56 protein-coding genes, 1 tRNA gene and 1 pseudogene (1 of these 58 running past the window's edge) are annotated in these 57,671 nt (G+C 33.7%); 30 read left to right on the top strand and 28 right to left on the bottom strand.

The window, feature by feature from the left end:
* Positions 1–1,220: the final stretch of a DNA-directed RNA polymerase subunit beta' gene (rpoC, locus tag VKY47_RS13520; protein ID WP_324313359.1), read on the top strand. 3,082 nt of this gene lie to the left of the window's left edge; only the last 1,220 of its 4,302 coding nucleotides appear in the window; its start codon lies off the left edge, out of view; its stop codon occupies positions 1,218–1,220.
* 80 nt (positions 1,221–1,300) lie between these two features.
* Complete coding sequence (locus VKY47_RS13515) at positions 1,301–1,618, top strand: DUF3467 domain-containing protein (protein ID WP_324313358.1); 318 nt, start codon at positions 1,301–1,303, stop codon at positions 1,616–1,618.
* 77 nt (positions 1,619–1,695) lie between these two features.
* On the opposite strand, the gene VKY47_RS13510 is transcribed toward VKY47_RS13515, so the two are convergent.
* Both VKY47_RS13510 and VKY47_RS13505 read right to left on the bottom strand, forming a co-directional pair.
* Complete coding sequence (locus VKY47_RS13510) at positions 1,696–1,929, bottom strand: (4Fe-4S)-binding protein (RefSeq protein ID WP_324313357.1); 234 nt, start codon at positions 1,927–1,929, stop codon at positions 1,696–1,698.
* 142 nt (positions 1,930–2,071) lie between these two features.
* Entirely contained in the window at positions 2,072–3,661 is a 1,590-nt protein-coding gene (locus tag VKY47_RS13505) for a peptide chain release factor 3 (RefSeq protein WP_324313356.1), read from the bottom strand.
* Positions 3,662–3,787: 126 nt separating this feature from the next.
* Between VKY47_RS13505 and idi the strand changes: the two genes are divergently transcribed.
* The 5 genes from idi (at position 3,788) to VKY47_RS13480 (ending at position 6,248) form a co-directional block, all read left to right on the top strand.
* On the top strand, positions 3,788–4,315 hold the full coding sequence (idi, locus tag VKY47_RS13500) for an isopentenyl-diphosphate Delta-isomerase (RefSeq protein WP_324313355.1): 528 nt from the start codon (positions 3,788–3,790) through the stop codon (positions 4,313–4,315).
* Positions 4,312–4,722: a 6-pyruvoyl trahydropterin synthase family protein gene (locus VKY47_RS13495; protein ID WP_324313354.1), complete on the top strand. Its 411-nt coding sequence runs from the start codon at positions 4,312–4,314 to the stop codon at positions 4,720–4,722. Before idi ends, VKY47_RS13495 begins: the two co-directional genes overlap by 4 nt.
* A 59-nt stretch (positions 4,723–4,781) precedes the next feature.
* The gene (locus tag VKY47_RS13490; RefSeq protein WP_414731232.1) at positions 4,782–5,753 is read left to right on the top strand and encodes a type I phosphomannose isomerase catalytic subunit; all 972 of its coding nucleotides are present in this window, start codon (positions 4,782–4,784) and stop codon (positions 5,751–5,753) included.
* A gap of 94 nt (positions 5,754–5,847) precedes the next feature.
* The gene (locus VKY47_RS13485; RefSeq protein WP_324313352.1) at positions 5,848–6,117 is read left to right on the top strand and encodes a hypothetical protein; all 270 of its coding nucleotides are present in this window, start codon (positions 5,848–5,850) and stop codon (positions 6,115–6,117) included.
* A 57-nt stretch (positions 6,118–6,174) separates the two neighbouring features.
* Positions 6,175–6,248 (top strand) — tRNA-Thr (locus tag VKY47_RS13480).
* Positions 6,249–6,397: 149 nt separating this feature from the next.
* Here VKY47_RS13480 and VKY47_RS13475 read toward each other — a convergent pair.
* From VKY47_RS13475 to VKY47_RS13435, 9 genes are all read right to left on the bottom strand, one after another.
* Positions 6,398–8,716, bottom strand: a complete 2,319-nt coding sequence (locus tag VKY47_RS13475; protein ID WP_324313351.1) for a transglycosylase domain-containing protein — start codon at positions 8,714–8,716, stop codon at positions 6,398–6,400.
* Between the two features lie 99 nt (positions 8,717–8,815).
* Positions 8,816–9,511, bottom strand: a complete 696-nt coding sequence (locus tag VKY47_RS13470) for a DUF4369 domain-containing protein (RefSeq protein WP_324313350.1) — start codon at positions 9,509–9,511, stop codon at positions 8,816–8,818.
* 51 nt (positions 9,512–9,562) lie between these two features.
* Positions 9,563–10,828: a DUF819 family protein gene (locus VKY47_RS13465; RefSeq protein WP_324313349.1), complete on the bottom strand. Its 1,266-nt coding sequence runs from the start codon at positions 10,826–10,828 to the stop codon at positions 9,563–9,565.
* 69 nt (positions 10,829–10,897) lie between these two features.
* Positions 10,898–11,065 carry a type II toxin-antitoxin system antitoxin gene (locus VKY47_RS13460; protein WP_324313348.1) on the bottom strand — a complete coding sequence of 56 codons (168 nt, stop codon included), beginning with the start codon at positions 11,063–11,065 and terminating at the stop codon, positions 10,898–10,900.
* A 1-nt stretch (position 11,066) separates the two neighbouring features.
* Positions 11,067–12,005: an alpha/beta hydrolase gene (locus VKY47_RS13455; protein WP_324313347.1), complete on the bottom strand. Its 939-nt coding sequence runs from the start codon at positions 12,003–12,005 to the stop codon at positions 11,067–11,069.
* Positions 12,006–12,023: 18 nt separating this feature from the next.
* Positions 12,024–12,182, bottom strand: a complete 159-nt coding sequence (locus VKY47_RS13450) for a DUF4177 domain-containing protein (protein ID WP_324313346.1) — start codon at positions 12,180–12,182, stop codon at positions 12,024–12,026.
* Between the two features lie 4 nt (positions 12,183–12,186).
* Positions 12,187–13,047, bottom strand: a complete 861-nt coding sequence (locus VKY47_RS13445) for an SPFH domain-containing protein (RefSeq protein ID WP_324313345.1) — start codon at positions 13,045–13,047, stop codon at positions 12,187–12,189.
* Between the two features lie 256 nt (positions 13,048–13,303).
* Positions 13,304–14,230, bottom strand: a complete 927-nt coding sequence (locus VKY47_RS13440; RefSeq protein ID WP_324313344.1) for an alpha/beta hydrolase — start codon at positions 14,228–14,230, stop codon at positions 13,304–13,306.
* A 370-nt stretch (positions 14,231–14,600) separates the two neighbouring features.
* On the bottom strand, positions 14,601–15,203 hold the full coding sequence (locus VKY47_RS13435; protein WP_324313343.1) for an alpha-ketoglutarate-dependent dioxygenase AlkB family protein: 603 nt from the start codon (positions 15,201–15,203) through the stop codon (positions 14,601–14,603).
* A 29-nt stretch (positions 15,204–15,232) separates the two neighbouring features.
* On the opposite strand from VKY47_RS13435, the gene VKY47_RS13430 reads away from it, so the two are divergent.
* A complete protein-coding gene (locus VKY47_RS13430; protein WP_324313342.1) occupies positions 15,233–15,913 on the top strand; it encodes a M15 family metallopeptidase in 681 nt (226 codons plus the stop codon).
* Here VKY47_RS13430 and VKY47_RS13425 read toward each other — a convergent pair.
* From VKY47_RS13425 to VKY47_RS13405, 5 genes are all read right to left on the bottom strand, one after another.
* Positions 15,889–16,584: an N-formylglutamate amidohydrolase gene (locus VKY47_RS13425; protein WP_324313341.1), complete on the bottom strand. Its 696-nt coding sequence runs from the start codon at positions 16,582–16,584 to the stop codon at positions 15,889–15,891. The genes VKY47_RS13430 and VKY47_RS13425 overlap by 25 nt on opposite strands.
* Positions 16,581–17,807 carry a glutamate-cysteine ligase family protein gene (locus VKY47_RS13420; protein ID WP_324313340.1) on the bottom strand — a complete coding sequence of 409 codons (1,227 nt, stop codon included), beginning with the start codon at positions 17,805–17,807 and terminating at the stop codon, positions 16,581–16,583. The genes VKY47_RS13425 and VKY47_RS13420 overlap by 4 nt, the downstream gene beginning before the upstream one ends.
* A complete protein-coding gene (locus tag VKY47_RS13415; protein WP_324313339.1) occupies positions 17,800–19,254 on the bottom strand; it encodes a RimK family protein in 1,455 nt (484 codons plus the stop codon). The genes VKY47_RS13420 and VKY47_RS13415 overlap by 8 nt, the downstream gene beginning before the upstream one ends.
* A 72-nt stretch (positions 19,255–19,326) precedes the next feature.
* Complete coding sequence (locus tag VKY47_RS13410) at positions 19,327–20,856, bottom strand: carbon-nitrogen hydrolase family protein (RefSeq protein WP_324313338.1); 1,530 nt, start codon at positions 20,854–20,856, stop codon at positions 19,327–19,329.
* 63 nt (positions 20,857–20,919) lie between these two features.
* Positions 20,920–22,653, bottom strand: a complete 1,734-nt coding sequence (locus tag VKY47_RS13405) for a M14 family metallopeptidase (protein ID WP_324313337.1) — start codon at positions 22,651–22,653, stop codon at positions 20,920–20,922.
* A gap of 98 nt (positions 22,654–22,751) precedes the next feature.
* On the opposite strand from VKY47_RS13405, the gene VKY47_RS13400 reads away from it, so the two are divergent.
* Entirely contained in the window at positions 22,752–24,413 is a 1,662-nt protein-coding gene (locus tag VKY47_RS13400) for a SulP family inorganic anion transporter (protein WP_324313336.1), read from the top strand.
* A gap of 55 nt (positions 24,414–24,468) precedes the next feature.
* On the opposite strand, the gene coaD is transcribed toward VKY47_RS13400, so the two are convergent.
* Together coaD and VKY47_RS13390 are read right to left on the bottom strand one after the other, a co-directional pair.
* On the bottom strand, positions 24,469–24,924 hold the full coding sequence (coaD, locus tag VKY47_RS13395) for a pantetheine-phosphate adenylyltransferase (protein WP_324313334.1): 456 nt from the start codon (positions 24,922–24,924) through the stop codon (positions 24,469–24,471).
* 160 nt (positions 24,925–25,084) lie between these two features.
* Positions 25,085–26,059 (bottom strand): D-alanine--D-alanine ligase, encoded by a 975-nt coding sequence (locus VKY47_RS13390; RefSeq protein WP_324313332.1) that lies wholly within the window; start codon positions 26,057–26,059, stop codon positions 25,085–25,087.
* 149 nt (positions 26,060–26,208) lie between these two features.
* Between VKY47_RS13390 and VKY47_RS13385 the strand changes: the two genes are divergently transcribed.
* From VKY47_RS13385 to VKY47_RS13370, 4 genes are all read left to right on the top strand, one after another.
* Positions 26,209–26,772, top strand: a complete 564-nt coding sequence (locus tag VKY47_RS13385; protein ID WP_324313331.1) for a PASTA domain-containing protein — start codon at positions 26,209–26,211, stop codon at positions 26,770–26,772.
* A gap of 1 nt (position 26,773) precedes the next feature.
* Positions 26,774–27,811, top strand: coding sequence for an RluA family pseudouridine synthase (locus VKY47_RS13380; protein ID WP_324313330.1), 1,038 nt, complete (start codon positions 26,774–26,776; stop codon positions 27,809–27,811).
* A 793-nt stretch (positions 27,812–28,604) separates the two neighbouring features.
* The gene (gene yaaA, locus VKY47_RS13375) at positions 28,605–29,363 is read left to right on the top strand and encodes a peroxide stress protein YaaA (protein ID WP_324313329.1); all 759 of its coding nucleotides are present in this window, start codon (positions 28,605–28,607) and stop codon (positions 29,361–29,363) included.
* A complete protein-coding gene (locus VKY47_RS13370; RefSeq protein ID WP_324313328.1) occupies positions 29,320–29,658 on the top strand; it encodes a hypothetical protein in 339 nt (112 codons plus the stop codon). Before yaaA ends, VKY47_RS13370 begins: the two co-directional genes overlap by 44 nt.
* Here the strand turns inward: VKY47_RS13370 and VKY47_RS13365 are convergent.
* The gene (locus VKY47_RS13365; protein ID WP_324313327.1) at positions 29,648–29,785 is read right to left on the bottom strand and encodes a 30S ribosomal protein THX; all 138 of its coding nucleotides are present in this window, start codon (positions 29,783–29,785) and stop codon (positions 29,648–29,650) included. The two genes, VKY47_RS13370 and VKY47_RS13365, sit on opposite strands and share 11 nt — an antisense overlap.
* Positions 29,786–29,849: 64 nt before the next feature.
* Here VKY47_RS13365 and VKY47_RS13360 point away from each other — a divergent pair, with 64 nt between their 5' ends.
* The gene (locus VKY47_RS13360; RefSeq protein ID WP_324313326.1) at positions 29,850–30,518 is read left to right on the top strand and encodes a uracil-DNA glycosylase family protein; all 669 of its coding nucleotides are present in this window, start codon (positions 29,850–29,852) and stop codon (positions 30,516–30,518) included.
* Here the strand turns inward: VKY47_RS13360 and VKY47_RS13355 are convergent.
* The 4 genes from VKY47_RS13355 to VKY47_RS13340 form a co-directional block, all read right to left on the bottom strand.
* Positions 30,515–32,296 carry a Xaa-Pro dipeptidyl-peptidase gene (locus VKY47_RS13355; RefSeq protein WP_414731231.1) on the bottom strand — a complete coding sequence of 594 codons (1,782 nt, stop codon included), beginning with the start codon at positions 32,294–32,296 and terminating at the stop codon, positions 30,515–30,517. The two genes, VKY47_RS13360 and VKY47_RS13355, sit on opposite strands and share 4 nt — an antisense overlap.
* Positions 32,297–32,422: 126 nt before the next feature.
* Complete coding sequence (locus VKY47_RS13350) at positions 32,423–32,776, bottom strand: DoxX family protein (RefSeq protein WP_324313323.1); 354 nt, start codon at positions 32,774–32,776, stop codon at positions 32,423–32,425.
* On the bottom strand, positions 32,769–33,749 hold the full coding sequence (locus tag VKY47_RS13345) for a peptidase associated/transthyretin-like domain-containing protein (RefSeq protein ID WP_324313322.1): 981 nt from the start codon (positions 33,747–33,749) through the stop codon (positions 32,769–32,771). Before VKY47_RS13345 ends, VKY47_RS13350 begins: the two co-directional genes overlap by 8 nt.
* 145 nt (positions 33,750–33,894) lie before the next feature.
* A complete protein-coding gene (locus VKY47_RS13340; protein ID WP_324313321.1) occupies positions 33,895–34,242 on the bottom strand; it encodes a DUF6249 domain-containing protein in 348 nt (115 codons plus the stop codon).
* 139 nt (positions 34,243–34,381) lie between these two features.
* Between VKY47_RS13340 and VKY47_RS13335 the strand changes: the two genes are divergently transcribed.
* Both VKY47_RS13335 and VKY47_RS13330 read left to right on the top strand, forming a co-directional pair.
* On the top strand, positions 34,382–34,963 hold the full coding sequence (locus VKY47_RS13335) for an RNA polymerase sigma factor (RefSeq protein ID WP_324313361.1): 582 nt from the start codon (positions 34,382–34,384) through the stop codon (positions 34,961–34,963).
* Complete coding sequence (locus VKY47_RS13330) at positions 34,953–35,366, top strand: hypothetical protein (protein ID WP_324313320.1); 414 nt, start codon at positions 34,953–34,955, stop codon at positions 35,364–35,366. Before VKY47_RS13335 ends, VKY47_RS13330 begins: the two co-directional genes overlap by 11 nt.
* A 37-nt stretch (positions 35,367–35,403) precedes the next feature.
* On the opposite strand, the gene VKY47_RS13325 is transcribed toward VKY47_RS13330, so the two are convergent.
* Entirely contained in the window at positions 35,404–36,645 is a 1,242-nt protein-coding gene (locus VKY47_RS13325) for a DEAD/DEAH box helicase (protein WP_324313319.1), read from the bottom strand.
* A gap of 407 nt (positions 36,646–37,052) precedes the next feature.
* Between VKY47_RS13325 and VKY47_RS13320 the strand changes: the two genes are divergently transcribed.
* The 3 genes from VKY47_RS13320 (at position 37,053) to VKY47_RS13310 (ending at position 39,584) form a co-directional block, all read left to right on the top strand.
* Positions 37,053–37,820 carry a hypothetical protein gene (locus VKY47_RS13320; RefSeq protein ID WP_324313318.1) on the top strand — a complete coding sequence of 256 codons (768 nt, stop codon included), beginning with the start codon at positions 37,053–37,055 and terminating at the stop codon, positions 37,818–37,820.
* A 158-nt stretch (positions 37,821–37,978) separates the two neighbouring features.
* Positions 37,979–38,380, top strand: coding sequence for a hypothetical protein (locus VKY47_RS13315; protein WP_324313316.1), 402 nt, complete (start codon positions 37,979–37,981; stop codon positions 38,378–38,380).
* A 10-nt stretch (positions 38,381–38,390) separates the two neighbouring features.
* Positions 38,391–39,584, top strand: a complete 1,194-nt coding sequence (locus VKY47_RS13310; protein WP_324313314.1) for an NADH:flavin oxidoreductase — start codon at positions 38,391–38,393, stop codon at positions 39,582–39,584.
* Positions 39,585–39,690: 106 nt separating this feature from the next.
* On the opposite strand, the pseudogene VKY47_RS13305 reads toward VKY47_RS13310, so the two are convergent.
* From VKY47_RS13305 to htpG, 3 genes and pseudogenes are all read right to left on the bottom strand, one after another.
* Positions 39,691–43,143 (bottom strand): annotated as a pseudogene (locus VKY47_RS13305) (pyruvate carboxylase).
* 111 nt (positions 43,144–43,254) lie between these two features.
* The gene (locus tag VKY47_RS13300) at positions 43,255–43,491 is read right to left on the bottom strand and encodes a hypothetical protein (protein WP_324313312.1); all 237 of its coding nucleotides are present in this window, start codon (positions 43,489–43,491) and stop codon (positions 43,255–43,257) included.
* A gap of 276 nt (positions 43,492–43,767) precedes the next feature.
* Positions 43,768–45,654 (bottom strand): molecular chaperone HtpG, encoded by a 1,887-nt coding sequence (htpG, locus tag VKY47_RS13295; RefSeq protein ID WP_324313310.1) that lies wholly within the window; start codon positions 45,652–45,654, stop codon positions 43,768–43,770.
* A 240-nt stretch (positions 45,655–45,894) separates the two neighbouring features.
* On the opposite strand from htpG, the gene VKY47_RS13290 reads away from it, so the two are divergent.
* The 3 genes from VKY47_RS13290 to VKY47_RS13280 all read left to right on the top strand — a co-directional run bounded on the left by VKY47_RS13290 (position 45,895) and on the right by VKY47_RS13280 (position 49,391).
* On the top strand, positions 45,895–47,466 hold the full coding sequence (locus tag VKY47_RS13290; RefSeq protein ID WP_324313309.1) for a GMC oxidoreductase: 1,572 nt from the start codon (positions 45,895–45,897) through the stop codon (positions 47,464–47,466).
* Between the two features lie 127 nt (positions 47,467–47,593).
* On the top strand, positions 47,594–48,604 hold the full coding sequence (locus tag VKY47_RS13285) for a 3-oxoacyl-ACP synthase III family protein (RefSeq protein WP_324313308.1): 1,011 nt from the start codon (positions 47,594–47,596) through the stop codon (positions 48,602–48,604).
* A gap of 424 nt (positions 48,605–49,028) precedes the next feature.
* Positions 49,029–49,391, top strand: coding sequence for a CoA-binding protein (locus VKY47_RS13280; protein ID WP_324313307.1), 363 nt, complete (start codon positions 49,029–49,031; stop codon positions 49,389–49,391).
* Positions 49,392–49,544: 153 nt separating this feature from the next.
* Here the strand turns inward: VKY47_RS13280 and VKY47_RS13275 are convergent, their stop codons facing one another.
* Positions 49,545–50,984, bottom strand: coding sequence for a sodium:solute symporter (locus tag VKY47_RS13275; protein ID WP_324313305.1), 1,440 nt, complete (start codon positions 50,982–50,984; stop codon positions 49,545–49,547).
* A 135-nt stretch (positions 50,985–51,119) separates the two neighbouring features.
* Here VKY47_RS13275 and recR point away from each other — a divergent pair, with 135 nt between their 5' ends.
* The 8 genes from recR to rpmB form a co-directional block, all read left to right on the top strand.
* Positions 51,120–51,737: a recombination mediator RecR gene (recR, locus tag VKY47_RS13270; protein WP_324313304.1), complete on the top strand. Its 618-nt coding sequence runs from the start codon at positions 51,120–51,122 to the stop codon at positions 51,735–51,737.
* Between the two features lie 9 nt (positions 51,738–51,746).
* Positions 51,747–52,853: a glycosyltransferase family 2 protein gene (locus tag VKY47_RS13265; RefSeq protein WP_324313303.1), complete on the top strand. Its 1,107-nt coding sequence runs from the start codon at positions 51,747–51,749 to the stop codon at positions 52,851–52,853.
* An 80-nt stretch (positions 52,854–52,933) separates the two neighbouring features.
* Positions 52,934–54,229 carry a dihydrolipoamide acetyltransferase family protein gene (locus tag VKY47_RS13260; RefSeq protein ID WP_324313302.1) on the top strand — a complete coding sequence of 432 codons (1,296 nt, stop codon included), beginning with the start codon at positions 52,934–52,936 and terminating at the stop codon, positions 54,227–54,229.
* A 187-nt stretch (positions 54,230–54,416) separates the two neighbouring features.
* On the top strand, positions 54,417–55,193 hold the full coding sequence (locus VKY47_RS13255) for a 3'-5' exonuclease (protein WP_324313301.1): 777 nt from the start codon (positions 54,417–54,419) through the stop codon (positions 55,191–55,193).
* Between the two features lie 52 nt (positions 55,194–55,245).
* Entirely contained in the window at positions 55,246–55,857 is a 612-nt protein-coding gene (locus VKY47_RS13250; protein ID WP_324313299.1) for a fumarylacetoacetate hydrolase family protein, read from the top strand.
* The gene (locus VKY47_RS13245) at positions 55,858–56,199 is read left to right on the top strand and encodes an Hpt domain-containing protein (protein WP_324313298.1); all 342 of its coding nucleotides are present in this window, start codon (positions 55,858–55,860) and stop codon (positions 56,197–56,199) included.
* The gene (locus VKY47_RS13240) at positions 56,199–57,446 is read left to right on the top strand and encodes a competence/damage-inducible protein A (RefSeq protein ID WP_324313297.1); all 1,248 of its coding nucleotides are present in this window, start codon (positions 56,199–56,201) and stop codon (positions 57,444–57,446) included. Before VKY47_RS13245 ends, VKY47_RS13240 begins: the two co-directional genes overlap by 1 nt.
* Before the next feature lie 114 nt (positions 57,447–57,560).
* On the top strand, positions 57,561–57,671 hold a 111-nt coding region (gene rpmB, locus VKY47_RS13235; protein WP_324313360.1), incomplete at its 3' end, for a 50S ribosomal protein L28.

The following is a 57,671-nucleotide window of genomic DNA, read 5'->3' as shown; positions in this document are numbered from 1 at the left end:
AAAAAGGAGATGTTATTTGTTCTTGGGATCCATATAACGGTGTAATTATTTCTGAATTTGCAGGAAAGGTTCGCTACGAAAATATTGAACAAGGTGTTACATACCAAGTAGAAATTGACGAGCAAACAGGTTTCCAAGAAAAAGTAATTTCAGAATCTAGAAATAAAAAGTTAATTCCTACGCTTCATATTGAAGATTCTAAAGGAGAAACAATCCGTTCTTACAATTTACCTGTTGGAGCTCATATTATGACGGACGACGGCGATAAAATTAAAGTAGGTAAAGTGTTGGTTAAAATTCCTCGTAGATCTGCTAAATCAGGAGATATTACAGGAGGATTACCACGTGTAACCGAATTGTTTGAGGCGCGTAATCCATCTAACCCAGCAGTAGTAAGTGCTATTGATGGTGTGGTTTCTTTCGGAAAAATCAAGAGAGGTAATCGTGAGATTATCGTAGAATCTAGATTAGGAGATATTAAAAAATACCTAGTTAAGTTGTCCAGTCAAATTCTTGTACAGGAAAACGATTTCGTGAAAGCAGGAATGCCACTTTCTGATGGTTCAATTACGCCAAACGATATCTTGAATATTAAAGGACCGTCTGCTGTGCAACAGTACTTGGTTAACGAGGTTCAAGAGGTTTACCGTTTACAAGGTGTGAAAATTAACGATAAGCATTTTGAAGTTGTTGTAAGACAAATGATGCGTAAAGTTAGAATTATTGACTCTGGAGATACAACTTTCTTAGAAGACCAATTAGTTCATAAATCGGATTTCATAGAGGAAAACGACGAAGTATTTGGAATGAAAGTGGTTGAAGATGCAGGAGACTCTGTAACTTTAAAACCTGGCCAAATAGTAACACCTCGTGATTTAAGAGATGAAAATTCCATCTTAAGAAGAGAAGACAAGAAACTAGTTGAAGCAAGAGATGCCCAACCAGCTACGGCAACTCCAATTTTACAAGGTATTACTAGAGCTTCACTACAAACTAAATCGTTTATTTCTGCAGCTTCCTTCCAGGAAACTACAAAAGTACTAAACGAAGCGGCTGTTGCAGGTAAGATTGATACTTTAGAAGGACTTAAAGAAAATGTAATTGTAGGTCACAGAATTCCGGCAGGAACGGGTATGAGAACGTACGAGAACATAATTGTAGGTTCTAAACAAGAGTTCGACGAAATGATGCAAGCAAAACAAGAGGTTAACTACAATTAATTTTTTGTGTATTCATTCAATAATAAATAATTAAAAGAATCCTGCTGTTGCAGGATTCTTTGTTTAAAACTAAAAATAGTATGTCAGACGAGAAAAATCCAAAGAAACCAGGGCAAATAAACATCGAATTAGATGAGAAAGTGGCTGAAGGTACGTATTCCAACCTAGCTATTATTAACCATTCTGTATCAGAGTTTGTTGTAGATTTTGTAAGTATCATGCCAGGTACACCTAAAAGTAAGGTGAAATCTAGAATTATTTTAACTCCACAACATGCCAAGCGCTTGTTAAAGGCATTAGGAGATAATGTGAGTAAATTTGAAAATGCCCATGGCGAAATTAAAGATTACGAGCAGCCTCCAATTCCTTTAAATTTTGGACCAACCGGCGAAGCTTAAAAATTTTAAACACAAAAAATCCCATTGAAGTTATTCAATGGGATTTTTTGTGTTTAAAAATTAAAATAAATAAAATTTCAACAAGCTTCTTTTTTGTTAAGACAATACGACAACGCACCAGATGGACATTTTTTTATTTGACGTATAATTCTCTGGGTCGAAGCACCATCAAGGTCTATCCAAGGAATTACCGATTCTCTAAACACATTTGAAAGTTCTCTTGCACAATGCTCTGCATGTATGCAAACTTTGGGATTGTAGGTTACAGTAATCTCATTATTACTGAAAACATTTGGTTTATCTGTTTCCATAAGTAGATCATTTTTTTGGGGTTATGATTCTATTTTGAATTTAAAAAAATAAACTGAAAACACGTTCTCTCGATTAAATGTATTAAAAATTCGATTAAAAACAATTTAAATTTTCATTTATTCGATAAGATGTAAATTGATTTTAGTTAAATTCTGATGTAAAATGAAATTTTATATTGGGATATTTTTGCTGTGTCATCTGTAATGAAAAAGGAGAATCGGCTAAAAACACCAATTGATTTTGCTTGTCTTTTGCTAAATAACGATGTTTCACCCTTAAAAACTCTATGTATTCTTCACTTTTAGGATCTTTAGCTTCAACCCAACACGCTTTATGGACGTTTAAATTTTCGTAAGTACATTTGGCGCCGTATTCATGTTCCAGTCGGTATTGGATTACTTCATATTGTAAAGCCCCAACAGTTCCAATTACTTTTCTGCCATTAAGTTCCAAAGTAAATAATTGTGCAACGCCTTCGTCCATTAGCTGATCGATTCCTTTAAAGAGTTGTTTGGATTTTAACGGATCGGCATTATTAATATATCTAAAATGCTCTGGGCTAAAGCTTGGTACTCCTTTATAATTTATATTTTCGCCTTCAGTTAAAGTATCTCCAATTTTAAAATTTCCTGTGTCATGGATTCCAACAATATCACCAGGATAGGATACATCTACAATTTCTTTCTTTTCAGCAAAGAAAGCATTGGGACTAGAAAATTTCATTTTTTTGTTATTTCGAACATGTAAGTAAGGTTTGTTGCGCTCAAACGTTCCGGAAACTATTTTTATAAAAGCCAATCTGTCTCTATGGTTGGGATCCATATTGGCATGGATTTTAAAAACAAAACCAGTAAACTTTTCTTCTTCTGGTTTAACCAGTCTTTCTTCACTCTGTTTAGGTCTTGGTTTTGGAGCAATTTCAACAAAACAATCCAATAATTCCCTAACACCAAAATTGTTTAAAGCCGATCCAAAAAACACGGGTTGTTGCGCTCCGTTTAAGTAGTCTTCTCTATTAAATTTTGGGTAAATACCTTGTACAAGTTCAATTTCTTCGCGTAGTGTTTTTGCCGATTTATCACCAATTAACTTATCTATTTCTTTCGATTCTAAATCGGAAATCTCAATAGTTTCCTCTATGTTTTTTCTGCTACTACCACTAAATAAGTTGATGTTTTTTTCCCAAAGGTTATATATACCTTTAAAATCGTAACCCATCCCGATAGGAAAACTCATAGGAACCACATTTAAACCTAGCTTTTGTTCTATTTCATCCAACAAATCAAATGCGTCTTTTCCTTCACGATCCAGTTTATTTATAAACACAATCATCGGAATATTTCTCATTCTACAAACTTCAACTAATTTTTCTGTTTGTTCCTCAACCCCTTTTGCAACATCAACAACAACAATCACACTATCTACTGCCGTTAAAGTTCTAAAGGTATCTTCGGCAAAATCCTTGTGTCCTGGAGTATCTAAAATATTAATTTTTATACCTTCATATTCAAAAGCCAATACAGAAGTGGCCACCGAAATTCCACGCTGACGCTCAATTTCCATAAAGTCACTGGTAGCTCCTTTTTTAATTTTATTGCTTTTTACAGCACCTGCCTCTTGAATAGCACCTCCAAACAATAATAATTTCTCGGTAAGTGTGGTTTTACCAGCATCGGGATGCGCAATAATTCCAAAGGTTCTTCGTCTGTTAATTTCTTTTATAAAACTCATATTTTTCTTGCAAATGGGTTGCAAAGATACTATTATTAAACGCAAAATAAATGATAGTTTATATGGCTTTTTTATTTTGTGAAAAGTTTGGCGTATTTTTGATGACTTGATTGGTATTTTTACATTATGATGGAAGAAAAAGTAATTTTAGTAAATGAAAAGGATGAGCCAATTGGGCTTATGCCAAAATTAGAAGCTCATGAAAAAGCCTTGCTTCATCGCGCTTTTTCAGTTTTTGTTTTTAACGACAAAAATGAATTGATGTTACAACAAAGAGCTTCACATAAATATCATTCGCCAGATTTATGGGCCAACACTTGTTGTAGTCATCAAAGAGATGGCGAATCTAATATTGAAGCTGGAAAACGCAGACTTCAGGAGGAAATGGGATTTGTAACTTCTTTAGAGGAGTCTATTTCGTTTATTTATAAAGCTCCTTTTGATAATGGCTTGACAGAACATGAATTCGACCATGTCATGATTGGCCATTATAACGATGCTCCAAAAATAAATCCGGATGAAGTTTCTAACTGGAAATGGATGCCTTTGGAAGACGTAAGAACTGATATTAAAAACCAGCCTGAAATTTATACGGAATGGTTTAAGATTATTTTTGATAAATTCTACGACCATATTAATATTACTAAAAAATGAAAGTAACAGTCAGTAGGAAAGGACATTTTAATGCGGCCCATAGATTATATAGAAAGGATTGGAGCGACGAGAAAAACAATGCTGTTTTCGGAAAATGCAACAACCCTAATTTCCATGGTCATAACTACGAAATCATTGTAAGTGTTACTGGACAAATTGATAAGGAAACAGGCTTTGTAATTGATATGAAAATTTTAAAAGAACTTATTAAGGAAGAAGTTGAAGATGCCTTCGATCATAAAAACTTGAATATTGAGATTGAAGCCTTTAAAAATCTCAATCCAACAGCCGAAAATATAGTAGTGGTTATTTATAATAAATTAAAACCACGCTTGAAATCTAATTTAGAATTGGAAGTAACACTTTACGAAACCCCTCGTAACTTTGTAAGCTATTCTGGATACTAAAAAACACACACATGGAACGTGCAAGTCTCTTTAAGCTTGTAGGTTTGCTTGATAATTATATGAAAGTCAATTTGTACCCTATAAAATTCCAACCCATTTTGAAAAACAAAATTTGGGGTGGAAAAAAACTTAAGACCATACTTAATAAAAACAGTAATATGTCAAATATTGGCGAAAGCTGGGAAATAAGTGATGTAGAAGGTGATACGTCTATTGTGGCAAATGGAGATTTAGAAAACCAATCATTAAAACATTTGTTAAGTAGTTATAAGGAAGCTTTAGTCGGTAAGAAAAATTATAAACAGTTTGGTAATGCCTTTCCTTTGCTTATAAAATTTATAGATGCCAAAGAAGATTTATCCATTCAGTTGCATCCTAATGATGAGATAGCTGCTAAACGGCATAATTCTTTTGGAAAAACCGAGATGTGGTACGTGATGCAAGCTGATCCAAATTCCAACTTGATGGTTGGATTCAATCAAGAAATGACTTCTGAAAAGTATTTAAAACATCTTCACAATAATACCTTGACCGAGATTTTAAATTTTGATAAGGTGAAAACTGGAGATGCTTATTTTATAGAAGTTGGGCGAGTACATTCCATTGGGGCTGGTGTTTTGTTGGCGGAAATTCAGCAAACAAGCGATATTACTTATCGTGTTTACGATTGGGATCGAGTAGATGAAAATGGAAACAAGCGTGAGCTGCATAATGATTTGGCTATGGATGCTTTCAATTTTAATATGCCAAATAACTTTAGAATTAACTATAATAAAACGGCAAACACTTCCAATAAAATGGTGACTTGCCCATATTTTACTACAAATTACTTAGAGCTTACCCAAACAATCAAGAAAAAAAACAACTACGATTCCTTTATTATATATGTATGTTTGGAAGGCGAAGTTAGTTTTAAAACACAAACTACAACAGAAAATCTTGTCCAGGGAGAAACGTTATTGATGCCGGCAACTATCGAACTATTTGAGATTTCTTCCAAAGGGGCAAAACTACTTGAGGTTTATGTGTAAATAGTATTAGAGTTTCTTTCTAATGAAGATGCTAATCCATTGTGGGGAATACAATTAAATTAACTACTTTTGTCAAAATTTTAAAAACGATATCATGGCTAGTAAAAAAGATTTAAAAAAAGACATCAATTATGTTTTAGGAGACATTATTGAGGCAGTATATGTTTGGGAATATGCAAACAAAGGTAAAGACGATAAAAAAGGTGAAGCAATTATAGACGAAGCTATTGGTGTTTTTGATGACTTAATAGCAAAGGTTAACGATAGAAAAGTGGAAGATAAAAAAGCACATTTTAATGCTATCAATAAAGAACTTGAAGATAAAGGAAGAGCTTTAATTGAAAAAATCAATAAATTAGGATAAAAATATTGAAAAACATTTGCAAATTGTATAATCCCGATTATATTTGCATCCTGTTTCGCCGATGTAGCTCAGCTGGCTAGAGCAGCTGATTTGTAATCAGCAGGTCGTGGGTTCGAGTCCCTCTATCGGCTCAAATTTTAAACTCCAATACTAAAAAGTGTTGGAGTTTTTTTATGGAATAAATAGTAGCAAGAAGGATGTTTTGTGCTCACACAGACAAATCTCTGTAAAGGTAAAGGCTCAGGAATAAAATTCATTATACGTTTAAACGTTTGTAAATTTAAACAGAATCCTTGTTTTTTTTAAGCCACGAAAAAACTCCTTTCTTTTTCTTTTCTTTATTTTTGAATTTTTTCTCCGTTTTGTCCTTTCCAAATAGTTGTTTAAAGAAACCATCTTTTTTAGTCTGCTCGCAATCTATCGCTTTTAATACTTGGTCCGATGGTTTTTCAAAAGAGGCCTGAGTTATATTTTTATAGGCGGAATCCTCATTCAATTTTTGTAAAAACCTTGCAAACAAGGGTAATGCCGAATTTGCACCTTGCCCAATACTGGTATTGCTAAAACCAATTTGCTGATTATCGTTTCCAACCCAAGTTACAGTTACTAGTTTAGGTGTAATCCCAACAAACCAACCGTCTTTATTATCTTGCGTTGTTCCTGTTTTTCCTGCAATGTCATTATTTAAATTATAGGTGGACCGCAATCTGCTGGCTGTTCCATTATTAACCGTTTCTTTTAAAAACTCTAGCATAATTTGTCTGGTATCATCGCTGAAAGCTTTTTCTTTTTTAGGATTGATGGGATTTAAGTCTTCATAAGAAGCAATTATATTTCCATTTTTATCTTCAATTCTAGTAATAAAAATTGGTTTGGACGAGATGCTTTCGTTTACATAAGAGGTATATGCGGAAGCTAGCTCGATTAAACTCAAATTAGAAGTTCCCAAAGCAATAGACGGCACTTTTTCAATATGACTTTTTATACCCATAGCTTTAGCTTGGTCGATAACCTTATTAACTCCTGTTTCTTGTAAAACCTTTACAGTAATTGTGTTTACCGAACGACTCAAAGCATATTCTAAGGAATAATTTAACTCTTCATTTTCAACTTCAGAAGAATTTTTTGGTGTCCAGTTATTCACATCCGTATAAGTTACTTCCTTGATAGAAAAGTACGAGCAGGGCTCTATACCGTTTTCCAAGGCAGCTGTATAAACAATTGGCTTAAAGGTAGAACCCACTTGGCGTTTACTTTGTGAGACATGATCGTATTGGAAAAACCTGTAATCAATTCCTCCAACATAAGCTTTTATTGCACCATTGGATGGGTCTAATGCCAAAAATCCAGCATTAAGAAACTTGGAATAATACTCCAAACTATCGAGTGTTGAAATCTGTTCGACTGTAGGTTCATTCCAAGAAAACAATTTAGTTTCCTGGGTTTTGCTCAAGGAATCTTCAATAGCCTGATCTGTTAATCCTTGTTTTTTAAGTTCTCTATATTTCCATAATCGTTTTTTAGCAGCAATGAATGCCGGTTTGCTTTTTAACCAAGGTGCGTTTTGTCCATAGGCTTTCTCATAATGCTCTTGTAATTTGACCATATGTTCTTGCATGGCTTCCTCAGCATAGCGTTGTATGGTATTATCTAAAGTGGTATAGATTTTTAGACCATCTTGATGGATATTATAGCTTTCGCCATTAGGATTTTTATACTTTTTTTGTTGAAGAATCGAATCTAATTGTTTTTTTATTTGAGCTCTAAAATATGGTGCTAGACCTTGGTTTGGTGCGTAATATTGATAATCTAATTCAATGTTTTGTTTGATGGCATTTTCAGCCTCTTGTAGAGAAACAGCCCCTTGGTTTTTCATCAAATTAATAATCAGGTCACGTCGTTGTTGCGATCTTTCGGGATAAAGTCTTGGATTATAACTCGTATTCGCTTTTAAAGAACCTACAAGGGTAGCGGTCTGCGACAGATTTAAAAATCTTGTTTTTGTGTTGAAAAATTTTCTGGAGGCACTTTCTACTCCATAAGTGTTATCTGGAAAAGGTACGGTGTTCAGATATAAAGTTAGAATTTCTTTTTTCGAGTAAATATTTTCAATGCGTCTGGCAACAATGCTCTCTCTTATTTTGTTGACCACAACACTTAAAAATCCATAATCTGCTCTTCCATAAAGGTTTTTAGCCAATTGTAGGGTAATGGTGCTTCCGCCACCAGAAGAGGCGTCCGACAATAAAATAGTTTTAAAAAACACTCTCAGTAAACTCGTGTTGTCTATGCCGTTATGTTCGTAAAACCTCGTGTCTTCGGTAGCAACCAAAGCATCTATTAAATGTTGGGGAAAATCGGTATAGGTGATGGATTGTCTGTCGTAAATGTAAAATTTTCCTATAAGATCATTATTGCTATCTAATACCTGTGTGGCTTGACTTTGCTTTAAGTTTGCTAATTTTTTGGATGAAGGAATTTCTCCCCAAAGCCCAAAATAGATACTAGCATAAAAGCCCAACAATAGAATTGCTAAAATTAGAAAACTATAAGCAAGGCGTTTGGCCCATTTTTTAAGAATTTGGTTTTTTAAAATCATTTATAGGAAATCTCTCTTTACAAAGTAACGCATTAGTAAAGTGAAGCGTATAAAAAAACGGAATTAAATAAAAGTTAATTCCGTTTTAATCGTAAGATTTTAATATGATTTTCTCTGAACGAGATAGTCATCCAAGGCTTTTCCGTACATAGAGGCTTTCACTTTAGGCGTTAACGAATTGTTTATGGTATCCAACCATTTCGTTTGCGCATCGGGAATCTCAGACAATGCTAAATATGGTGAAAGTTCACTATCCTTATTTGTTACTGCAAAATTAACCGTGTATAAGTATCTGCTTTTTACCAAATTAACCAAAGCTTTTTCTGATAAAAGGATCTTCGCAGAATCTTTTTCCATCCTAGCCTCAAAATTTTCTTTAATCAGGTCCAATTTTTTGTCATTGTATCTGTTGATGACTTTTTGGTAATTCTCAAAAAGCTTTTGTTGTTCCGAACCTGTAATAACAGCATCTGAAACAAAGTGTTTTAAGGTGGTGTTTATTTCTGTAACGCCTTTATCTGCAAAAAATATAATTCGTGATTCGATTTCGTTGCTATTGTTTTTATCTAAACGCAAATAAAAAGCTTGAGGAGATTCTAAGTCCCTTTTGAATTCAAAATCTGAAGCTCCATTCAAAACGAGTGAATCGACAATCACTAAAGCAGAATCATTTTCTTTTTCAAGATAAACAGTTCCTTTTTTTAAACCTTTAACCTGACCTTTTACTATTAAATCTGGATCTTTTCCACAAGAAACAATAAAAAGAAGTGCTAGCAATACAAATAGTTTTTTCATAGGGGTTTTAGAATTTTGGAGCGCAAATATCATATAATTATTAATTAAATACTAACCTCCTGCGGCTATTTTCATTAGCTCGGCACAAAGTATGGCTCCATAGGTTCCAACTACGTAACCAAAGACAGCTAAAAGTGCTCCAACGGTTGCTAACGAGGGATGAAATGCCGCAGCTACCACAGGGGCAGAAGCAGCGCCTCCTACATTGGCCTGACTACCAACAGCAAGGAAAAAGTAAGGTGCTTTTATAAGTTTTGCAACAAGAATTAATAACCCTGCGTGGATAGCTATCCATACCAAACCAATTAGAATAAGTCCTGGATTATCGAGGATTTTGCCTAGATCCATCTTCATTCCAATAGTTGCAACTAAAATATAAATAAACACACTTCCAATTTTACTTGCACCTGCACCTTCGTAATTCTTTGCTTTGGTAAAAGATAATAAAATACCAATAAATGTGGCAATGGAAATTAACCAAAAGAAACTACTTCCAAAGGATGATAAAGCACTTTTAGGATTGCTAACAGCCTCAAAATTGTCGGTTAAATACACTGAAATTATATCTGCACCAAAATGGGCTATACCAACGGCGACGAATGCAAACATTATAATAACCATATAATCTGATAGTGTTGGAATTCGTACGGTTTTATCACTAAAACTCTGAACCTTCTCTTGTAGCTCGTCTATAGCTGTATTGTCTGCTTTTAACCAAGCATCAATTTTTTTACGCTTCCCAATTCCTAACAATATAACGGCCATCCAAATATTGGCAACCACAATATCCACTAAAACCATACCCCCATATAGCTCTTGATTGAATTCGTAGATTTCTAACATTGCAGCTTGATTGGCACCACCGCCAATCCAACTTCCTGCAAGTGTTGCAAGACCTCTCCATGTAGCATCAAATCCGGCGCCTCCAACAGTTTCTGGTGAAAAACTTGAAATTATAAGAATGGCAATTGGTCCGCCAATTACAATTCCAATGGTTCCAGTAAAAAACATGACTAAAGCTTTCCATCCTAAATTGAAAACAGCTTTTAAATCGATACTTATAGTTAATAACACCAAAGATGCAGGCAATAAATAACGACTTGCTATAAAATAGGTTTGGGAAACATCGGCAGATATAAGATTGAGAGAATTAAAAATGGCTGGAATCATATAGCACATTAATAAGCCTGGAATGTATTTATAGAATACAGGCCAAAATCCGGTTTTTTTGGATTCTGTGTAAAACACAAATCCTAAGGCTAGCATGAGTAAGCCAAAAACTATGGCGTCGTTAGTAAATACTGGTTGGTTTTCCATTAAGGTGTGGTTATTTTAGGGCTGCAAAGTACCAAAATTAATGGGTAAAAAAAAAGTGACTTTTAAAAATCACTTTTTGTCTGCTTTTTTAGGCTCTCTGTTGTGTTCCTTGAGTTGTTGCGTAAGAAGCCACTCAATTTGTCCATTGGTGCTCCTAAACTCGTCTGAAGCCCATTTTTCAATGGCTTTGAGCATATCTTCATTAATTCTTAATGCAAAGGCTTTCTTTTTTGACATGTTATTTTTTTATAAAAGCTTCAATCGTGTTTACTAGTTTACTAGATAAAGGATAATCAGGAGAGAAATAAGATTTCATATTGTTTTCATCCTTTTCTATGTCTTTTAAAACATGATTCATATTTTCAATAAGTACCAATTCTGAATCCGGTTTAGCTACATGAAGTTTCTCTGCCTCTTTTACTTTTACTTGAAGGTCTTTGGTACCATTAAGTATAAGAACGGGCATATTTAATTTTATAATTTCTTCTGAAGGGTTGTAAGCCATCCAAGTGATAAAGAATCGTTGATTAGGTTTGCTAAATAAATGTGCTAAAGCTGGATCAACATTTTCTATAGTTCCAGTTTCTTTAAGTTCATTTACTTGTTCTTTAGTCATATCGGACATTTCTTGACTTACTTGCTTATAACTATTTATGATAAAGCTGCCCATATCTTCACTAATCCCTGCCAAAGAAACATATTTATCTACATTTTTTTGAGCAGCCAACATAGCAACCAATGAGCCTTGACTATGTCCAATAAGTGTGATGCTCGAGAATCGCTTATCATCCTTAAAGTTATTAACAGCAAGATTGGCATCATCTACAAAACGATCAAAATTTAAATCTTTCATCATAAATCTCAAATTTTCTTCAGTAGCAGAGCGTTTGTCGTATCTATAAAAAGCAATTCCTCGAGCGTTTAAACTATCGGCTAGCTCTTTTATATAATTGGCTTTGATGTTAACTCCAGCTTGGTTGCCATTTCTGTCAACATTTCCTGAACCATGAATAAATATTGCCAATGACTGACTCTTTAAATCCTTATTGTAAGTTAAAGTACCAGGAAGCTTGACGCTATCATTCATTATTAAAATTTCTTCTGAAATGATGTTTTCTTGTGAAAACACCATAAAACTGAAAAGTAGGCAGAAGAGGTATAATGAAACTTGTTTCATAAATCATCCATTTGATTATTATCTGTTTTTCTGGCGTTCAAATACAATTCTCATCGTATTCTCTGAAATATGAATGACGTTCCAACCAGACATAGCATGCTGATTGAGCGTTTCTTCCAACCTTTCATTATTTTTACTTAATCTCATTTCCCAAGAGATGACCTTATATTCTTTCATTTTTTTAATGATTTAAGGTTCCGGCATTCACAATTGGAGACGCATCTTTATCACCGCATAAAATAACCATTAGATTACTTACCATGGCCGCTTTTCGTTCATCGTCTAAATCAATAATTTGTTTTCTGCTGAGTTCGTTTAGAGCCATTTCAACCATGCTCACAGCTCCTTCCACAATTTTATGTCTAGCTGCAACAATGGCAGTGGCTTGCTGACGTTTCAACATGGCATTAGCAATCTCTTGTGCATATGCCAAATAACCAATTCTGGCTTCAAGAACTTCAATTCCGGCAATCGATAAGCGCTCATCAATTTCTTTTTCCAAAGCTTCGCTTACTTCATTTACACTAGAGCGAAGTGTAATGTCTTCAGCAAGACCTTCGTCAGCAAAATTATCGTAAGGATACATGCTTGCTAGTTTTCTAACAGCGGCATCTGTTTGTACACGTACAAAATTCTCATAATTATCTACGTCGAAAGCTGCTTTATATGTATTTTGAACTCGCCAAACTAGAATGGTGCTAATCATAATCGGATTTCCAAGCTTGTCGTTTACTTTTAAGCGTTCGCTATCGAAATTACTGGCGCGAAGTGAAATTTTCTTTTTTGCATATAAGGGATTTGCCCAATACAAGCCGTTCTTTTTTATACTGCCAACATATTTACCGAATAACAGTAGAACCCTCGAGTTATTGGGCTGTACCATAATAAAGCCTAAGGCCATAATAAAGGCTGTAGCTATTGCTAATAAAAACCAAGGGCTTTTTGTTGCCGCCATAGCAGCAATTCCTCCAATAAATAATATTAAACATACAAATAGCATGACATAGCCATTGGCGGGTACGATAACTTTTTCTTCTTTCATGTGATTAAATTTAGTTGGTTTATATTGAAATGATATTGAAATGATATCATAAAGATATATATAAACATTTTAATCACAAAATCGAGTTTGGCACGAAGATTGAACTATGTCTTGTAAATTGATACTACACAAAAAACTTTTTAAAGAGTGTGGTTACTTTTAAAAAAGGTAGTATTTCATATTTTTGGTTGGTTAGTTAAGAAAAGCATCCTTTTTTAGGATGCTTTTCTTTTTTACGTTAATTATGAGAATAAATTTATTTTATGAATTCCAGGATGGCAGGAACAAGCTCTGGACTTAAATGTCTAAACGATTCGTTATAAGATTTGGAGTTTTCTAGATCGTCGCCTTCAATAGGAAACATAACATGGTTCATGTCCTCTAGAAGTAATAAGGATCCTTTTTTTGAAGCATCTTTTAAGAGTTGAGCTTCTTCTACAGGAACTTGTAAATCTTTAGTCCCATTTATAATGAGTGTAGGAATGGTAAGTTCTGCAATTTGTTCTTGCGGATGGTATTGCATCCAACTGCTCATAAACGCCTGGTTTTCCATGCTAAAAATAGATTCGAGAGCAGAAGGGTAGTTTATGGTTGTTTTGTTTTTTCTTAAGATATTAAAAGCAAGTTCCGATTCGTCCAATAATCCAGGTACCGTTTGTTCAATTTGATCCAAAATGACTTTATCGATGGATTTTCCAGAACCGCCAATGGAAATAAATTTAGTCACATCTTCTTTTGAAGCTAAAATGCCAACCAAACTTCCTTGTCCATGACCAATAATATAAATGTTTTTAAATGTTTTTTTATTTGTGAAATATGCGATAATAGATTCAGCATCTTCAACAAAATTATCAAATCGAATATTTTTATCTACACGTCCTTTTCTTATTTGTTTTACTATGCGTTTATCATATCTGTATGTGGCAATGCCATTTTTAGATAAGTCTTCAGCCAGTTTTTTTAAAATGTTATTTTTTTGGAAATTCTGATTTCCGTTTCTATCCGTCGGACCAGAATCTCCTATAATAATGGCTAACGAGGAGTTTTTAGTTTCCGTAGGCGTTAATAAGATGCCATCTACAAACTGATTGATGGAAATATCTTCCGAAGTGAAATTGGTTTCTTGGGAAATAAGAAAATTTGAACTAAAAAGAATTAAAAGAGAAAGATACTTTAGTTTCATGGGTACTTAGGTATTAAAATCAACGAGTTAATTAATTAGACTTCTATAACGTAAAATTAGTTTAAAATTATCTGACAAATTCATAATCTTTTATTGAAAAGTATAAAAAACAGCATGTACTTGGTCGGATTTATAATGTATTTTGTCTGTAAATGTTAAAATTAAATGTATTTCATCGAAAATAATAGCTTTTAAACGGTAATATTTAAATATTAATTTACATTTGATATGTACTAAAATATTACTTTTTAGTTCAATGGATTAATTAATTAATGTTTGCATTATGTTGTTGATACTAGAGACCCTAAATCTAACTACATAATAAAGATGCAAATCAAATTAAACCGAGGTTGAGGGACCTCGGTTTTTTTTATGCAATAAACCGAAAAGTTAGGTTAATTCGTTGTCCAATGGCTTTCTTGGTTTTAGGAATTTGATGTAGCCAGTAATGTTGCATTTCGCCTTTCATAATTAGTAAACTTCCGTGTTCCAATGCTATTTTATGGGTTTCCTGTTTTAAAATTCTGTGTTTAAATTTAAATACGCGCTTAGCTCCAAAACTTAAAGAAGCAATTACAGGATTTAGGCCTAATTCTTTTTCGTTGTCTGCATGCCAACCATTGCTGTCGTTGCCATCTCTATATAAATTTAGAAGTACCGAATTAAATTTATGTTTTGAAATTAATTCAACTTTATTTTTTATTTCTAGAAGTAAATTATTGAAAGGATGTGGTTTCATAGTAATTCCGGAATAGGAGTAAGGCGAGTTGTTTTCAGCATATAAAGCTGTTAATCTGGGTTGTTTATGGGTTTTTCCGAAAATGGTAATGTCGTCCTCTTGCCATAAAACTTGTTCTAATAAATCTTTAAAAAGTGTATCTGCTTCACTTTGCTTATACAACTGCGAAATATATATAAGTTCTGCTTGTGGTAGATTAAATTCAGCTTTTTCTGAAGAAAACAAATCCATCATTTATTTTTTCTCTAAATTAGCCAAAGTCTATGAAAATAAAAACAGCCATATTCGTTTCTCTTTTTCTAATTTTTGTTTCCTTCAAACAAGATAAAAAGAGCATGCCAGAAGGTTTTGTCTATGCAAAAACCTTTATTCCAGATTTAGAAGTGGAATTGCGTTATTATTCTACAAATAATTTTGTTGGAGATACTATTGCTGGGTATCATGCCAATACCTTAATAGTTACAAGGCCAACGGCTCAGGCCCTAAAATTGGTTCAGGAGGAATTGTTACTTCATAATTTGTGTTTAAAAATTTACGACGCTTACAGACCACAAGAAGCTGTGAATCATTTTATAAAATGGGCAAGAAAATTGGACGATACATTAATGAAACAAGAATTTTATCCCAATGTTGAAAAAAGACACTTGTTTAAGGAAGGCTATATTGCTTCAAAATCCGGACACAGTCGAGGTAGTACTTTAGACTTAACCATTATAGATGCGGATACCCACGAAGCTTTGGACATGGGAAGTCCGTACGATTTTTTTGGAGAACCTTCTTGGGTTAATTACCAAAATTTAAGCAAGGAGCAAAAGACCAACAGACAACTTTTACAAGATGTGATGGTAAAACATGGTTTTAGAAATTACCCGAAAGAATGGTGGCACTTTACTTTAAGAAACGAACCTTTCCCAAAAACTTATTTCAATTTTCCTGTAGAATAACTTTTCAAAACAGCATAGATATTCTGTTTTAATTGGAGATCCATAGTGTTGGTTTTAGAATATTTCTGATTGACCTCAAGCTCAATTCCTAAATAATTTTCAGGAAACTGTTTTCTAAGATACGTTGTAAAACCATCCGCTTTTCCTAGATATGGGTAATTAAACCTGATGCGATATTCTGAGTGATTCTTTATTATTTCGACCTTAAAGCTTTTACTGAATTGCTTTTCTGAAATACTTCTGGAATCAAAAAGCAACCCGATATCGCAATTTCTTATAATGTTATTTAAAATAGGAGTAAACGAATGTACAGACAAGTGCAAAACCTTTTCTCCATTAGAAATAAATTCCTTGATTTGATTCTCAACTTTGTTTCTATAGGTCAAATAATAGGAATGAATAAGTTGCTCTTTTTTTTCTTTTGAAAGTTCTTTTGAAAACTCTGAAAACAGGTTTTTATGATGTAAAGATCTGTTAAGCTCCATTAACAAACGGCTGGTTGTGCTCGAATACGAAACATTTGAAAGAGGTTTTAAATATTCGAATAAGTCTAAAGCCCCTAAATCAAAACCTCTGTGGCTTTTTAAAACATCTTGATAACCTTCAAAAAGGGAAGCGTAATCCTTGGGAATTATATTTCCGCCATGTTCGCAGGTTAGTACCAGTTTCATGGAAGGAATAATTTATTTTCTTGCAAGCATTCGGTTAAATTGATATACACTTTTTTAATGTTTTCTTCGGAATAATCTTCAGCAACAGCCTTTAAAATTCTAGTGGCCAAAGTGCCTTCGTTTAAAATAGATTCCAAGGTTTCGTAATGCGATTCATGTATGTTTTCTTTTGCTAGATCATATAGATGTTTCCAAAGTGCTTTTACAGAAATGGCTTCATTTACCTGAAACAAGTTCAAATAGTCTAGGTTTGGAATTACATAGTTTTCTGCATCTTTGATAACTGGATTTAAAATGTCTAAAAGTTCTTCTTTAGGCCATTTTTTTTGTTGCTGAAGTGCTGCGAGTTTTTTACCAACTAAAAGTTTCAAGACTTCAATAATCAGGACACAAATAGCCATATCTGCTTTCGGACATTCTTGAACATCTACCAATCTTATTTCTATGGCATTTCTATCGAAGCGCGCGATGGCTCCCCGGGAATTTAAAAAATGATGGTCTAATATATTTTCAGTATCGTATGGTTTAATCGCTTTTTTTATAGGCTCGAAAATCGTAGCATAATAATCTACTTTACTAAATACACGTTCTGGGATGACCAAACCGGTAAGTTCTGGAATTTCCTTTTGGTTGGTTTTGTAATACTCCAAACGAGCATCTTTAAAACCTGTGTTTTTCCCTTCAAGAATAGGAGAACTAGCACATAGTCCAGGAATCAAGGGTAAAATAATTCTTATAGCAGCATGGAGTTTTTCAAATTCCTTATCATCGAAAAAAGGCAAATTAATATGTGTGCTCTGTACATTGCTCCAACCATGTCCTTTGCAATTAAAAATGCGGTTATATAACTCGTAAACTTCGCTATAGCTGTGTTTCCAGAGTTCGGTATCTTTTAACGGATTTAGTAAAGGATGGGCTGCCGTTGGTAATAAATACGATTCTAAAGGCTTTAAAAGAGTGTTTATTTCTAAGATGTTTTTATGAAATAATTCAGATAAATCATTTAGGTTACTGGTTGGACCATTGGTTTTTAATTCCACTACATGTGCCACCAATTCATTGCTCCAAGCAATTTCTCCATTTTCAATGTCCGATGTTATCTTTCCTGCTTTTTTTAACAATAATTTATCGACTATTGGAGCTGCTTTAAAGTTTTTGCCAAAAACCAACATATATTCCAGCTCAATGCCATAAACCTCAAACAAATGATATTTTTTACTCATGATTGGTCAATCTGTTTTTTAAGGCTGAAAGAATTTCGGTATAAACAAGATCTCCATAATGTCTGTCTTCCACACCAAAATCAATATTTGGGTTGTCGTTAATTTCAATTACCATGGGTTTATCGTTCACTACTTTTATGTCTATTCCATAAAGGCCTTTTCCCATTAACCTGGCGGATTTTAATGCCATATCCAATATTACTTTTGGTACCTCTTCAATAGCTAAACAATCAGCATTACCGTCTTGATCATCTTTTTTCTTAGCATCCCAATTATATATTTGCCAATGATCTTTTGCCATATAATATTTACAGGCGAAGAACGGTTTGTCATCAATTATTCCTATCCGCCAGTCGTAATCTGAAGGGCAAAATTCTTGCGCAATAATCAAATCGGATTCTTTTAGCATTCCAGAAACCAAGTCATGATACTCTTCCTCAGTTTTCGCTTTTTTCACACCAAAAGAAAATGTGGAATCTGGAGCTTTTAAAACGCAGGGCAAACCCACTTCTTTTAAAACCTCGTTTTTATTATTTTTATGAACGATGACTGTTTTTGGTGTAGCAATATTGGCGTTGTTAAGTGCCTCAGCCATATACACTTTATTGCAGCATTTTAAAATAGCATCCGGATAATCGATAATAGCAATACCATCTTGCTGTGCTTTTCGGGCAAACGCATAGGCTTCGTTATTGACTTCGGTACTCTGACGAATAAATAACGCGTCAAAAGAGGATAAACGAGACAGGTCTTTTGGCTCGATAACTTCTGCGTAGATATTCATCTTTTCAGCCACTTCTATAAACTTTTTAATGGCTTTTGCGTTGCTCGGTGGCGCAGGATCGTTAGGGTTGACCAAAATGGCTAAATCGAAATCGGATTTAGTTAATTTAGGTGTATCATAACGTTTTTTTGAAAAATACTGATTGGCAAAAATGCGCACACTTTCCATGTGCTCCGTGGGAATTTCGGATTCTGAAATGGCACGAATGTTTTGCACGTTCCATTTTGTATTAAAGTTGAATTTCACCCTTAAAAGAGGCACCTGAAAATGCTTGTAAAATAACGCACTTAATTCTTTGTATTTTTGAGCCACATTCTGGCCAAAATAAATACTTAAGGTGAATTCTTGCGATTTGATATTTTTCAAACTTTGTTGGATCACATCATCAAACTCGTCTGATACAATTCGAACCAATTTTAAAGCCTTCAAATCCACAATATTCTTAACTGTTGGAATGGCCAAATGCCCTCTGGCTTCAGCCAATAGCGAGACATAATAACCTTTGGATTGATAGGAATAATCTTTGCAAAGATTAAAAATTCTGGCGTTTTTTAATAGGGAAAACTCCGGGTTAGTAAGATATTCTTGCGAAGAAATTACTTTAATATTCTCAATCGAAAAATGCCATTTTTCTGGATGATTGACAACAATATATTTATTCATTTATAGCGAAATCGCATTATTTATTTTAAACAAAATTAGAGTTTTTTTCAATAACTTTTTCAAGTCTTTAAATTATCTTTTTCGAAGTTCGAATAGGTCTTTTCGTCTGTCTCTTAGGTTTCTAACACTTCCATGTTGATTGAGCTCGCGAAGTAAATCGATGTCTACATCTGCTATTAAAATCATTTCGGTATTGGTAGTTGCCTCAGCTTTAATTCCGTTTGCCGGGAATGAAAAATCGCAAGGTGTAAAAACCATGGACTGCGCGAACTGAATATCCATATTATGCACTTTTGGTAAATTACCCACACTTCCCGCAATAGCTACATAACATTCGTTTTCTATCGCTCTAGCTTGGGCACAATGTCTTACTCTCGAGTAACCGTTTTGTGTATCGGTTAAAAACGGAACGAATAAAATGTCCATACCTTCATCTGCTAACAGTCGGCTTAATTCTGGAAATTCAGAATCGTAACAAATTAAAACACCAATTTTTCCACAATCTGTATCGAAAGTTTTTAATTCGTTACCACCTTGCATACCCCATACTTTGGCTTCGTCTGGTGTAATATGAAGTTTCTCATAACGTTCTACAGTACCATCCCGTTTGCATAAATACCCAGCATTATAGAGTAAATCGTTTTTAATTTCTGGCATACTACCAGTAATAATGTTGATATTGTACGAAATTGCAAATTCAGAAAACTTTTGTACAATAGTAGGTGTGAATTTCGCCAATTCCCTAATTGCTTCAGATTCGGATAAATGATTGTTTTCAGCCATTAATGGTGCGTTGAAAAACTCTGGAAATAAAGCGAAATCAGAGCGATAAGCAGAAACGGAATCAATAAAGTACTCGGCTTGCTGCATCAGTTCCTCCAAATCTTTATATAAACGCATTTGCCATTGAATAAGTCCTAAACGAACAATTTTTTTCTTTGTAGCTGCTTTTTTAGAAGGTTTTTCGTAATAAATATTATCCCATTCCAACAAAACCGCATATTCTCCAGACGCATCATCGCCTTCTAAGTAACCTTTTAAAATACGAACAGGATGGAAATCGTTCGAAATTTGAAAGTTTAAAACTGGATCATGAATTTCCTTTCTTCTAACTTTATCAATATATTCTTTAGGAGTCATCTCTTTAGAATACTTGTGAAAATTTGGTATTCTACCTCCAAAGGCAATGCCTCGTAAGTTTAATTTTTCACAAACTTCTTTCCTATAATCATATAATCGTCTTCCTAAGCGTAGGCCACGGAATTCTGGTTTTATAAAAACATCAATACCGTAAAGAGCATCGCCTTTATTGGCATCGTGCGTGTTGAAGGTATAGTTGCCTGTTATGTCTTCGTAAGTGTGTATGTCGTCAATACTGTCATAATCCACTATAATAGAAAGTGCACAACCAGCAATCTGGTTATTTACTTTTATAACTACCTGTCCTTCAGGGAATTTATCTATAAGGGTTTTGATTTGATTTTCTCTCCAATATAAATTTGGCATGGTTTTATAAGCCTCCAACATGGCGCCTTTTAACTCTTGATAATCGTTTAAGGTGAGATATTGTAATTCTATATTTTCAATGTCTTGTGGTTTCATATACTATGAATAATTTTATGTAAATGTAAACGAATTTATAGTCGTAAATTACTAATTATTTAATTAATCCATGCGATAAATTGGATATTGCATAAAGGCTTTTTCAGCATGATAAGAGCGCTCGTACAACCAATTAAGTTGTGCATACCAATTGGTAGCAAAGTCTTTTTCATTTTCTTTTTTCTTTAGAAATTCCGCTTTTAATTCGGCATTATTATCTAACATTTCTTTGGCCGTATCTTCAAAAATATAAGGTGAAAAACCTTCCTTTTGTTGTAAAACCGTGTCGAAAAAATTCCAATTAAAAAATGAATCGGGAGCTTGTGGCTCTAAAGTTTCTAATATATAACGTAAGGCCATTTGATTTGTTTCAAGATAATAATCTCCTTTTCTGAAATTTATTTTTTCTTTTGAAGTATTTATATGGGTATTGTAATGTTGATAATGTCCTTCGTAGGCATTTTTTCTGGTTTCAAATTCACCCAATTTATAAGATGTTACCAAAAGGGTTGTATCTTTTTTAAAGCGCGACATTTGTACTTGATTTCGTTTTAATAAATCAATGACATTGTGCCAACCTTGAGGAATAATATAGGCTTTTGGAACGGTGATTTCCGTTTTAGGTTTAAAGTTGTTTTGATAAATAACTTCTTTGGTAAAGGGTTTGGTTCTGTCGTATTTTAAGCGTGTTAAGACAGTAACTTCACTGGTAATCATTTCGCCTTCAAAACCTTCAAAATTTAATATTGTAGTTTTAGTTGTATCAATCTCCCAATCTAAGGGGTATATTTTTTTCAACTGAAATTCTTTAAAAGCATTTCGCCTTAATTCTGATATTTTCTCACCTTGTTCTTCGGTAATTTCAATCATACTTAACATAAGCTCATAAGTGCCTTCCACACGTTGTTTGTAAGGTTTTAGCATATGTGTTTCAACCATCATACCAAGCACATTCCATAAAGCGGTATAACCCGTAGAGTACCTTGGAGAATCCATAAATTGACTAAAACCAACTTCAGGTACCTGATTAAATACATTCACATATGGTGTGATATCCCAATCTTTTTTTGCTAATTTTTCTTCTAAAGCAGGCATCATTTCCGTGTTTAAATAAGTGCCTAAAGAACCGCCTAGTTTATTGTGTTGTGTGAATAAATGCGTAAGCGCATATTGATAGTCTGCACCATTGCTTACATGATTATCTATAAATACATCTGGTTGCACCAAATGAAAAATTTCTGTAAAACTTTTAGCGTTTTCAGTATCACATTTTATGAAATCTCGATTCAAATCGTAATTTCTGGCGTTGCCTCTAAAACCATATTCTTTTGGACCATTTTGGTTGGCACGAGAACCTGTATTTCTGTTTAAACTACCTCCAACATTATAAATAGGAATCGTTACCAAAACCGTGTTTTTAGGAGCTTTTATTTTACCTTGGGCTAAATCTCGATACAGCATCATGGTGGCATCAATTCCATCTGTTTCTCCAGGATGGATGCCGTTGTTAATCAATAAAATTCGTTTGTTTTTTCTTATTTCCGAAAAATCGAAGTTTGAAACTTTGTTGAAAATAACAATATGCAAAGGTTCTCCAGAATCGGTTTTACCCATTTCCAGCATTGAAATTTCGGGATAAATAATACTTAAACTTTTAAAATAATTAATGACTTCTTGATAAGTTTCGGTTTCAGTTCCACCACTTTTTTCAAAATTCGTTAAAAGCTGTGGAGACGTCTGGGATAATAAAAAATTGAAAGACAAACAGATAAGAGAAAAAGCGATATTTTTTTTCATAAATCAAGAATTAAAGTATAAAACTAAACAATTTATAAGAATATAGCCTTGTGTTTAACCATATTAAGTCTATTTTTGCACCCTCCAAAAAAAGAACGATGACTCAATTTTTTCGAAAATTCACAAGTAACCCTAAAAATGATATTTTAAGCGGGATTACCGTGTCTTTAGCAATGATTCCAGAAGTGGTTGCGTTTGCTTTTGTTGCACAAATAGATCCGCTGATGGCTCTTTCAGGAGCATTTATTATTGGGTTGATTGCCGCAATTTTTGGAGGAAGACCGGGATTAATCTCGGGTGCTGCTGGTGCTGTTGCGGTTATTTTTGTTACCATGATTGCAGATGGCCATACCAAAGGAATGCTTTTTGATCAACCGATTAAGAACATGGGATTCTTCTATTTAATGGCCTGTGTTATATTAATGGGTGTCATTCAAATTATGGCGGGTGTATTTAAATTAGGGCGTTTTGTACGCTTAATCCCACATCCAGTGATGCTAGGATTTGTTAATGGTCTTGCCATTGTTATTTTTTGGGCACAGGTAAAAATGTTTTCACATAAATCTTTAGAAGTTTCAGCTGATGGTGTTAAAAAATACGTTAGCACCTATATGCAAGGTACCGAACTTTATATCATGCTTGGTTTGGTGCTTTTAACCATGGGAATTATTTGGGGTTTACCAAAAATCACTAAGAAAGTACCCGCAGCATTAACCGCTATTTTAGTAACAAGCTTAATTGCTATTGGTTTTAATTTAGATGTATCGACGGTAGGATCTTATATTATTGAAGGTGGAGGAACGGGTTTAAAAGGTGAATTTCCAACACCTAATCTAGAGCTGTGGCAAAACCTTCCTATTAATTTAGATACTTTAAAATTTATTTTACCTTATGCCTTTTTAGCGGCTTCCGTAGGATTAATAGAGTCCTTGATGACTATGAATTTAGTGGATGAGCTAACTGAAACTAGAGGTAATGGCGACCAAGAATGTATTGCTCAAGGAACCGGAAATATTATGTCGGGGCTTTTTGGTGGAACAGGTGGATGTGGTATGATTGGCCAAACGGTTATTAATATTAACGCTGGTGGGCGAGGACGTTTATCTGGTATTATGATGGCTCTAACGTTACTAACGTTTATACTTTTTACCGATCAATTAATAGAACAAGTACCTATTGCCGCATTAGTTGGAGTAATGTTTATGATGGTTATTGAAACCTTTGCATGGTCCAGTTTCCGAATTATTAAAAAGATTCCTTTATCTGATGCTGTTGTTTTAATAATAGTTTCTTCTGTTACCGTTATTTACGATTTAGCCATTGCGGTATTCGTTGGTGTTATTATCTCAGCCTTGTCATTTGCTTGGCAAAATGCCATACGTATTCGTGCTAGAAAACGTATTAAGGAAGATGGTACAAAAGTATATGAAATTTGGGGGCCTTTGTTCTTTGGTTCAATACAGGCTTTCAACGAAAAGTTTGATCCAAAAACCGATCCTGACCAAGTAATTATTGACTTTGTAGAATCTCGTGTTAGCGATCATTCAGCTTTGGAGGCTATTTTTAATATTGTCGAAAAATATGAAGCTGAAGGTAAGACAATTAAGCTAAAGCACTTGAGTCAAGATTGTAAAGAATTAATGTACAAGGCAAGTCCGAAATTTAAAGAAGTGATTATTGAAGATGTCGACGATCCAAGATACCATTTAGTTGCTAACCCTGAAGACTTCCCGAATCCTTTGTCTGACTATAAGCTTTAACAAAGTATACAGTCTTAGGTTTCAGTAAACAGTAATAAAAGAGATTCTTTTAGAATTATTTCACCCGAACACTATCAGGAACCAAAACTTTATAATCGCCTTTATTTCTAATCACATCACGAACAATGCTAGAACTAATATAAGAAGTTCGTGCTGCCGTTAATAGGAATACAGTTTCAATTTTGGAGAGTTTTCTATTGGTATGGGCAATGGCTTTTTCAAATTCAAAATCGGCTGGATTCCGTAATCCGCGAAGAATAAACCCAGCATCTATTTTCTTGCAAAAATCTATAGTCATCCCTTCATAAGTAACAACTTTTATTTTTGGTTCATTTTTAAATGTTTCTTTAATAAACTTTTTGCGTTCCTCGAGCGTGAACATGTATTTTTTATCGGCGTTGATACCAATGGCAACTACAACTTCATCAAAAAGATGTACACCACGACTTATAATATCGAAATGACCTAAAGTTAATGGATCGAAAGATCCTGGAAATAATGCTCTTCTCATAATGTTTCCTGCGAAGGCAGGAATCTTTTTAAATTTGACTTAAGATTAAATGGATTTTGTATCGTACATTACCAATATGTACTGAGAATCTCATTTAATTTTTAAAAGTTTACCAAATATAATATTTATTTATCGAAAACTACCATGTCAAATATGGTAGCTATTTAAGAGCTTCTTCTATGGCATTACCAAACAATTCTTCTAGGGTAATTCCAGCTGCTGCTGCCTGTTGCGGAAGGATACTAGCTTTGGTGAGCCCAGGAACCGTGTTTACTTCCAATAAATGTGGTTCGCCATCTTTAAAGATGTATTCACTTCTACTAAAGCCGGTCATTTTTAAAATATCGTAAACCTGTTTGGCTACTTTATTTACTTTTTCGGTCATTTCTTCGCTGATTCTCGCTGGGGTAATTTCTTTGGATTCGCCAAGGTATTTTGCTTTATAATCGAAGAAATCGTTATCGCTTACAATTTCGGTTATTGGTAAAACTTTAGTTTCACCTTTATATTTAATAACCCCAACAGAAACTTCTGTACCATCCAAAAAGGATTCAATAATAATTTCGTCATCTTCCTTAAAAGCCACATCAATGGCGTGCTGCATGTCTTCTAACTTATAAACTTTAGTAATTCCAAAACTACTTCCAGCTTTATTGGCCTTTACAAAACAAGGTAAGCCCACTTTTTTAACAATGGCATTCGCATCAATCTTGTCGCCTAAATTCACGTAGAAACTTTCGGCCGTTTTTATTCCGTAAGGTTTCAAAACACTTAAACAATCACGTTTATTAAAGGTCAGAGCTGCTTGATACATGTCGCAACTGGTTTGCGGGATGTTCAATAGCTTGAAGTAGGCTTGCATAAAACCATCTTCTCCCGGAGTTCCATGAATGGCATTAAAAACACAATGGAAATTAATTTTATTCTTATTGACAATAATTGAGAAATCATTTTTATCTACAGGGAATTCATTGTCTTCATTGTCTACATATACCCATTTGTTTTTAAAAACATGAATTCTATAAGCATCGTATATTTCTTTGTTAAGTGTTTGATAAACAACGTTTCCGCTTTTTAATGAGATCTCGTATTCGCTGGAGAAACCTCCCATAATGATGGCGATATTTTTTTTCATATATATTTCCCAAGAACCTGGGAATCCCGTTAATTATTAGCTAATATTACAATAAAACCAGAGGATTTTTAGTTAAGCTAAAATATCACATTAAAAGCAAAAGAAAAAACAGTTCTGTTTTTATATCTTTGTTGTTCAAATAAATTTAAATGAGTCTTATAAAATTTCTTAGTAGTAGAACGTTTTTAAAACAAATTGTTTTGGCTTTTGTTGCCATTTTCATTTTGTCATTTATCATGCTAAAATGGTTAAAGGTAACTACCAATCATGGTGAATTTGAAACGGTTCCCGAGTTAAAAGGAAAGTCTATTGAAGTGGCTAAAATTGAACTAAATGAAAACAATTTAGCTATGGAAATTTTAGATTCTTCTAATTACAATCCAGATTATCCAAAATTCTCGGTGATAGAACAGGATCCAATTGCTGGCGAAAAAGTAAAGGAAAACCGAAAAATATATTTAACCCTTAATCCTTCTGGTTACAGAAACATTTTGGTTCCAGATTTAACGGAACGCACATTTAGACAAGCAAAACCAACGCTAGAGGCTTTAGGGTTTGAGGTAGGGAAACTGATTTATATAGACAATATTGCTAAAGATAGAGTTTTGGAAATGAGCTTTAAAGGTAAAAAACTTCAACCGGGAGATATGCTTCCAAAAACCTCTAAAATCGATTTGGTTTTAGGTAATGGTACTAGACCAATTTCAGAATAATATGATAGATTATACCCCAGAGCAGGAAAATGATGATGAGTTATTTGAACATTTCACCTTTACTGCCGAAAAAGGTCAGAAACCTCTTAGAATAGATAAATATTTAATGAATTTTATTGAAAACGCAACGCGAAATAAAATTCAAGAAGCTGCAAAAAATGGCAGTATTTATGTCAACGATATCCAAGTGAAATCCAATTATAAGGTAAAACCTTATGATGTGATTCGTGTGCTTTTCGAGCATCCACCTTACGAAAACTTACTAACTCCAGAGAACATTCCTTTAAACATTGTTTACGAAGATGATGATTTGTTGGTTGTGAATAAAGAACCAGGAATGGTTGTACATCCAGGACACGGAAACTATTCTGGAACCTTAATTAATGCCTTGATTTATCATTTTGATAATTTGCCCAACAATTCTAGTAATCGTCCAGGATTGGTGCACAGAATAGATAAAGATACGAGTGGACTTTTAGTTATTGCCAAGAATGAAGAAGCGATGACGCATCTAGCCAAGCAGTTTTTCGATAAAACGAGTCAGCGAGAATATGTAGCTATTGTTTGGGGAAATATGGAGGAAGATGAAGGAACCATAGAGGGGCATATTGGTCGTCATCCAAAAAACAGATTACAAAATACGGTCTTTTTTGGAGATGATGAAGACAAAGGCAAACCAGCAGTCACACATTATAAAGTTATTGAACGTTTAGGCTATGTTACTTTAGTGTCTTGTAAATTAGAAACAGGACGTACGCACCAAATTCGCGTGCACATGAAACATATAGGACATACCTTGTTTAACGACGAACGTTATGGAGGAGAACGAATCTTAAAAGGAACCACGTTCTCTAAATACAAACAGTTTGTAGATAATTGTTTTAAAATCTTACCACGGCAGGCGCTACATGCAAAAACGCTGGGCTTTACACATCCAAAAACAGGAGAATTCATGAGTTTCGACTCTGAGATTCCTCAAGATATGCAGCTGTGCATTGAAAAATGGCAGAACTATGTGAAGCATCAAGATGGGGAGTAAGAGGTAATTTTATAAAACAGTAAATCATTTAAAAATAAATGAAACATATTATTTGGGTTCTTATATTTATTAGTTGTGGTAGTGAGAAAATAATGATAAGTAATGCAGCTCCAGGTAATGGTTATATTATTTGAACATTTACCTTAATTGATGAGAAACCTAGATAAAATGGATGTGGGTTAGAATACAAACCAGAAGTAAAAAAAAATGATTTTTTAGACGGTTATTATAGTATACATATATCAAGAAGTTTACCTCATCAAAAAGGCGATAATACGAGGGTTTATTTTTTTATTAAAGAACAGAAAGCAGGTAATTATGAATTTTTCAATTATAATTTAGCCATTGTTGGTCTTGGATATTCCAATAGCAGTTTAAAATAAAAAAATGAATTTTCAATTCTGTTTAAAGTTCAAGAAGATTCTATAAATTATATTGGAAATTTTACATTTTATCCTAAAGGTAATGAGAATGGAAATTTATTTGTAATTCAAGATAATTTTGAAGAGGATTTACCAAAATTAAAAGAAAAATATCCTAGAAAAAAATGGAAAATTGTTCAGAATAAAACTTTAAAGCAAGTTGTTCTTAACGAATCTCTTGTTGAATTTAAAACTGATTAACAAATTTGAATTTTTTTCCCACAATGTGGATTATAAATAAACCTATTTTATTAACGACCATATAACAGTTTCCATTCGTTAGTTTATTGAATTATATGTAACTTTGAATCTGTATTTTAAAGCTATATATTAACTATAAAGAGATTCCTGCTTTCGCAGGAAGTGTGTCTATGAAGCTCGTTTTATCACCTGCAAAATCCCTCGATTTTGAAACTAAATTACCCACTAGTAAAACCTCGGAATCTTTGTTTTTATCAGATTCGGAGCGTATTAATAAGTTACTAAAAAAGAAATCTGCCAAGAGTTTGTCGGAGCTAATGAAAATTTCGGATAATTTGGCACATTTAAATTACGAACGCAATCAGGAGTGGCAATTACCTTTTACAAAAAACAATGCCAGACCAGCTGTGTATGCTTTTAATGGCGATGTGTACAGAGGCTTGGATATATATTCTTTAGATGTAAAAAAACTAGATAAGCTTCAGGATACCGTAAGAATTCTTTCAGGGCTATATGGCGTTTTAAAACCATTGGATTTAATACAACCTTACAGATTGGAAATGGGAACAAAATTTCCAATTGGGAAAAATAAAAACCTATATGAATTTTGGAAAAAGAAAGTTACTCAAACTTTAAACAACGAATTGGAAGACAACGAGCTCTTTTTAAATCTGGCAAGTAACGAGTATTTTAAAGCAATTGATACCAAAAGCCTAAAAGTACCCGTTATAGATATCGATTTTAAAGAACTTAAAAATGGCGATTATAAAACCATTGGTATTTATGCCAAATTAGCTAGAGGCTTAATAACACGTTATATTATTGATAACAATGCCAAGACTTTAGACGATATAAAAGGATTTAATTTAGAAAATTACAGATTTCATGGACAACTCTCTAAAGAAAACAGTTTGGTCTTTACAAGATAACGTTCGTACCGAAGACCAACGAAATGCTTTTAAGCCAACTGGTAAAAAACCAAGAAACAAAACGCTTCAATATATATTGATTTCTATTCTAGTGCTTTTTATTGTAAGCTTTCTGTTGCTTCAATTTTACCAGGAAACCATAGAAACCTGCATTACAGATAATTTCTGCATCAACTCGAAAGAAGATGTGTTGTTGTACACCTTTTATGTTTTTGCAAATATTTGCATTGTTATCTTATCTATTGTTGGCGCTTATGCCATAGGTAAGAAACTATCTCAATATATTAAGATTTAGGTTTTACTTTTTTGTTAGGATCTAGTTTGTTTTCAAGGCGTGGACGTTTTTTTATTCGTGGACGTCTAACACCATAAGAACCTCTTTGTATTTTTCCTCGTCTGGTTTTTTTATCTCCTTTTCCCATGCTTTTATGTGTTTTATTTCAGATACTTAAAATACAATAATTAAGCTTATAATTCAAGACATTTATGTTTAAACATTATCATCCATATAAACCATTTATACCAGAGCATGCTACAAAATTAATAGTAGGCACTTTACCACCTCCCAGGTTTACTGTTGGTGATTTAAAACCAGCAGATGTCGATTTTTGTTATGGTAGTAGCGATGGTCAATTATGGAAAATTTTAGATGAAATATTTCAACTAAATCTTAAATATGAAACCACAGAGGAAGCTGTTAGTCAACGGAAAAATTTTTTAATTGAGAGAGGAATTGGAATTTGTGATATCGTTGAAAGTGCCGAACGTGAAAAAATAGATGCTTCCGATTTAGGGATGCAAAATATTATTTTAAGGGATTTAATAGGATATTTAAAACAATTTCCAAACGTGGATACGTTATTGTTTACAGGGGGAAACAGTAAAAATGGACCTGAATATTTTTTCAGAAAACATTTAAAAGACAATCATCTGAAACTGGAATTAATTTCCAATCAAGTTCCAAGAATCCATCAATTTGATATCTTATCGAGTAAAAACAACCCACGTATTATAACAACTGTATCCTTAACAGCACCATCTGGAGCCGCTAACAGAGCAGTTGGAAGCATGCCTTTGTATAAGCAGCTGAAACAAAAAAATCCAGAGTTTAATACCCTGGATTTTAGAATGATGCAATATCGTGAGTTTTTCTAATTTGTTTTTAAAGATTTCTCTAGAGCTTTTTCGCCACCAACAATAGGTAAACTAAGTGTGGTTTTGTCTAAATCAATGGTTAATTCTGTGCCAGGTTTTGGCAAGATGGTGTATTGACTATCACTCGAAAAAATTACCAATCCAATTTGTTGCCCTTTAGGAATTATTTGATCGTCTGGTTGTAAATTGAAAGTGATGCTATAAAATTTCCCTGGTTCTAAAGGTTCACTTTCAGTTAGCGATTTATGGTTTTGAGGATCTGCCCAACCACGTGTAATAATATTGTCTGTAATTTTTGCATCTTTATCTGTATTCCAAGGTAAGGATACCAACCAAACAGATAAATTAGCTGCAGGTTTGCTACTGGCTAAGTTGACGGTTATTTTAGGTAATCCTGAAATGTGTACATCATCAATAAGTGTAGGTGTTACATACAATAAACGGTTTTTAGAACTGTCAGCTTGCGCTAAATCGTCTCCAGAAATATTATAATCGTCTATCAAGGTTTCATGCCCTTGTTTTTTAGATTTTTTAGTGCTTAGGTTTCCTATTTCCAAACCTCCTTTAAGTAAATGCAAAGTAACTTCTGAAGCATCTGGATTTGGATATTCTTTATATGCAGTTGGGTTTTCAGGAGAATCATTCTCTCTTACAATCCATGCTTTGGCATCATTTTCTACACCATTATCTATCCCGTGTAAATAATGCGTAAACCATCTGTTCATCATAGTCATTGGAGGTGGTCCACCATGACCGTTTTGATGATAATATATTTGAGAAGGAATGCCTTGTTCTTTTGCAGCTTCATAAATGCGATAACTGTGTTCTGGCATCACGTTCCAATCGTTAAATCCGTGCGCCATCAGTAAAGCAGCTTTCATGGGTTTCATATGATTTAAATAGTCACGTCCAGCCCAGAAATCATTATAATCTCCAGTAATTCTGTCCAGCCCATTTTTCATTTCGGTGTCTCTTACAACTTTGTTGCTATATGCTCGTTTCGATTCCTCTCCACTGTGAATGAAATCGTATAACACATCAATATCTTCTCCTAAATAACCTCCAGGAGATCTTACCAAACCATTCGATCTGTAATAGTGGTAATAGGAAGTATTTGGCGCAATAGGAATAATGGCTTCAAGACCTTCAACACCTGTAGTTGCAGCCGCTAATGGTAACGTTCCGTTATATGATGTTCCTGTCATGCCTACTTTTCCAGTAGACCAATAGGCTTTTACTTCTTCGTTGCCATCTCTTTCTGTATATCCTTTTGCTCGTCCGCATAACCAATCGATAACAGCTTTTGGAGCAAGAGATTCGTTCTCGCCTCCAACTGTTGGAGAACCATCCGAAAGTCCTGTTCCTGGCGAAGAGGAGTGAACCACGATATAACCTCGAGGAACCCATTTTAATATATGTGAATTTGAAATTATTGGTCGTTCTCCAGTTCTTTTTACTTCTGGATGAACACGTTCTTTAGCAGCTTCACCTAACTCGTGTTTTACATCCCAAAATAAGCCATCGACATCTCTAGCAACTCCAGCAAAATAAGGACTCGAAACATAGATAACAGGTAGTTTTAAATCTTCGGAATCTGTTTGCAGAGGTCTAGTTACAGACACGTGCATGCGATCTAATTTACCATCTCCATCGGTGTCAAATTCGGTTTCAACCCATAAATCATGTCTAATCCATCCTTCAGCATTACTGAATGCTGGAACGATTTGAGCTTCTCCATTTTCGAAAACCGGAACAGCTTTTTCTTGTGAAAAAGACATGGTAACGCTTAAAATAAATAGGAAACTGAATAAAAATCTGAAAGAAGTTTTCATAGTAAAAATGTTCTAAAAGTGAATTGATATTTGCTGCTTACGAAGTTCGTTTTTTTTAGACTCAAAAACAAACTACAGATAGTAATAAGCCCAAGCCATAAGTATAAATTGAAGTGGTAGGCGTAATATTAAAACCCATTTTGGAATACCAGCGCCCGCTTTTTCGCTAGAAAGCATGTAAAAATGAACCAGTAGAAACACAAGTAACATACTTATAATACCATAAATAGCAAACGTTCTTGTTGCGTCAAAACATAAAGCTAGACCTAATAATATTTCGGCAAACCCACTTAATAAAACCATCAATTTATGATTTGGTAGATATTTTGGCATGATGCGCATATACATCTTTGGTTTTATAAAATGCATGATACCGGCAAACACATAAATGGCTGCCATGAGATATAAATGCCAAGGGTTATTCATCTTTATAAACTTTAAAAGTTAGTCCCATTCCATAATTGGTTAAGCCAGCATTCAATAAACTGGAATCGGTAAAATGTCCTTTTTTAAATTGAATCCATTGGTTTCCGTGTAAAAACACACGTTTAATAAAGGTGTTGTTTTCTGGAATTTCGTTGGTAAAAGGAAGAAGAGGCCTGAAATTTGTTGGAATTTTAACTAAAGCTCCGCCAGATTTTATTTCCTTGTATTTTTTATTTGGTAATAATTTCCCAGCATTATCTGCATAACCCAAGACCTGAAGTGAAACAAATAAACCGGAATCTGGAATGTAAATATCGAATGCGGATACATCTAAAGTAAACTGGTCGCCATCTTTTTCGGTAGCTCTAAAAACGATGTTTTGGTAGCTTAAGGGTTTTCCTGGACGGCCATTATCGTTATGGTAGATATTCACTTTAAATAAGGTTGAAAAAGGTTTTTTCTCAGCATTCGATTTATGTCTTTTTTTCCAATCTACCGATTCTAAAGCAATTGGGAAATGAATTTCAGAAAGCTTCTTTAGTTTATCATCTTCATTTTTAAAATACACAGCTATTTCAGATTCTATCGTTGGAAGCCAACATTTGTGATAGTCGTCATCCAAATAAGCTTTTATGGTTTCTTCTTTATATTTTCTGTCCAATTTGGCACGAACAACAATTTCATCCAATTGATCGATATGGGGTTGTAATTCAAGAATCTTTGGTAAATTTTCAGTAGAAATATTTAAATCTTTAAACCCCAAAGCAGAAACAAAAAGCGAGTCCACATCTGGATATATTTTTTCTGTAAAAAGAAACTGCCCTTCATCGTCAGCGAAAACTCCTTGACCATTTCCAAATGAAATAGTAGCATAAGATACCGGATGTTTTGTTTGGGAATCGATGATTTTAGTTTGCGAAAAACCAAAAACCGAAAAAAGTAATATTACAAGAAGAAAGGCTTGTCTGCACATAAATTTAAAGCGACTAGTATAAATGAACTTTAAAGATACAGTTTCTTATGAAACAAAAATGAAACTTCTTGGTTAAAATGACCTTAAAAAAAATCCTACTAATTATATAACTAGTAGGATTTAAAACTTATTTGATGATGATAAGTTATTCCTTGTCTAGATTTTTAGTCATTTTAAAACCAAAAAATAAGCCTAAACCTGCTGTAAAGAAAATAGTTGCAGGATAAACGGCTTCGCTATCTAAAGAGGTATAAGTATCTAAAATGGAAGCTAATAATGTTCCCAGTCCAATTCCCATTAATAATAGCGCAAGGTTTAAAATAAATACTTTCCATATTGGAGCTGTACTTTGTCTGCCTTTCATGAATATGCTCGCATCTGCACCTTTTTCTATAAGTGCTAAACGTTCTTTGTTTCTTGTTGAAAAGAATAAATAAAAAACTCCGAAAATTGCTCCAAATATAATTGGAATGATAATTAATTCTGATCCCATGACTGTTTGTTTTTAATTGATTAAATTTAATGTGTTCATAGCATATGACGACAAGCTTTTTATTATGGTTACAACTTTTTCTAAATATTTTTATTTTTCATCTGTAACCAAAGACCAAAACATGTCGTCTAAAACACAAATGACGACTAACAAAGATCAAAACCAAATCAATCAAGTGCTTGAAGGAAACACCAATGCCTTTGGGGTATTGGTTGACCAATATAAAGACTTAGTGTTTACATTAGCCTTGCGAATGCTTAAGAATAGAGAAGAAGCTGAAGAAGTTAGTCAAGATACGTTTATAAAAATCTTTAAATCCTTAAAGAAGTTTAAAGGAGATTCTAAGTTTTCTACATGGATTTATAAAGTAACTTATAATACCTGTTTAGATAGACTTAAAAAAAATAAAAGGCAGCAGCAAGTTGATTCTATTGATGAGTTTACTGAAAAACATGTATATACCATAGATAATGCTCTTGAAAACATGGTTGAAGCAGAACGTTTGCAGGCCATTCAAGAATGTATAAGTTTATTGCCAAGTGAAGATGGTTTTTTAGTAACTCTTTATTATTTTGAAGAACAATCTTTAACTGAAATATCTCAAATTATTGGTATTACTGCTAATCATGTTAAGGTGAAATTATTTAGAAGCAGACAAAAGCTAGCACGTATTTTAAAAGATAGATTAGAACCAGAAATAATTGCACATTATGAAAAATAAAGAAAATAAACATCTAGATAAATTGGTTGAAGATGTCATGAAGCAAGCTGTTTTAGAATCACCTTCTTTTAATTTCACCACAAATGTGATGCAACAAATAACTGCCGATTCTAAAAGTACATCTACAGTTTATAAGCCATTAATTTCTAAAACGGGATGGAAAATTTTAGTTTTAAGTGTTTTAACGCTAATAGGTTATGTTTTTGTTTCTGGAAATTCGCAAAATAGTGAATGGTTTGAAGCTATAGATTTTAGTGCATGGACTAAATATAATCTCCCCAATTTGTTTTCAGGAATAAAAGTGTCCCATTCCACATGGTATGCCTTAGTACTTTTTGGAGTTATGATTTGTGTACAAATCCCCTTATTGAAAAGTTATTTTAATAAAAGACTAAACCTCTAACAACCCAATTCCAAACAATTTAAAAACATACACCAAATTAATACCAACGCTTCTTATTCTTTCTTGAAGCTGCACTTTTTCGGCCTTTTTTATTTTTGCTATCTGTTTGATTCGATTTATGACTAATTGATTTAGTATTTGGATCTAAAGGATATGGGTGGTTTTCTTCAACAGGAATCTGGGTCTGTATTAATTGTTGAATGGTTTGTACATACGTTATTTCGTCTGCTCCACAAAAGGAATACGACATCCCAGAATTTCCAGCACGCCCAGTTCTTCCTATTCTATGAACATAGGTTTCTGGAATATTTGGTAAATCGAAATTAATTACGGCATCCAACTCATTAATATCAATCCCTCTTGCCGCAACATCTGTAGCAATAAGAATATTTACTTGTCCACTTTTAAACTTTTTCAAAGCAGTTTGTCTATCGGTTTGAGATTTGTCACCATGAAGCGTTTCAACCTGAAATTCGTTTTTTATTAGGGTTTGCTCTAATTTATCAACTCCAAATTTGGTGCGTCTAAAAATTAAAATACTGCCTTTTATTTCGTTTCGTAACAAATGCAAACACAATTCTATTTTATTGCGTTTTGGTACATAATACAACACTTGTCCAATTGGATTAGCTGCAAATAAGCTTTGCGTAATTTCAATTCGCTCTGGATTATTTAATATGGTATTGGCTAATTGTTCCACCTTATAGGGGATGGTAGCAGAAAATAATAAAATCTGTTTTTGTTTCGGACATAAGCTTTCAATATGCTTAACGTCGTCTATAAAACCCATGTCTAACATTAAATCGGCTTCGTCTAAAACCAGAATTTCAACCTGATCTAAATTAACAACTTCCTGTTTCTGTAAATCGATTAAACGTCCTGGCGTTGCCACTAAAACATCAACACCCTTAGTTAAAACATCTATTTGAGGCTCTATAGGAGTTCCACCAAAAATTACCGTTGTACGTAAATTGGTATGTCTGGCATAAGCATTAAAATTGTTGCCAATTTGTAAGGCTAATTCTCTGGTAGGACTTACTATCAATGCTTTTATTGTTTTTCCTCTTTTTGTGGGATCTTGCTTATTGGAAAGCAACTGCAAAATTGGCAAAGCAAAAGCGGCTGTTTTTCCAGTTCCTGTTTGTGCTGAGGTTATAACATCTTTTCCAGCTAAAACAAAAGGGATGGTTTTTTTTTGAACTAAAGTAGGTGTTTTATAACCTTGTTCTTCAATAGCTTTTAAAAGAGGATCGATAAGTTGTAAGTCTTTAAATGACATGCTGATATATTTACGACAAAGATAGATGAATTTTGAAGGAATTAATTTGTGAAAGAGATTTTTTCGTTTTATAAAAAACTTTCGTTTAAAAGTGCTTCACAATACATATTTAATTAAGACAGAGATTAAATAAATCTGATTAAATATTTTATTAATAAACTGGAACAATCACTTTTTATTAGATAAGTAAATCCCTTCTTTCGGACAAAAAACAAACTGTTTCGTACATAGTCGCTTGATTTAATGCTTGTTAATAGCATATCTTTAAATGACTCCAAAGCTGAACCTTCATTTTAATTGGCTTTAATATTTCGCCATTTATTATAAAACAGACAGTCATTTAAAATTTGTAATTACCATTTGCAATCGCTGCAAATACAGCTATTAATCATTTAAATTAAATTATTATGTTAAAAAAATGTATCGCATCAATCACGATGTTAGTCATGGTCTTGGGAGTTTCATTCCAAACCAATGCTCAAGACAAGAAAAATTATACCATGTGGGAAACCGTTATGTTAACTCCAGATCTAGCCAAGCTTAAAGTATTTGGTGAGAATATGAGGAACCACAACGAAAAGTATCATAAAAATGGGCCTTATAAAGCCACTGTTTACACCATTTCAACTGGACCAAATTCAGGAAGTATTATTTGGCAAATGGGTCCAATGATGTTTAAGCACAACGACTCCAGACCAAAAGGAGCTCATGATGTCGATTGGAGAGACAATGTGTTGCCTTATGTGAAAAAAATCGAAACGGTGGAATATTGGACTCAAGATGATGACTTATCCAACACAAGCATGTTTACTGGAAAAACTATGGAATACCCTATTTTATTTGTGCGAATCATGGAAATTGAAGACAACAACCAGTATTTAATGAAGGACTTTTTTAAGAAAGTAAGTGCAACCATAAAATCCTTGCCAGGAGATAATCCTTGGGGTTTGTATTATAATGAATTTATACAAGGAAATCTAGGCCGCCATGTTGCTTCGGTTAATTTTAGTAAAAACTGGGCAGAGTTCGATATTGAAGGACCAAGTTTTATAGAGGCATATGAAAAAATAAACGGAAAAAACAGTTTTCAAGGTTTAATAGATACTAGAGATAATCTGTTTAAAGATACTTTTGATGAAATTTGGGAGTATAACAAAGAGTTAAGTGGCGATTAAGCAAGTAACCAACCAATTTTTATTGATAGAAACCACCTTGATTTTCGAGGTGGTTTTTTAATTTAACGGACATCTATTAGATATTAAAGTGAAAATAAATTTATCGGATATCGTTTCATAATCATTAATATTTACCGATATTTCTCATATATAAAAATATGAAATACATTTCAAATAAATTTTTCGACTATAAAATAGGGCTCGCCGGTGCTGTTTTTATGGGAACAATTGTTTTCTGTATTAATTATTTTTCTACCTACCTTGTTACAGAATCCTTTACGGCTGCTTTAAAACAAGGTATTTATACCTTTATTTTTGGTGGATTTTTAATGAAAGGTTGCGAATACATTGCCATTCATATTAAAAAACGAAACTTAGCAGTAGGGATGGCTATTTTTATTCCAACGGTAATAACTCTGATTCTTACTAGTGTGATGCATTTTTTAAAAGGAACCCCAAAACCACTCGCATCTATCCTTCCTACATTAATGATTATCCCGGCAACTGCAGTTTGGGCTATGAGAAAAAGAAAAAAAATGGAATTTTATAAGGATGAATAGTTGGTATTAAATGAATAAAAAAATAAACAACATATTAAGTACAGGGAATCTAGGAAATCTTGTTTTAAAAAACAGGATTATTAAGGCCGGTTGTTTTGAAGGCATGTCTCAAAATGGAGGTGTTACTCCAGAACTTATTGAACATCATAGAAAGATGGCAGCTGGTGGAATAGCCATGACAACAGTTGCTTATTGTTCTGTGAGTCACGATGGACGTGCGTATGACCATGAAATGTGGATGCGCAAAAAACTTATTCCAGAGTTGAAAAAGTTAACCTTTAAAGTGCATGCCGAAGGAGTTTATACATCCATACAACTTGGACATTGTGGATATTTTGCAAGTAAAAAAGTTATTGGCAAAAGACCTTTAGGTGCATCGCCAAAATTCAATCTCTTTAGAATGTCTTTTGCTAAAAAAATGAAGGTTGCAGACATTGAAGAAAAAATAGCCGATTTTGTAAATGCAACTTCAATGGCTATAGATGCCGGTTTTGATGCTGTTGAAATCCATGCAGGACATGGCTATTTAATAAGTCAGTTTTTGTCTCCTTACACCAATAAACGTAAAGACGAATATGGAGGCAGTCTAGAAAATAGATTGCGTTTTCCTCTTGAAATTATCCATGGCATTCGCCAGCAAGTTGGAGCAGACTTTCCTATTCTTATTAAAATGAACTTGTACGATGGTATCAAAGGAGGTCTAGAAATAAATGAAGCTATTGAAATAGCCAAAGCCTTTGAAACTGCTGGGGCAAGTGCACTTATTCCAAGTAGTGGATTTACATCTAAAACACCATTTTTAATGCTTCGTGGGAGATTGCCAATTTTCGAAATGGTTGCAAATCAATCAAGCTGGTTCATGAAATTGGGATTGGCCTTATTTGGAAAACTCATGGTCCAAGAATATACATATACCAGACTGTTTCATTTAGAAGAAGCTAAAAAGTTAAAAGCTGTTGTAAACATTCCTGTTATTTATATTGGAGGTATTAAAACTCCCGAAGATGTTGAAGTAGTACTCCAATCTGGATTTGATTTTGTGCAAATTGGTCGCGCGTTAATTCACGACAATAACTTTGTGAATAATTTACATCAAAAGTCAAGCAATTTAAATATCTGCGATACCTGTAACCGTTGTGTTGCTGCCATGGATGGAGGAGGGGTTTATTGTGTTTCTAAAGTAACTGGTAACTATATGGAATGATTGATGTTTTTACCTAAATTCTTTATTAATTTAATGGCCATAAATTAGACATGAAACAGGCATAAGTTTTTTAACTATTGTTTCATGATAACTACTATAGAATGCCTTATTCCATAATAATTATTAAATCATCTTGTTTTACCATAGTACCATCTTTTAACGTAATAGATTTAATTTTGCCAGATTTAAATGCTGTAACAGTTGTTTCCATTTTCATGGCTTCAATAACAAATAAAGCATCGTTTTCTTTCACTATTTGACCTTTTTTTACCAATATTTTATATAAAGAACCTTGTAATGGAGCACCAATTTGATTGACATCATCAGGGTTTGTTTTTATGTTTTCTTCTTTAATTATCTTTAAGGATTTATCTAAAACTTCAACAAATCTATTCTCTCCATTAACTTGAAAGAAAACAGTACTCATGCCTTCCTTGTTTGCAATACTAATAGAAAGCAGTTTCACAATTATGGTCTTTCCAACTTCTAACTCAATTAAGGTTTCCTCTCCAGGTTTCATTCCAAAAAAGAAATTTTTTGTAGGTATCAATGCAAGATTTCCATATTGTTTATAATTTTCATGTGCTTGTTCAAAAACCTTAGGATATAAGGTGAAGGACAAAAAATCCTCTAGTTCGATAGCACGAGTAAATCCCTTCTGAAATTTCTTTTTAAAGGCATCATATTCTTCTTTAAAATCTATAGGTTTTAAATGTGCATTCGGTCTATCGGTATATGCTTTCTTGTTTTTTAGAACAATTTTTTGAAGCTTTTTAGGGAAGCCTCCCACGGGCTGCCCTAAATCTCCTTTAAAGTAATTAATTACCGATTCGGGAAATGAGATTTCCCCACCTCTGGTCATGATATCTTCAGGAGTTAAATTGTTGGTTACCATATAAATTGCCATATCACCAACTACTTTCGAGCTAGGTGTTACTTTAATTAGGTTTCCAAACAAAGTATTGACTTCTGCATACATTTTTTTAACATCATCAAATCGGTCTCCCAAGCCTAGAGCAGTTGCTTGTGGGCGCAGATTGGAGTATTGCCCTCCAGGGATTTCATGTTGAAAAACCTCGGCAGTTCCTGCTTTTAAACCAGATTCAAACGGATAATACATGTCTCTTGTGTCTTCCCAAAAGTTTGAAAACTGATTTAAAGTATCCATATTAAAGTCATGCGCACGTTCATGAAATTTCATCATTTCTATAATGGCATTAAAATTTGGCTGCGAGGTTAAACCAGATAGGCCGCCTAATGCCACATCAATCACATCCACGCCAGCTTCAATAGCTTTTAAATAGGTGGCTGTTTGTAATGAGGAAGTATCATGTGTATGTAAATGAATGGGTACTTTTACTGCATCCTTTAAGGCAGAAACCAGTTCTGTAGCAGCATAAGGTTTAAGTAATCCAGCCATGTCTTTTATAGCTATCATGTGTGCGCCAGCATTTTCTAGATCTTTTGCTAGCGCAGTGTAATATTTCAGGCTGTATTTTGTTTGCTTAGGATCCATAATGTCTCCTGTATAACTAATAGCGGCTTCTGCAATACCACCTGTGTTGTTCCGAACGTAATTGATGCTTGGTTCCATGGCTTTTACCCAATTTAGAGAATCGAAAATTCTAAAAATATCTATGCCATTTTCCCAGGATTTTTCAACAAATTTTTCAATTAAATTATCTGGATATGCTTTATAACCCACACCATTGGAGCCACGAAGTAACATTTGTAATAGGATGTTTGGTATTGCTTTTCGTAATTCGCGTAAACGTGTCCAAGGACTTTCATGCAAAAAGCGTAGACAAACATCAAAAGTAGCACCTCCCCAAACTTCCATACTAAAAGTATTTGGATGGTTTTTGGCAAAACTTTCAGCTACTTTAAGCATATCAAAACTTCTCATTCTGGTTGCAAGTAACGATTGATGTGCATCTCGCATGGTGGTATCTGTAAAGTGTATTTTTTTTTCGTTTTTTAACCAGAGACAAAAGGCTTCTGGACCTAACTGGGTCAATAAATCCTTGGTCCCTTTTGGATATGGAGAAGACATGCTGTATTTAGGGACTTTAGCATTTCTAAAGATTTTATTGTCTTCTTTAAATTTTACATCTGGATTTCCATTTAAACTAACTTCAGCCAGATATTTTACCGCTTTTGAAGTTCTGTCTTGTGGTAATTTAATTTTAAATAAGCTAGGCGTGTTTTGTATAAAATTGACTGTAACCTTACCATTTAAAAAGCTTTTATGTTGAATAACATTTTGTAGGAAGTGAATGTTTGTGTTAACACCTCTTATCCTAAATTCTTTCAAGGCTCTAACCATTTTACGTGTGGCACCGTCCAAAGTTCTTCCATGCGCAGAAACTTTTACCAACAAGGAATCGAAAAACGGACTTATCTTATAGCCTTGATAAATACTTCCAGCATCTAAACGAATACCCATTCCTGAAGCACTTTGATAAGTTGTTACCTTTCCGTAATCTGGAGTAAAATTATTCTCTGGGTCTTCGGTAGTTAATCTGCATTGCAAAGCAAATCCATATGTGGAAATACTAGCTTGATCGAATATTTTTATTTGCTCATCTGATAATTTATAACCTCCAGCAATAAAAATTTGTGTTTTAACCAAGTCGAAACCGGTAACCATTTCTGTAACTGTATGTTCTACCTGAATTCTAGGGTTGACTTCAATAAAATAGATATTGTCTTTTGGATCTACAAGAAATTCTACAGTTCCTATATTGTTGTAATTAACTTCTTTGGCAATAGCAAGTGCATATTTAAAAAGGTTTTGTATCACTAAATCTGAAACATTGAATGATGGTGCAATTTCCACTACTTTTTGATGACGACGTTGTACCGAACAGTCTCTTTCATGTAAATGACGGATATTACCATGTTTGTCGGCTACAATTTGTACTTCAATATGCTTTGGGTTTTCCACATATTTTTCCAAAAACATCGTGCCATCTCCAAAGGCATTTAAGGCTTCGTTACTGGCAGAAATAAAATTCTAGTCTAAATCTGTCGCGCTTTTAATAAGCCTCATTCCGCGACCGCCACCGCCAAAAGCAGCCTTTAACATTAACGGATACCCAATAGATGCAGCTTCAGATTTAGCTATTTTTAATGAAGTTAAATTTTTCTTATTGCTTTCAATAATAGGGACGTTGCACTTAACGGCTATTTTTTTTGCAGTAATTTTATCTCCCAGAGCATCCATAATCTCTGGATCTGGACCAATAAAAATAATATTGTTTTCGGCACATCTTCTGGCAAATTGTGAGTTTTCGGCTAAAAAACCATACCCTGGATGTATGGCATCTACCTTTTTGGATTTTGCTAAATCCAAGATCGCTTCAATATCTAAATAAGGTTTTAAAGGCTGGTTGTCGTCTCCTATTTGGTAAGATTCATCCGCTTTATTTCTATGTTGGGAGTATCTGTCTTCATACGTGTAAATTGCTACTGTGGCAATACTTAATTCGGAACAAGCACGAAGTACTCTAATGGCTATTTCTCCTCGATTGGCAACCAGAACCTTTTTGATTTTCATAATAGTAGTGTTTTAATGATGTATCGGTTTTGTTTTGGTAATTTATAATAATAAAATAATGAACGTTACTTTGTAATTCAACACACTCTTTAAATGGACATAGCTGGTAATTTAAAGCGCATAATTTTTAATTTTATTAGAATAGGAAAGGTTTTCCTTTTTCGTGTAAACCATCCAAAGTGCGCTTTTAACATCTTTACACAAAAAATAAACTGCCCCAGGAATATGGAGCAGGATGTTATAAAAGACAGAGGTTTTAATGTTTTTACCTAGGTTTATTAAATATTTTGAAGACATTTCTGTTATAAGAAATGCCGTTTTTATCTTGAATATTAATATTTCACCCATTTCTTAAGTTCGTAATGAGGTTAAAAGGTAATTTGAAAATAAATAAAAAGCAAAAAGATTGGGTGAAAATATATTTTTATTTTATTTCAAAAGTATTGATTAAGATGGTGTTACATGTAAAAGTGTTCATTTATAGCTGTAAATACATGTTATTTCAGGAGTGTCATTTTACCTAAATGGTTATTTTATGACAAGGCATAAAAAAACCACCTACACGCTTGTTAGGTGGTTTGTTTTTAATGTCTGTATGGTTTTAAATTCCATACATAAATTTTCTTATTTTAATAATTCGTAACTGCGTTTAATAAAGTTCGTTAGTTCTTCGCCCTTTAAAAGTCCTTGAGACAATCTGGCTAAATCCAAACTTTGTGTAATTAAACGTTCTTGTTTCTTTTTTGTTTTAGTGGTTAAAATTTCACTTACCAATTCAGAATTTGTGTTTACTACCAAGTTGTACATGTCTGGCATATTACCCATTCCAAACATACCACCACCTCCGGTTTGTTGCATTTCTTTCATTCTGCGCATAAATTCTGGTTGCGTAATCATAAAAGGAGTTGCTTCACTATCCATAGATTCTAACTGTACCGAGAATTTTTCAGCAGGAATTACTTCTTTTAAAAGAGATTCCAATTCGGTTTGTTGCTCTTCAGATAATTTAGAAATCTTAGTGTCGTCTTTCTTAATTAAATTATCTACATGGTCTCCATCTACACGTGCAAAAGAGATGTTTTCTTTAGTAGATTCTAATTTTTGCATTAAATGACTGATAATAGGAGAATCTAACAACAACACTTCGTATCCTTTTGCTGTTGCAGCTTCAATATAACTGTGTTGTGCATCTTGATTAGACGCATAAAGAAGTACTAATTTTCCATCTTTATCTGTTTGATTGTCTTTTACTTTATTGAAAAGTTCTTCATAAGTATAATATTTTCCATCAACCGTTGGGTATAAGGCAAAAGCATCAGCCTTTTCAAAGAACTTATCTTCTGAAAGCATGCCATATTCAATCACTATTTTAATATCGTTCCATTTGGCTTCAAAATCTTCTCTATTTTCATTGAATAAAGATTTTAACTTATCGGCAACTTTTCTTGTAATGTATGAAGATATCTTTTTTACCGCACCATCAGCTTGTAAATACGAACGAGATACGTTTAACGGAATGTCTGGCGAATCGATCACACCACGCAACATGGTTAAAAATTCTGGAACAATTCCTTCTACATTATCTGTTACAAAAACCTGATTTTGGTATAATTGGATTTTATCTTTCTGAAGATTTAAATCGTTGGTCATCTTCGGGAAATACAAGATTCCTGTTAAATTAAACGGATAATCAACATTTAAATGAATGTGGAATAAAGGCTCTTCAAATTGCATTGGATACAATTCTCTATAAAAACTTTTATAGTCTTTATCTTCTAAGTCTGCTGGTTGTTTGGTCCAAGCTGGATTTGGATTATTGATGATGTTATCAACGGTTTCCTTTTCAGGTTTTGCTTCTTTTGGAGCATCTTCTGCTAAAGGAATGGTCACTTCCTTAGTTCCAAATTTAATTGGAATAGGCATAAACTTGTTATACTTGGTCAATAATTCGTTAATGCGTGATTCTTTTAAAAATTCTGTCGAATCTTCAGCAATATGAAGAATTATTTCTGTACCTCTTTCTGTTTTATCGTGTGGCTCTAAAGTGAATTCTGGGCTTCCGTCGCAGGTCCAGATAGCAGCAGGTTCATCTTTATAGGATTTTGTGATGATTTCTACTTTTTCTGCAACCATAAATGCCGAATAAAAACCAAGACCAAAATGACCGATGATTCCGGTGTCTTTTCCAGAATCTTTATACTTGTCTAGAAATTCTTCAGCACCTGAAAAAGCAATCTGATTGATATACTTCTCAACTTCTTCGGCTGTCATTCCTAAACCTTGATCGATAATATGAAGTTTTTTACCTTCCTTATCAATTTTAATTTCAATTTTTGGGTTGCCATATTCAACGGTAGCTTCTCCAATACTTGTTAAATGTTTCAGTTTTAAAGTAGCATCTGTAGCGTTACTAATTAATTCACGTAAAAAGATTTCGTGATCGCTATACAGGAATTTTTTAATTAATGGAAAGATATTTTCTACCGAAACATTAATATTTCCTTTTGTCATAATTTATTGTATTTATCATTCCCTCATTAGAAGGAATCTTATTAATAATCTATTTATTTCTAATGATACTATAAAGTCAACAAAAATGCCAAGTATTAAAAAGTGACAAACTGACACGCTATTCCCACGAAAGTGGAAATCTCATGTAAATACAATTTAAAATTTAGAACTTCTATGAATATTTATAAGATATAAAGGTCAAAATACTATCTTTAAACCTCATACTAATAATGAAATTCTGTGCAGTTAGATTACGATTATGTGATTATTGGAAGTGGTTTTGGAGGTTCTGTAAGTGCTTTGCGACTTTCGGAAAAAGGATACAAAGTCCTTGTTATTGAAAAAGGAAAATGGTTTAAGGATAAAGATTTCCCTAAAACCAATTGGAATTTAAAAAAATGGCTTTGGGAACCAAAAGCGAAACTTCATGGATTTTTTAAAATGACTTTTTTAAATCATGTGACGGTTCTTTCTGGTGTTGGAGTGGGAGGAGGCTCTTTAACGTATGCCAATACCTTGCCAATTCCTAAAAAAGAATTTTTTAACACTGGAAGTTGGGCACATCTAAACGATTGGGAAAACCAGCTAAAGCCGTTTTACGATACGGCTTATAAAATGTTGGGAGCAAGCACCAATCCAAAACTGTACGAATCGGATTTGTTGATTAAAAATCTAGCAAAAGATATTGGAAAAGAAGCTCATTTTGAAGCTACAAAAGTAGCCGTTTACTTTGGTGAAGCCGGTAAAAAAGTGGCAGATCCTTACTTTAATGGTAAAGGTCCAGATAGAACGGGTTGTGTATTTTGCGGTGCTTGTATGACTGGGTGTAGGTATAATGCAAAAAACACCTTAGATAAAAATTATTTGTATTTGGCACAGCAATTAGGAACTGAAATTTTAGCCGAAAAAGAAGTTTTTAATGTATCGGTTTTAGGGAATGAAGATGGTGCCGATGGTTATAAAATAGATTTTAAATCGAGTATAGGAAAAAGCAGTAAATCGAGCGTTAAAACAAAAGGCGTTATATTTTCTGGAGGAGTTATGGGAACCGTTCCTTTGTTATTAAAACTGAAAAAATCCTCCTTGCCTAATTTATCCGATGCTGTTGGAAAAAACATTAGAACCAATAATGAATCTTTGTTATTAGTGACTTCTACAGATAAAAATCCGAAAGACTTTTCCAAAGGAATAGCTATTGGTTCGATTTTACATACAGATAAAAATAGTCATTTAGAACCTGTGCGATATGGTGAAGGTTCTAGCTTTTCAAAAGTCTTGACCATGCCAACCATTCATAATAAATTTATGATTTTTAGATTGTTTGGTATTATAGGTTTGTTTTTTAAACAACCTTCCAGATTTTTTAAAACCATCTTTTCTAAAAATTATGCCCAACGCACAACCATCCTATTGTTTATGCAAACTTTGGATAGTACGCTACAAATAAAATTAGGAAAGTTTACCAAAATGAAAACCGTTAAAGAATCTGGTCCAAAACCAAGTGCGTTTATTCCAGAAGCTATGGAACTAGGAAAACAGGTTGCTGAAAAAGTAAATGGCATTCCTTATGCTAATTTTACAGATGCTTTATTAGGAACTCCAACTACTGCACATATTTTAGGTGGCGCTGTAATGGCCGAAGATGCTCAAGAAGGTGTCATCGATAAACAGAATAACGTTTTTGGTTATAAAAATATGTTAGTTTGTGATGGCTCGATGATTTCGGCAAATCCAGGAGTAAATCCGTCTTTATCTATTACTGCTATTTCGGAACATGCTATGAGTAAGGTGAAACCTAAAACGATCATTTGAAATTATTAAAAAGCTTGTTAAAAAGGGAAGTGTCTATGAAATTCATATTATAGAATTAAAAATTATAAGAATCCTACTTTTAATGATTAAATTGCGAGTCTGATTAAACGACTAAAAATACTTATTTATGTATAATTCGAAAATTATTGGTTTAGGAAAATATGTTCCCAATAATGTAGTGACCAACGATGATTTGGCCAAAATGATGGACACTAATGATGAGTGGATTCAAGAACGTACTGGAATAAAAGAAAGACGTTGGGTAAAACCAGGCTCTGAAGACACCACATCTGTAATGGGTTTAAAAGCTGCTAAGGTTGCTATAGAACGTGCTGGAATTGATAAAAACGATATCGATTTTATTGTTTTTGCTACTCTTAGTCCAGACTATTACTTTCCTGGTCCAGGTGTTTTTATTCAAAAGGAATTAGACATAAAAACGATTGGAGCACTCGATGTCCGTAATCAATGTTCTGGATTTGTGTATGCCTTGTCTGTTGCAGATAATTTTATAAAAACGGGGATGTATAAAACCATACTTGTTATTGGAAGTGAATTACATTCTCATGGTTTGGATAAAACGGATAGAGGAAGAGGTGTTTCGGTTATTTTTGGTGATGGAGCAGGAGCTGCTATTTTAACTAGAGAAGAAGATAATTCCAAAGGAATTTTGTCTACGCATTTACATTCCCAAGGGGAATATGCCGAAGAATTGGTGGTAAAAGCACCAGGGATGGGAACCCGTTGGGTAACAGATATTATTGCTGAAAACAATCCGGAAGACGAAAGTTTTTTCCCGTATATGAATGGCCAATTTGTATTTAAAAATGCCGTGGTTCGTTTTAGTGAAGTTATAAATGAAGGCTTGGAAAAAAACAATCTTCAAGTAAGCGATATTGATATGTTGATTCCACATCAAGCCAATTTAAGAATTGCTCAATTTATTCAGAAAAAATTTAAATTAACAGATGATCAGGTGTTTAATAATATTCAGAAATATGGAAACACAACTGCTGCATCTATTCCAATTGCTTTAACTGAAGCTTGGGAAGAAGGAAAAATAAAAGAAGGAGATACCGTGGTGCTTGCTGCTTTTGGAAGTGGTTTTACCTGGGGATCCGTTATTATTAAGTGGTAATAAGGCCCTAGTTGTTTGCAGACAGATTAATCTCAATAGCGATCTATAAAAATACAAAAAACCCGAAACTGTTATGTTTCGGGTTTTTCTCTACTAACCAATTTTAACTAACACTAACCATAAAAAGTTTTTATAGTTGTCTACTTAAACTTATCACTTACTACTATAGACGCTGAAATGTTGTTTTTATTTCATTGAAGGAGGTATTTAACTATCATTTAACAGTTAAAAATTAAAAACCCAAAGCATCCGCTTTGGGTTTTCTCAATTTAATAGCCAGACTTAACACTAACCATCAACTATTATGTTGACTATTAAATATTTTATAAGTTTATTTTAAGAGTTCTTATTTTGTATTTAGTTTATAGACGCCTATTTTTGAGTATTGTTACTATTTTTAACATTGCTTAACACCATTTAACAGATGAGTAAAAAAACATTAGTGCTTGGAGCTTCCTTAAAAGTTGATAAATATTCAAATATGGCAGTCAACCGTTTAAAACAATCGGGTCATGAAGTTGTGGCTATTGGTTTAAAACAAGGAACTATAGATGGCGTATCTATTGATACGGATTTAATGCCGTATAAAGATATAGATACCGTGACCCTCTATTTAAACCCTAAAAATCAAGCTTCTTATTACGATTATATCCTGTCCTTAAATCCAAAACGTGTTGTTTTTAATCCAGGAACGGAAAACCCAGAATTCTATAATATTTTAGAAATGAACGATATCGATTTTGAAGTGGCCTGTACATTGGTCTTGCTTTCTACAAAGCAGTATTGAAATAGTGATTAAAGTTATGAGTGCCTAAGGTATTTAAAGTGTGCTAGAGTTCTTGAGTTATAAGTGTCTAAAGTATTTAAAGTGCACTATAGTTATAAGTGGAAAACGCTGTGTTTCTCATTGAAATAACACACAGGAGTCATTTTTTAAAAACTAAGCCTTCCTCTTTATCAATAATAACCCAAAAAAGGTTAATAATCCGTTTAGGATTAAAATAAAGAACCCAAATTCAAAACCAAGCCATTTTGCACTAAGTATACTTATCACATAAGATAATATAGGTGAAAGTATGGCTATGATTGGAACCAATTTATCCTTTACCTGCCATTTTGTAAACAAGCCAAAAGCATATAAACCCAATAATGGTCCATAAGTATAGCCAGCAAATACAAAGAGTTTGGCGATAACACTTTCGTCTTTAATGATATATTTAAACGAAATAATAACAAGAATTAAAATAAAAGAAAAAAGTATGTGAATTTGCTTTCTTTTGGTAACCTGTGCTTTTTTGTCTAATTTCTTTTCAATATCTAAAATATCGATACTAAAAGAAGTTGTTAAAGCTGTTAAAGCACTGTCGGCACTACTGTATGCTGCTGCAATCAATCCGATGAGGAAAAACACAAAAACACCAGTTCCTAAATGATTTTTTGCTAGTAATGGAAATAAATCGTCTTTATGGGCATCGATCCCATTTTGCTGTGCATAAACTGTTAATAACAAGCCTAAACATAAAAATATAAAGTTTACAACGGTTAAGACGATGGTAAACCAAAACATGTTTTTTTGTGCATCTTTAAGGGTTTTACAGGTTAGGTTTTTTTGCATCATATCTTGGTCCAAACCGGTCATTACAATAGCAATAAAAGCCCCGGAAATAAACTGTTTCCAAAAGTAGTCGCTGGATTTATAATCGTCGAAAAAGAAAGTTTTCGATAAGTCGCTATCTAAAACATATCCTAAGATGTTTCCTGTATTTAAACCCAATTCATCACTCACAAAATAGATAGTTACCCCAACTGCAATTAACATAAACAGTGTTTGTAAGGTATCTGTCCAAACTATCGTTTTTATTCCAGATTTAAAGGTGTATAACCAGATGAGCAAAACGGTAATAATAACTGTTTGCCAAAAAGCAATGCCAATCTCATCGAAAAGAATAACCTGCAACACATTTGCAACCAAAAACAATCTAAAACTAGCACCTACAACTCTGGAGATTAAGAAAAAAGAAGCTCCGGTTTTATATGAGTAATCGCCAAAACGCTCTTCTAAATACGTGTAAATTGAGGTTAAATTAAGCTTGTAATATAAAGGGAGTAAAATAGTTCCTATAACTAAATAGCCAACTATATAACCCAAAACCACTTGCATATAGCTAAACTGCGAAGCTTCAATCCAACCAGGAACCGAAATAAAAGTCACCCCAGAAAGCGATGCGCCAATCATTCCAAAGGCCACTAAATACCAAGGCGATTGCTTGTTTCCTTTAAAAAATGCATCGTTATCAGATTTTTTCCCTGTGAAATAAGAAATTAAAATTAAAACTCCAAAGTAGGATAAAATAAGTAGGATTATTTGAGTTGCATTCATAGGAAAATCTGTTTCAAGGGTTCAAATTACACGTATTATGTGGCAAATTCCAAATTTTTATCCAAGAAGCTTTTTGTTTTAAAAAGAATCTTAGAAAATTAGTGTAATTTGACCTTAAGTAGTAAATTCGCCACCATGGAATTTTCATCTAAACTTTTAGAAAAAGCAGTCAGTGAGATGTCTCAATTACCTGGAATTGGTAAGCGTACAGCCTTGCGTTTGGTGTTGCATTTACTCAGGCAGCCAGAAGATCAAACGCTTCAGTTGGCTAAGGCTTTGGAGTCCATGAGAACAGAAATAAAATTCTGTAAAAGCTGTAATAATATTAGTGATAATGACATTTGCGAAATTTGCGCAAATCCGCACAGAACACAAGAGATTATTTGTGTGGTGGAAGATATTCGCGATGTTATGGCCATAGAAAACACCAGTTCTTTTAAAGGGTTATATCATGTATTGGGAGGGAAAATATCACCAATGGATGGCATTGGTCCAAACGATTTAAACATTCAGCCTTTGGTTGAAAAAGTAAAACAAGGAATTGTAAAAGAACTTATTTTTGCTTTGGGATCCACCATGGAAGGAGATACTACTAATTTTTATATTTACAAACAAATACAGGATTATCACGTAACAACTTCAACCATTGCTCGAGGGATTTCGGTTGGAAATGAGTTGGAATATACAGACGAAATTACCCTTGGACGAAGTATTATTAACCGCATTCCTTTTGAAGCCTCCTTAAAATCTTAACCACATATCTTGAAGTTATCTGTTATCATATTAAATTATAATGTACGTTATTTTTTAGAGCTCTGCCTAAGAAGTGTCGAAGCAGCCATTACAAATCTGGATGCTGAAATTATTGTAGTGGACAATATGTCTCCAGACGATAGTTGCGACATGGTCAAGCAATTGTTTCCAAACGTAAAACTTATTGAAAACAAGTCTAACGACGGATTTTCTGCAGGAAATAACCTGGGAATAAAAGAAGCTCAAGGCGAATATCTTTGCATTTTAAATCCAGATACGGTGGTTGCCGAAGATACCTTCGAAATTCTTTTAAAATTTGCCGATAACACACCAGATTTAGGAATTTTAGGATGTAAACTAATAGATGGTAAAGGTGAATTCCTGCCAGAAAGCAAGAGAAATATCCCGACACCTTTGGTTTCTATCAAGAAATTGTTTGGTTATTCCAAACCTTATTATGCGCACCATTTAAGTCCAGATCAAACAGGGAAAGTTCCGATGTTGGTTGGGGCCTTTATGATTATAAAAAAACGTATTTACAACGAAGTTGGCGGTTTGGATGAAGATTATTTTATGTATGGAGAAGACATCGATCTCTCTTATAAAATATTAAAAGCTGGGTATCAAAATTATTACAATTCAGAAACTGCGGTCATTCACTTTAAAGGCGAGAGTACCTTAAAAGATAAAGCCTATGCCAAACGATTTAATGGCGCTATGCAATTGTTTTTTGAAAAACATTTTAAACCCAATTGGATTTTTAATACCTTAATATGGATGGGAATTAAAGTGGTTTCTATTTTTTATCCCAAAGGAGAAGAGTCTTTTCATGAAGTTATCGAATACGTTTTTGTTTCCAATAAAAGCAATCCACAGCTTCAAGCTACTTTAAATAAAAAACTAGATACGCAGGCAGCTGTAACCAATTATCTTCCAAATTTTGAATATATTTTAGATACGGATTTTTTAGGTTTTAAGAAAGCCATCGAGATGGTGTCGAAAAATCATATAAAACAGCCTAGTACTTTTAAATTTTTATTGAAAACGTCCCAAGTGGTTTTAGGGAGCAATAGTTCTAAAAGTCGTGGAGAAGTTATTCATATTAAAAATAATTAATTAAAGAAACTGTAATAGATTAGATGAATTTTCATTAATTTTGCAGTCATAATTTAAAAAAATACCTTTCCATTACAGATATGGCAAAATTTGAATTGAAACTCCCGAAAATGGGTGAAAGTGTTGCGGAGGCAACCATTACTTCTTGGTTAAAAGAAGTAGGAGATACCATTGAAGCAGACGAAGCGGTTCTGGAAATTGCAACCGATAAAGTTGATAGCGAAGTGCCTAGCGAAGTGACAGGCGTTTTAGTTGAAAAATTATTCAACGTAGACGATGTGGTTCAAGTAGGACAGGTTATCGCCATTATCGAAACCGAAGGTCAAGGCTCAGTTGATATTGCTGCTCCAAAAGCAGAATCAGTTAAGCAAGAACCCTTAGCTCAAGTGGCTCAAACGGTTGAAGCTGCCAAAGAAACTGTTGCTGCTGTTAGCTCATCAGAAGATAGATTCTATTCACCTTTAGTTAAAAATATTGCTAAAGAAGAAGGAATTTCACAAGCAGAATTAGATACCATTTCTGGAACAGGAAAAGATGGTCGTGTTACAAAAAACGATATTCTAGCCCATTTAGAATCTAGAAAATCTGCACCACAACCAGTAAAAGCCGTTGAAGCTCCAAAAGCAGCTCCAACAAAACCTGCGGCAGCTCCTGTTGTGGCAAGTGGAGGCGACGAAATTATAGAAATGACCAGAATGGGTAAAATTATTGCTCATCACATGGTAGAATCGGTTCAAACTTCGGCGCACGTACAAAGTTTTATTGAAGCGGACGTAACTAAAATATGGAACTGGCGTAACAAAGTAAAAGATGCATTTGCAAAACGTGAGGGTGAAAACTTAACCTTTACTCCAATTTTCATGGAGGCCATTGCAAAAGCTTTACGCGATTTCCCTATGATGAATGTTTCTCTTCAAGGAGATACCATTATAAAGAAAAAACATATCAACCTAGGAATGGCTGCAGCCTTAGGAGATGGAAATTTAATTGTTCCTGTTATTAAAGATGCAGACCAACTTAATTTGGTTGGAATGACTAAAAAAGTAAACGATTTAGCCAACAGAGCTCGATTGAACCAGTTGAAACCAGACGATATCCAAGGTGGAACTTATACAGTTACTAATGTTGGTACCTTTGGTAGCATCATGGGAACACCAATAATCAATCAGCCACAAGTAGGTATTTTAGCACTTGGAGCCATTAGAAAAGTGCCTGCAGTTGTAGAAACTCCTGAAGGCGATTTTATAGGCATCCGTTACAGAATGTTCTTATCGCATTCTTACGACCACAGAGTGGTAAACGGTGCGCTTGGAGGACAATTTGTAAAAGCGGTTAAAGATTATTTAGAAGCTTGGGATTCAAATAGAGAGATCTAAAATCCTTTTGAAAAAGGAATCTTGTGAAGTAAAAATAAGCAATTCACATGTAGATAAAACTAAAAGCACCATCTTCGGATGGTGCTTTTTTCATTTTATTAAAAACCAAAAGCTACATTTAACCTTTATTTCACATAAAAACCCCTTTTTTATTTATTCTCATTACCTTTGTCCAAAATAAATAAACATGCAACTCAATCTTACAAAACCCATTTGTTTTTTCGATTTAGAAACTACTGGAGTTAATATTTCAAGCGACAGAATTGTGGAGATTTCCATTCTAAAAGTACATCCAGATGGGAAAGAAGAACGTTATACACGCTTAGTAAATCCTACCATTCCAATTCCTGCTGAAGTTACTAAAATCCATGGAATTACAGATGCCGATGTAGCAGATAAACCAACGTTTAAAGAGTTGGCCAAGGAAATCCATAACCTGATTAAAGATTCAGATTTGGGCGGATTTAATTCCAACAGATTCGATATTCCTTTGTTAGCAGAAGAAATGCTTCGTGCTGAAGTCGATTTTGATATGAAAAACAGAATGTCCGTAGATGTACAGACTATTTTTCATAAAATGGAACAAAGAACACTTGTTGCAGCTTATAAATTCTATTGCGATAAAAACCTGGACGATGCACATAGTGCAGAAGCCGATACTTTCGCCACTTACGAAGTTCTAAAAGCACAAATAGCTAAATACGACGAATTGGAAAACGATACCAAGTTTTTGGCAGAATTTAGCTCCCGTAAAAAGTTTGCCGATTTTGCTGGATTCCTAATCTATAATAAAGAAGGAGAAGAGTGTTTTTCTTTCGGAAAACATAAAGGCAAACGGGTTGTAGATGTGCTAGAAACTGAACCCGGATATTTTGGTTGGTTGTTAAATGCCGATTTTCCGTTATATACCAAAAAAGTATTGACATCCATTAAATTAAGATCATTTAATAACAAGCTGGATTAACCGGTTTACAGTTTCAGTCTTCAATTATATAACAAATCAACGACAAACAATAATGAAACTTATTTGTATTGGAAGGAATTATACAGATCATATTAAAGAGTTGGAAAACGAAAAACCAACCGATCCTGTTGTGTTTTTAAAGCCGGACACGGCTGTTTTAATGAAGAAACAACCTTTTTTTATTCCAGATTTTTCAAATGATGTACATCATGAAGTGGAGGTTTTGGTCAAAATAACGAAAGTAGGGAAGTATATCGATAAAAAATTCGCCCCTAAATATTACGATGAAATTGGTTTGGGAATTGATTTCACAGCACGCGATTTACAAGCAAAACTCAAAGAAAAAGGTCTGCCTTGGGAAAAAGCAAAAGCCTTTGATGGAGCAGCTTTAATTGGCGATTGGTTGCCAAAAACAGAGTTTGATAACTTAAGCAATATCAACTTTTCACTAAAAAAAAATGGTACAGTCGTTCAAACAGGCAATACCAAGCACATGCTCTGGAAAATTGATGAGTTGATAGAATATATCTCAAAATATTTCACTTTAAAGATTGGAGATATTATCTTTACAGGAACTCCTGCTGGGGTTGGAAGAGTCGATGCAAATGATAAATTAGTGGGATTTATAGAAAACAAACAAATGTTTTCAATAACAGTAAAATAAATGGAAGTAAATTATAAATTATATCGTGTTCGTGAATTGGCTGATGGCGACGAGGATTTTGTAAAAGCTTTGGCCGAGGCCTTTTTAGGTGAAGTTCCTGAAGATGCAGAAACCTTAAAAAATGCTGTCGCAAATAGGGACTATTATTCAACGTATCAAGCTGCGCATAAAATGAAACCAACTATCGATTTATTCGAGCTTGGTGTACTTCATGATTTAATTGAAGTTCAGGATTGGGGAAAGTTTGAAAAGACAGATTTGGATATTTCTGAGGAACTAATCAATGTTCTCCGTGCGGTAGAAAAAGCTTCGAACGAAATGAAAACAGACTTTAATCTGTAATGCAAGCAGAAATAATTACCATAGGCGACGAGATTCTAATCGGGCAGATTGTAGATACCAATTCAGCTTTTATTAGTAAAGCACTTAATGCTATTGGTGTTTCCGTGTATCAAATCGAGTCTATTCAAGACGATAAAGCACATATTTTAAAAGCTTTAAAGGAGGCGGAGAACAATGCTGAAATCATCATCATTACTGGTGGCCTAGGTCCTACAAAAGACGATATCACCAAAAAAACCATTACCGAATATTTTAATGATTCCTTGGTGCAAAGTGATGCTGTTTTAATAAATATCAAAAATCTTTGGCACAATCAAATCAAGCAACCTCTATCTCAATTAAACATCGACCAAGCTTTGGTGCCTTCAAAGGCTCAGGTTTTAATGAATATAAATGGGAGCGCTCCAGGCATGTGGTTGGAACAAAATGGTAAAATATTTATTGTGCTTCCAGGAGTTCCTTTTGAGATGAAAGCTTTAATGGAAGACCTAGTGATTCCTAAATTAAGGGAAGCCTATCAGTTTCCATATATCAAACACACAACTCTTTTAACTTATGGTTTAGGCGAAAGTTCTTTAGCTGAAAGAATTGAAGCTTGGGAAGACAATTTACCAGATTTTATTAAGTTGGCTTATTTGCCAGGATTAGGAAGGGTGCGTTTGCGCTTATCTGCTAAGAACATGGACAAGAACTTGGTTGAAACTGAAATGCAACACCAAATTGATAAGCTATTGCCACAATTGAAAGATGTTTTTGTAGGTTTTGAAGCCGACGATTCTATTGAGGCTGTTATAGGAAATCAGTTAACCCATCTAGGAAAGACCTTGGCTACGGCCGAAAGTTGTACCGGAGGAAAAATAGCCGAGTCGCTCACTAAAATACCGGGAGCTTCAAACTATTTTAAAGGCAGTGTGGTTAGTTATGCTACCCAATCGAAAATAGATGTTTTAAAAGTTCCAAAAGAACTCATTAATAAGCATTCCGTAGTAAGTTCTCAAGTTGCAGAAGCTATGGCACAAAATGTTTTGACCATGTTTCAAGCAGATTATGCCATTGCTACCACTGGAAATGCCGGGCCGGATAAAGGCGATTCCGATGCAGACGTAGGAACGGTTTTTATTGCTATAGCTACAAAAGACAAGGTTTTTTCAGAAGAATTTAATTTTGGAAACCATAGAACAAAAGTAATTAGGAAAGCTGTTAACAAGGCTTTTGAAATGCTTCAAAAAGAAATTTTAAAAAAGTAACAATTTTAGTTTGTTGATATTATAAAGTTTTACTAAATTTGCAGCCTGTTTAAAATCATCTCTTATAGATTTTTAATAAACAAGATAAAATAACAATATTTAAAGTTAGAAGAAATGTCAAGAGTTTGTGAACTTACTGGAAAGAAAGCGATGGTTGGAAACAACGTATCTCACGCAATGAATAAAACAAAGCGTAAATTTGATGCAAATCTTATTAAAAAACGT

This window comes from Xanthomarina sp., from assembly GCF_035306705.1.
In the GTDB taxonomy this organism is placed as follows: Bacteria; Bacteroidota; Bacteroidia; order Flavobacteriales; family Flavobacteriaceae; genus Xanthomarina.
The sequence above is the reverse complement of the archived record's forward strand: the minus strand, read 5'-3'. Positions and strand labels throughout refer to the sequence as shown.

What these genes read in the sequence shown, in the direction of transcription:
- VKY47_RS13280 (WP_324313307.1), top strand. Translation starts at nt 49,029, where the DNA reads ATGAGTAAAAAAACATTAGTGCTTGGAGCTTCCTTAAAAGTTGATAAA.
- VKY47_RS13315 (WP_324313316.1), top strand. Translation starts at nt 37,979, where the DNA reads ATGAAATACATTTCAAATAAATTTTTCGACTATAAAATAGGGCTCGCC.
- VKY47_RS13300 (WP_324313312.1), bottom strand. Translation starts at nt 43,491, where the DNA reads ATGGGTGAAATATTAATATTCAAGATAAAAACGGCATTTCTTATAACA.
- VKY47_RS13485 (WP_324313352.1), top strand. Translation starts at nt 5,848, where the DNA reads ATGGCTAGTAAAAAAGATTTAAAAAAAGACATCAATTATGTTTTAGGA.
- VKY47_RS13345 (WP_324313322.1), bottom strand. Translation starts at nt 33,749, where the DNA reads ATGTGCAGACAAGCCTTTCTTCTTGTAATATTACTTTTTTCGGTTTTT.
- VKY47_RS13490 (WP_414731232.1), top strand. Translation starts at nt 4,782, where the DNA reads ATGAAAGTCAATTTGTACCCTATAAAATTCCAACCCATTTTGAAAAAC.
- coaD (WP_324313334.1), bottom strand. Translation starts at nt 24,924, where the DNA reads ATGAGAAGAGCATTATTTCCAGGATCTTTCGATCCATTAACTTTAGGT.
- VKY47_RS13495 (WP_324313354.1), top strand. Translation starts at nt 4,312, where the DNA reads ATGAAAGTAACAGTCAGTAGGAAAGGACATTTTAATGCGGCCCATAGA.
- VKY47_RS13350 (WP_324313323.1), bottom strand. Translation starts at nt 32,776, where the DNA reads ATGAATAACCCTTGGCATTTATATCTCATGGCAGCCATTTATGTGTTT.
- VKY47_RS13475 (WP_324313351.1), bottom strand. Translation starts at nt 8,716, where the DNA reads ATGATTTTAAAAAACCAAATTCTTAAAAAATGGGCCAAACGCCTTGCT.
- VKY47_RS13390 (WP_324313332.1), bottom strand. Translation starts at nt 26,059, where the DNA reads ATGAAAAAAAATATCGCCATCATTATGGGAGGTTTCTCCAGCGAATAC.
- VKY47_RS13445 (WP_324313345.1), bottom strand. Translation starts at nt 13,047, where the DNA reads ATGAAAGAAGAAAAAGTTATCGTACCCGCCAATGGCTATGTCATGCTA.
- VKY47_RS13365 (WP_324313327.1), bottom strand. Translation starts at nt 29,785, where the DNA reads ATGGGAAAAGGAGATAAAAAAACCAGACGAGGAAAAATACAAAGAGGT.
- htpG (WP_324313310.1), bottom strand. Translation starts at nt 45,654, where the DNA reads ATGACAAAAGGAAATATTAATGTTTCGGTAGAAAATATCTTTCCATTA.
- VKY47_RS13430 (WP_324313342.1), top strand. Translation starts at nt 15,233, where the DNA reads ATGAAAATAAAAACAGCCATATTCGTTTCTCTTTTTCTAATTTTTGTT.
- VKY47_RS13370 (WP_324313328.1), top strand. Translation starts at nt 29,320, where the DNA reads ATGGACAACTCTCTAAAGAAAACAGTTTGGTCTTTACAAGATAACGTT.
- VKY47_RS13335 (WP_324313361.1), top strand. Translation starts at nt 34,382, where the DNA reads ATGACGACTAACAAAGATCAAAACCAAATCAATCAAGTGCTTGAAGGA.
- VKY47_RS13330 (WP_324313320.1), top strand. Translation starts at nt 34,953, where the DNA reads ATGAAAAATAAAGAAAATAAACATCTAGATAAATTGGTTGAAGATGTC.
- VKY47_RS13245 (WP_324313298.1), top strand. Translation starts at nt 55,858, where the DNA reads ATGGAAGTAAATTATAAATTATATCGTGTTCGTGAATTGGCTGATGGC.
- VKY47_RS13440 (WP_324313344.1), bottom strand. Translation starts at nt 14,230, where the DNA reads ATGAAACTAAAGTATCTTTCTCTTTTAATTCTTTTTAGTTCAAATTTT.
- VKY47_RS13425 (WP_324313341.1), bottom strand. Translation starts at nt 16,584, where the DNA reads ATGAAACTGGTACTAACCTGCGAACATGGCGGAAATATAATTCCCAAG.
- recR (WP_324313304.1), top strand. Translation starts at nt 51,120, where the DNA reads ATGGAATTTTCATCTAAACTTTTAGAAAAAGCAGTCAGTGAGATGTCT.
- VKY47_RS13240 (WP_324313297.1), top strand. Translation starts at nt 56,199, where the DNA reads ATGCAAGCAGAAATAATTACCATAGGCGACGAGATTCTAATCGGGCAG.
- VKY47_RS13515 (WP_324313358.1), top strand. Translation starts at nt 1,301, where the DNA reads ATGTCAGACGAGAAAAATCCAAAGAAACCAGGGCAAATAAACATCGAA.
- VKY47_RS13510 (WP_324313357.1), bottom strand. Translation starts at nt 1,929, where the DNA reads ATGGAAACAGATAAACCAAATGTTTTCAGTAATAATGAGATTACTGTA.
- VKY47_RS13460 (WP_324313348.1), bottom strand. Translation starts at nt 11,065, where the DNA reads ATGTCAAAAAAGAAAGCCTTTGCATTAAGAATTAATGAAGATATGCTC.
- VKY47_RS13465 (WP_324313349.1), bottom strand. Translation starts at nt 10,828, where the DNA reads ATGGAAAACCAACCAGTATTTACTAACGACGCCATAGTTTTTGGCTTA.
- VKY47_RS13380 (WP_324313330.1), top strand. Translation starts at nt 26,774, where the DNA reads ATGATAGATTATACCCCAGAGCAGGAAAATGATGATGAGTTATTTGAA.
- VKY47_RS13255 (WP_324313301.1), top strand. Translation starts at nt 54,417, where the DNA reads ATGCAACTCAATCTTACAAAACCCATTTGTTTTTTCGATTTAGAAACT.
- VKY47_RS13435 (WP_324313343.1), bottom strand. Translation starts at nt 15,203, where the DNA reads ATGATGGATTTGTTTTCTTCAGAAAAAGCTGAATTTAATCTACCACAA.
- VKY47_RS13285 (WP_324313308.1), top strand. Translation starts at nt 47,594, where the DNA reads ATGTATAATTCGAAAATTATTGGTTTAGGAAAATATGTTCCCAATAAT.
- VKY47_RS13260 (WP_324313302.1), top strand. Translation starts at nt 52,934, where the DNA reads ATGGCAAAATTTGAATTGAAACTCCCGAAAATGGGTGAAAGTGTTGCG.
- VKY47_RS13340 (WP_324313321.1), bottom strand. Translation starts at nt 34,242, where the DNA reads ATGGGATCAGAATTAATTATCATTCCAATTATATTTGGAGCAATTTTC.
- VKY47_RS13320 (WP_324313318.1), top strand. Translation starts at nt 37,053, where the DNA reads ATGTTAAAAAAATGTATCGCATCAATCACGATGTTAGTCATGGTCTTG.
- VKY47_RS13400 (WP_324313336.1), top strand. Translation starts at nt 22,752, where the DNA reads ATGACTCAATTTTTTCGAAAATTCACAAGTAACCCTAAAAATGATATT.
- VKY47_RS13470 (WP_324313350.1), bottom strand. Translation starts at nt 9,511, where the DNA reads ATGAAAAAACTATTTGTATTGCTAGCACTTCTTTTTATTGTTTCTTGT.
- VKY47_RS13275 (WP_324313305.1), bottom strand. Translation starts at nt 50,984, where the DNA reads ATGAATGCAACTCAAATAATCCTACTTATTTTATCCTACTTTGGAGTT.
- VKY47_RS13410 (WP_324313338.1), bottom strand. Translation starts at nt 20,856, where the DNA reads ATGAAACCACAAGACATTGAAAATATAGAATTACAATATCTCACCTTA.
- VKY47_RS13505 (WP_324313356.1), bottom strand. Translation starts at nt 3,661, where the DNA reads ATGAGTTTTATAAAAGAAATTAACAGACGAAGAACCTTTGGAATTATT.
- VKY47_RS13310 (WP_324313314.1), top strand. Translation starts at nt 38,391, where the DNA reads ATGAATAAAAAAATAAACAACATATTAAGTACAGGGAATCTAGGAAAT.
- VKY47_RS13325 (WP_324313319.1), bottom strand. Translation starts at nt 36,645, where the DNA reads ATGTCATTTAAAGACTTACAACTTATCGATCCTCTTTTAAAAGCTATT.
- VKY47_RS13455 (WP_324313347.1), bottom strand. Translation starts at nt 12,005, where the DNA reads ATGAAACAAGTTTCATTATACCTCTTCTGCCTACTTTTCAGTTTTATG.
- VKY47_RS13405 (WP_324313337.1), bottom strand. Translation starts at nt 22,653, where the DNA reads ATGAAAAAAAATATCGCTTTTTCTCTTATCTGTTTGTCTTTCAATTTT.
- idi (WP_324313355.1), top strand. Translation starts at nt 3,788, where the DNA reads ATGATGGAAGAAAAAGTAATTTTAGTAAATGAAAAGGATGAGCCAATT.
- VKY47_RS13415 (WP_324313339.1), bottom strand. Translation starts at nt 19,254, where the DNA reads ATGAATAAATATATTGTTGTCAATCATCCAGAAAAATGGCATTTTTCG.
- VKY47_RS13355 (WP_414731231.1), bottom strand. Translation starts at nt 32,296, where the DNA reads ATGTCTTTTTCACAAGAAAAAGCTGTTCCGGTTTTCGAAAATGGAGAA.
- VKY47_RS13420 (WP_324313340.1), bottom strand. Translation starts at nt 17,807, where the DNA reads ATGAGTAAAAAATATCATTTGTTTGAGGTTTATGGCATTGAGCTGGAA.
- VKY47_RS13450 (WP_324313346.1), bottom strand. Translation starts at nt 12,182, where the DNA reads ATGAAAGAATATAAGGTCATCTCTTGGGAAATGAGATTAAGTAAAAAT.
- VKY47_RS13385 (WP_324313331.1), top strand. Translation starts at nt 26,209, where the DNA reads ATGAGTCTTATAAAATTTCTTAGTAGTAGAACGTTTTTAAAACAAATT.
- yaaA (WP_324313329.1), top strand. Translation starts at nt 28,605, where the DNA reads ATGAAGCTCGTTTTATCACCTGCAAAATCCCTCGATTTTGAAACTAAA.
- VKY47_RS13360 (WP_324313326.1), top strand. Translation starts at nt 29,850, where the DNA reads ATGTTTAAACATTATCATCCATATAAACCATTTATACCAGAGCATGCT.
- VKY47_RS13250 (WP_324313299.1), top strand. Translation starts at nt 55,246, where the DNA reads ATGAAACTTATTTGTATTGGAAGGAATTATACAGATCATATTAAAGAG.